This window comes from Variovorax sp. LjRoot175 (assembly GCF_964253805.1).
Classification (GTDB): domain Bacteria; phylum Pseudomonadota; class Gammaproteobacteria; order Burkholderiales; family Burkholderiaceae_C; genus Variovorax.
This window is the reverse complement of record NZ_CAXURY020000001.1, coordinates 1,360,001-1,414,185: the sequence shown is the minus strand read 5'-3', so window position 1 is coordinate 1,414,185 and position 54,185 is coordinate 1,360,001. Positions and strand designations below refer to the sequence as shown.

57 protein-coding genes and 2 rRNA genes (2 of these 59 running past the window's edge) are annotated in these 54,185 nt (G+C 66.6%); 41 read left to right on the top strand and 18 right to left on the bottom strand.

All coding sequences use genetic code 11. From position 1 onward, the window contains the following. From argH to ACSQ89_RS07110, 5 genes are all read left to right on the top strand, one after another. On the top strand, positions 1-1,100 hold the 3' portion of the coding sequence (gene argH / locus ACSQ89_RS07130; RefSeq protein ID WP_093106691.1) for an argininosuccinate lyase. It extends 298 nt beyond the left edge of the window; the window shows 1,100 of its 1,398 coding nt (coding positions 299-1,398); its start codon lies beyond the left edge, outside the window; the stop codon is at positions 1,098-1,100. A 146-nt stretch (positions 1,101-1,246) separates the two neighbouring features. After that, positions 1,247-2,098: a glycosyltransferase family 2 protein gene (locus ACSQ89_RS07125; protein ID WP_093106694.1), complete on the top strand. Its 852-nt coding sequence runs from the start codon at positions 1,247-1,249 to the stop codon at positions 2,096-2,098. A 26-nt stretch (positions 2,099-2,124) separates the two neighbouring features. Next, positions 2,125-3,096 carry a UDP-glucuronic acid decarboxylase family protein gene (locus ACSQ89_RS07120; protein ID WP_093106697.1) on the top strand — a complete coding sequence of 324 codons (972 nt, stop codon included), beginning with the start codon at positions 2,125-2,127 and terminating at the stop codon, positions 3,094-3,096. Between the two features lie 4 nt (positions 3,097-3,100). After that, on the top strand, positions 3,101-4,474 hold the full coding sequence (locus ACSQ89_RS07115) for a UDP-glucose dehydrogenase family protein (RefSeq protein ID WP_093106700.1): 1,374 nt from the start codon (positions 3,101-3,103) through the stop codon (positions 4,472-4,474). 4 nt (positions 4,475-4,478) lie between these two features. Further along, entirely contained in the window at positions 4,479-5,945 is a 1,467-nt protein-coding gene (locus tag ACSQ89_RS07110; RefSeq protein WP_436292577.1) for a rhomboid family intramembrane serine protease, read from the top strand. Between the two features lie 40 nt (positions 5,946-5,985). Here the strand turns inward: ACSQ89_RS07110 and ACSQ89_RS07105 are convergent, their stop codons facing one another. After that, on the bottom strand, positions 5,986-7,284 hold the full coding sequence (locus tag ACSQ89_RS07105; protein ID WP_093106706.1) for a DUF4013 domain-containing protein: 1,299 nt from the start codon (positions 7,282-7,284) through the stop codon (positions 5,986-5,988). Positions 7,285-7,337: 53 nt separating this feature from the next. Further along, complete coding sequence (locus tag ACSQ89_RS07100; protein WP_093106709.1) at positions 7,338-7,886, bottom strand: DUF3455 domain-containing protein; 549 nt, start codon at positions 7,884-7,886, stop codon at positions 7,338-7,340. Positions 7,887-8,036: 150 nt separating this feature from the next. Between ACSQ89_RS07100 and ACSQ89_RS07095 the strand changes: the two genes are divergently transcribed. From ACSQ89_RS07095 to ACSQ89_RS07085, 3 genes are read left to right on the top strand one after another with little or no spacing between them, the layout of a single operon-like run. Further along, on the top strand, positions 8,037-8,612 hold the full coding sequence (locus ACSQ89_RS07095) for an RNA polymerase sigma factor (protein ID WP_244503859.1): 576 nt from the start codon (positions 8,037-8,039) through the stop codon (positions 8,610-8,612). A gap of 19 nt (positions 8,613-8,631) precedes the next feature. Beyond that, positions 8,632-9,390 carry an anti-sigma factor gene (locus ACSQ89_RS07090; RefSeq protein ID WP_093106716.1) on the top strand — a complete coding sequence of 253 codons (759 nt, stop codon included), beginning with the start codon at positions 8,632-8,634 and terminating at the stop codon, positions 9,388-9,390. A gap of 2 nt (positions 9,391-9,392) precedes the next feature. Next, a complete protein-coding gene (locus ACSQ89_RS07085; RefSeq protein ID WP_093106720.1) occupies positions 9,393-10,145 on the top strand; it encodes an SGNH/GDSL hydrolase family protein in 753 nt (250 codons plus the stop codon). 28 nt (positions 10,146-10,173) lie between these two features. Here ACSQ89_RS07085 and ACSQ89_RS07080 read toward each other — a convergent pair whose 3' ends face one another. From ACSQ89_RS07080 to ACSQ89_RS07065, 4 genes are all read right to left on the bottom strand, one after another. Beyond that, entirely contained in the window at positions 10,174-10,845 is a 672-nt protein-coding gene (locus ACSQ89_RS07080; protein WP_436292576.1) for a two-partner secretion domain-containing protein, read from the bottom strand. Positions 10,846-10,973: 128 nt separating this feature from the next. Further along, positions 10,974-11,483: a nuclear transport factor 2 family protein gene (locus ACSQ89_RS07075; protein WP_093106725.1), complete on the bottom strand. Its 510-nt coding sequence runs from the start codon at positions 11,481-11,483 to the stop codon at positions 10,974-10,976. A gap of 95 nt (positions 11,484-11,578) precedes the next feature. Continuing rightward, a complete protein-coding gene (gene opgC / locus ACSQ89_RS07070; RefSeq protein WP_436292686.1) occupies positions 11,579-12,730 on the bottom strand; it encodes an OpgC domain-containing protein in 1,152 nt (383 codons plus the stop codon). 48 nt (positions 12,731-12,778) lie between these two features. Next, positions 12,779-14,023 carry a glycosyltransferase family 4 protein gene (locus ACSQ89_RS07065; RefSeq protein ID WP_093106728.1) on the bottom strand — a complete coding sequence of 415 codons (1,245 nt, stop codon included), beginning with the start codon at positions 14,021-14,023 and terminating at the stop codon, positions 12,779-12,781. Positions 14,024-14,106: 83 nt separating this feature from the next. Here ACSQ89_RS07065 and ACSQ89_RS07060 point away from each other — a divergent pair, with 83 nt between their 5' ends. The 24 genes from ACSQ89_RS07060 (at position 14,107) to ACSQ89_RS06945 (ending at position 30,738) form a co-directional block, all read left to right on the top strand. Further along, positions 14,107-20,076 (top strand): alpha-2-macroglobulin family protein, encoded by a 5,970-nt coding sequence (locus ACSQ89_RS07060; RefSeq protein ID WP_436296617.1) that lies wholly within the window; start codon positions 14,107-14,109, stop codon positions 20,074-20,076. A 229-nt stretch (positions 20,077-20,305) separates the two neighbouring features. After that, a complete protein-coding gene (locus ACSQ89_RS07055) occupies positions 20,306-20,698 on the top strand; it encodes a GNAT family N-acetyltransferase (protein ID WP_436292574.1) in 393 nt (130 codons plus the stop codon). 93 nt (positions 20,699-20,791) lie between these two features. After that, positions 20,792-21,097 carry a DUF1330 domain-containing protein gene (locus tag ACSQ89_RS07050; RefSeq protein ID WP_093106734.1) on the top strand — a complete coding sequence of 102 codons (306 nt, stop codon included), beginning with the start codon at positions 20,792-20,794 and terminating at the stop codon, positions 21,095-21,097. Continuing rightward, positions 21,097-21,837, top strand: a complete 741-nt coding sequence (locus ACSQ89_RS07045) for a phytanoyl-CoA dioxygenase family protein (RefSeq protein WP_436292685.1) — start codon at positions 21,097-21,099, stop codon at positions 21,835-21,837. The genes ACSQ89_RS07050 and ACSQ89_RS07045 overlap by 1 nt, the downstream gene beginning before the upstream one ends. A 72-nt stretch (positions 21,838-21,909) precedes the next feature. Then, entirely contained in the window at positions 21,910-22,302 is a 393-nt protein-coding gene (locus tag ACSQ89_RS07040) for a hypothetical protein (protein WP_436292573.1), read from the top strand. Between the two features lie 74 nt (positions 22,303-22,376). Beyond that, positions 22,377-22,811: a GFA family protein gene (locus tag ACSQ89_RS07035; RefSeq protein WP_436292572.1), complete on the top strand. Its 435-nt coding sequence runs from the start codon at positions 22,377-22,379 to the stop codon at positions 22,809-22,811. Positions 22,812-22,874: 63 nt separating this feature from the next. Continuing rightward, entirely contained in the window at positions 22,875-23,264 is a 390-nt protein-coding gene (locus ACSQ89_RS07030; protein WP_093106742.1) for a RidA family protein, read from the top strand. Positions 23,265-23,293: 29 nt separating this feature from the next. After that, complete coding sequence (locus tag ACSQ89_RS07025) at positions 23,294-23,797, top strand: DinB family protein (protein ID WP_093106744.1); 504 nt, start codon at positions 23,294-23,296, stop codon at positions 23,795-23,797. Between the two features lie 22 nt (positions 23,798-23,819). Further along, entirely contained in the window at positions 23,820-24,191 is a 372-nt protein-coding gene (locus tag ACSQ89_RS07020; RefSeq protein WP_093106747.1) for a cupin domain-containing protein, read from the top strand. 18 nt (positions 24,192-24,209) lie between these two features. Beyond that, the gene (locus ACSQ89_RS07015) at positions 24,210-24,764 is read left to right on the top strand and encodes a DUF2867 domain-containing protein (protein ID WP_436292571.1); all 555 of its coding nucleotides are present in this window, start codon (positions 24,210-24,212) and stop codon (positions 24,762-24,764) included. A gap of 14 nt (positions 24,765-24,778) precedes the next feature. Next, complete coding sequence (locus ACSQ89_RS07010; RefSeq protein WP_436292570.1) at positions 24,779-25,558, top strand: class I SAM-dependent methyltransferase; 780 nt, start codon at positions 24,779-24,781, stop codon at positions 25,556-25,558. Beyond that, positions 25,555-25,929, top strand: a complete 375-nt coding sequence (locus ACSQ89_RS07005) for a DUF4406 domain-containing protein (protein ID WP_212733658.1) — start codon at positions 25,555-25,557, stop codon at positions 25,927-25,929. Before ACSQ89_RS07010 ends, ACSQ89_RS07005 begins: the two co-directional genes overlap by 4 nt. Further along, complete coding sequence (locus ACSQ89_RS07000) at positions 25,910-26,395, top strand: DUF3592 domain-containing protein (RefSeq protein ID WP_170855589.1); 486 nt, start codon at positions 25,910-25,912, stop codon at positions 26,393-26,395. The genes ACSQ89_RS07005 and ACSQ89_RS07000 overlap by 20 nt, the downstream gene beginning before the upstream one ends. A gap of 13 nt (positions 26,396-26,408) precedes the next feature. After that, complete coding sequence (locus tag ACSQ89_RS06995; protein ID WP_093106760.1) at positions 26,409-26,822, top strand: DUF3574 domain-containing protein; 414 nt, start codon at positions 26,409-26,411, stop codon at positions 26,820-26,822. A gap of 28 nt (positions 26,823-26,850) precedes the next feature. Further along, positions 26,851-27,150, top strand: a complete 300-nt coding sequence (locus ACSQ89_RS06990; protein ID WP_093106762.1) for a DUF2277 domain-containing protein — start codon at positions 26,851-26,853, stop codon at positions 27,148-27,150. After that, complete coding sequence (locus ACSQ89_RS06985; RefSeq protein WP_436292569.1) at positions 27,147-27,785, top strand: DJ-1/PfpI family protein; 639 nt, start codon at positions 27,147-27,149, stop codon at positions 27,783-27,785. The genes ACSQ89_RS06990 and ACSQ89_RS06985 overlap by 4 nt, the downstream gene beginning before the upstream one ends. Then, positions 27,782-28,201: a PaaI family thioesterase gene (locus ACSQ89_RS06980; RefSeq protein ID WP_093106769.1), complete on the top strand. Its 420-nt coding sequence runs from the start codon at positions 27,782-27,784 to the stop codon at positions 28,199-28,201. The genes ACSQ89_RS06985 and ACSQ89_RS06980 overlap by 4 nt, the downstream gene beginning before the upstream one ends. 12 nt (positions 28,202-28,213) lie before the next feature. Continuing rightward, the gene (locus ACSQ89_RS06975) at positions 28,214-28,663 is read left to right on the top strand and encodes a GNAT family N-acetyltransferase (RefSeq protein WP_093106772.1); all 450 of its coding nucleotides are present in this window, start codon (positions 28,214-28,216) and stop codon (positions 28,661-28,663) included. After that, a complete protein-coding gene (locus ACSQ89_RS06970) occupies positions 28,663-28,929 on the top strand; it encodes a hypothetical protein (protein WP_093106775.1) in 267 nt (88 codons plus the stop codon). The genes ACSQ89_RS06975 and ACSQ89_RS06970 overlap by 1 nt, the downstream gene beginning before the upstream one ends. 7 nt (positions 28,930-28,936) lie before the next feature. Then, positions 28,937-29,395: a hypothetical protein gene (locus ACSQ89_RS06965; RefSeq protein WP_436292568.1), complete on the top strand. Its 459-nt coding sequence runs from the start codon at positions 28,937-28,939 to the stop codon at positions 29,393-29,395. A 24-nt stretch (positions 29,396-29,419) separates the two neighbouring features. Beyond that, on the top strand, positions 29,420-29,719 hold the full coding sequence (locus ACSQ89_RS06960) for an antibiotic biosynthesis monooxygenase family protein (RefSeq protein ID WP_093106780.1): 300 nt from the start codon (positions 29,420-29,422) through the stop codon (positions 29,717-29,719). Positions 29,720-29,729: 10 nt separating this feature from the next. Next, positions 29,730-29,999: a hypothetical protein gene (locus ACSQ89_RS06955; protein ID WP_093106783.1), complete on the top strand. Its 270-nt coding sequence runs from the start codon at positions 29,730-29,732 to the stop codon at positions 29,997-29,999. A 23-nt stretch (positions 30,000-30,022) separates the two neighbouring features. Continuing rightward, positions 30,023-30,436, top strand: coding sequence for a GFA family protein (locus ACSQ89_RS06950; RefSeq protein WP_436292567.1), 414 nt, complete (start codon positions 30,023-30,025; stop codon positions 30,434-30,436). A gap of 32 nt (positions 30,437-30,468) precedes the next feature. Then, complete coding sequence (locus tag ACSQ89_RS06945) at positions 30,469-30,738, top strand: hypothetical protein (RefSeq protein ID WP_093106785.1); 270 nt, start codon at positions 30,469-30,471, stop codon at positions 30,736-30,738. A gap of 11 nt (positions 30,739-30,749) precedes the next feature. Here ACSQ89_RS06945 and ACSQ89_RS06940 read toward each other — a convergent pair whose 3' ends face one another. Next, entirely contained in the window at positions 30,750-30,974 is a 225-nt protein-coding gene (locus tag ACSQ89_RS06940) for a hypothetical protein (protein WP_436292566.1), read from the bottom strand. Between the two features lie 245 nt (positions 30,975-31,219). Between ACSQ89_RS06940 and ACSQ89_RS06935 the strand changes: the two genes are divergently transcribed. From ACSQ89_RS06935 to ACSQ89_RS06925, 3 genes are all read left to right on the top strand, one after another. Continuing rightward, the gene (locus ACSQ89_RS06935) at positions 31,220-32,125 is read left to right on the top strand and encodes a polysaccharide deacetylase family protein (RefSeq protein ID WP_093106791.1); all 906 of its coding nucleotides are present in this window, start codon (positions 31,220-31,222) and stop codon (positions 32,123-32,125) included. Between the two features lie 35 nt (positions 32,126-32,160). Then, entirely contained in the window at positions 32,161-34,344 is a 2,184-nt protein-coding gene (gene pbpC / locus ACSQ89_RS06930; RefSeq protein ID WP_436292565.1) for a penicillin-binding protein 1C, read from the top strand. A 193-nt stretch (positions 34,345-34,537) separates the two neighbouring features. Next, positions 34,538-36,436: a hybrid sensor histidine kinase/response regulator gene (locus ACSQ89_RS06925; RefSeq protein ID WP_436292564.1), complete on the top strand. Its 1,899-nt coding sequence runs from the start codon at positions 34,538-34,540 to the stop codon at positions 36,434-36,436. A 24-nt stretch (positions 36,437-36,460) separates the two neighbouring features. Here the strand turns inward: ACSQ89_RS06925 and cynS are convergent, their stop codons facing one another. From cynS to ACSQ89_RS06895, 6 genes are all read right to left on the bottom strand, one after another. After that, entirely contained in the window at positions 36,461-36,904 is a 444-nt protein-coding gene (gene cynS / locus ACSQ89_RS06920) for a cyanase (RefSeq protein WP_093106799.1), read from the bottom strand. A 32-nt stretch (positions 36,905-36,936) separates the two neighbouring features. Next, a complete protein-coding gene (locus ACSQ89_RS06915; RefSeq protein ID WP_436292563.1) occupies positions 36,937-37,761 on the bottom strand; it encodes an ABC transporter ATP-binding protein in 825 nt (274 codons plus the stop codon). 22 nt (positions 37,762-37,783) lie between these two features. Next, the gene (ntrB, locus tag ACSQ89_RS06910) at positions 37,784-38,644 is read right to left on the bottom strand and encodes a nitrate ABC transporter permease (RefSeq protein WP_093106804.1); all 861 of its coding nucleotides are present in this window, start codon (positions 38,642-38,644) and stop codon (positions 37,784-37,786) included. A gap of 4 nt (positions 38,645-38,648) precedes the next feature. Then, positions 38,649-40,010 carry a CmpA/NrtA family ABC transporter substrate-binding protein gene (locus ACSQ89_RS06905; protein WP_436292562.1) on the bottom strand — a complete coding sequence of 454 codons (1,362 nt, stop codon included), beginning with the start codon at positions 40,008-40,010 and terminating at the stop codon, positions 38,649-38,651. A 125-nt stretch (positions 40,011-40,135) separates the two neighbouring features. Then, positions 40,136-40,810, bottom strand: a complete 675-nt coding sequence (locus ACSQ89_RS06900) for a response regulator (RefSeq protein WP_093106809.1) — start codon at positions 40,808-40,810, stop codon at positions 40,136-40,138. After that, positions 40,807-41,982 (bottom strand): PAS domain S-box protein, encoded by a 1,176-nt coding sequence (locus ACSQ89_RS06895; RefSeq protein ID WP_436292561.1) that lies wholly within the window; start codon positions 41,980-41,982, stop codon positions 40,807-40,809. Before ACSQ89_RS06895 ends, ACSQ89_RS06900 begins: the two co-directional genes overlap by 4 nt. An 85-nt stretch (positions 41,983-42,067) precedes the next feature. On the opposite strand from ACSQ89_RS06895, the gene ACSQ89_RS06890 reads away from it, so the two are divergent. After that, positions 42,068-43,225, top strand: coding sequence for an alpha-hydroxy acid oxidase (locus ACSQ89_RS06890; protein WP_093106814.1), 1,158 nt, complete (start codon positions 42,068-42,070; stop codon positions 43,223-43,225). 16 nt (positions 43,226-43,241) lie between these two features. Here the strand turns inward: ACSQ89_RS06890 and ACSQ89_RS06885 are convergent, their stop codons facing one another. Then, positions 43,242-44,570 carry a hypothetical protein gene (locus ACSQ89_RS06885; RefSeq protein WP_436292560.1) on the bottom strand — a complete coding sequence of 443 codons (1,329 nt, stop codon included), beginning with the start codon at positions 44,568-44,570 and terminating at the stop codon, positions 43,242-43,244. Next, the gene (locus ACSQ89_RS06880) at positions 44,570-47,278 is read right to left on the bottom strand and encodes a tannase/feruloyl esterase family alpha/beta hydrolase (RefSeq protein WP_436292559.1); all 2,709 of its coding nucleotides are present in this window, start codon (positions 47,276-47,278) and stop codon (positions 44,570-44,572) included. The genes ACSQ89_RS06885 and ACSQ89_RS06880 overlap by 1 nt, the downstream gene beginning before the upstream one ends. Positions 47,279-47,393: 115 nt before the next feature. Between ACSQ89_RS06880 and ACSQ89_RS06875 the strand changes: the two genes are divergently transcribed. Then, entirely contained in the window at positions 47,394-48,299 is a 906-nt protein-coding gene (locus ACSQ89_RS06875; protein WP_436292558.1) for a LysR family transcriptional regulator, read from the top strand. Further along, complete coding sequence (locus tag ACSQ89_RS06870) at positions 48,296-49,279, top strand: tripartite tricarboxylate transporter substrate binding protein (protein WP_436292557.1); 984 nt, start codon at positions 48,296-48,298, stop codon at positions 49,277-49,279. The genes ACSQ89_RS06875 and ACSQ89_RS06870 overlap by 4 nt, the downstream gene beginning before the upstream one ends. Positions 49,280-49,283: 4 nt before the next feature. On the opposite strand, the gene ACSQ89_RS06865 is transcribed toward ACSQ89_RS06870, so the two are convergent. Further along, on the bottom strand, positions 49,284-49,850 hold the full coding sequence (locus tag ACSQ89_RS06865) for a putative glycolipid-binding domain-containing protein (RefSeq protein WP_436292556.1): 567 nt from the start codon (positions 49,848-49,850) through the stop codon (positions 49,284-49,286). Between the two features lie 101 nt (positions 49,851-49,951). Here ACSQ89_RS06865 and ACSQ89_RS06860 point away from each other — a divergent pair, with 101 nt between their 5' ends. From ACSQ89_RS06860 to ACSQ89_RS06850, 3 genes are read left to right on the top strand one after another with little or no spacing between them, the layout of a single operon-like run. Next, on the top strand, positions 49,952-51,157 hold the full coding sequence (locus tag ACSQ89_RS06860; protein ID WP_093106828.1) for a Y-family DNA polymerase: 1,206 nt from the start codon (positions 49,952-49,954) through the stop codon (positions 51,155-51,157). A gap of 59 nt (positions 51,158-51,216) precedes the next feature. Continuing rightward, positions 51,217-51,555 (top strand): hypothetical protein, encoded by a 339-nt coding sequence (locus ACSQ89_RS06855; RefSeq protein WP_436292555.1) that lies wholly within the window; start codon positions 51,217-51,219, stop codon positions 51,553-51,555. After that, the gene (locus tag ACSQ89_RS06850) at positions 51,555-52,316 is read left to right on the top strand and encodes a hypothetical protein (RefSeq protein WP_436296150.1); all 762 of its coding nucleotides are present in this window, start codon (positions 51,555-51,557) and stop codon (positions 52,314-52,316) included. The genes ACSQ89_RS06855 and ACSQ89_RS06850 overlap by 1 nt, the downstream gene beginning before the upstream one ends. Here ACSQ89_RS06850 and rrf read toward each other — a convergent pair. Continuing rightward, positions 52,311-52,423: ribosomal RNA gene (gene rrf / locus ACSQ89_RS06845) — 5S ribosomal RNA — on the bottom strand. The two genes, ACSQ89_RS06850 and rrf, sit on opposite strands and share 6 nt — an antisense overlap. 118 nt (positions 52,424-52,541) lie before the next feature. Next, positions 52,542-54,185: ribosomal RNA gene (locus ACSQ89_RS06840) — 23S ribosomal RNA — on the bottom strand; it runs 1,229 nt beyond the window's last position.

Sequence of the window (54,185 nt, the reverse complement as noted above, 5' to 3'; positions counted from 1 at the left end):
TCACGCAGCTGGTGGGCGATGCCGGCAAGCGCCTGCACACTGGCCGCAGCCGCAACGACCAGGTCGCCACCGACGTGCGGCTCTGGCTGCGCGGCGAGATCGACCTGATTGCGGAGCTCTTGACCGCGTTGCAGAAATCGCTGGTCGCCATCGCGGAGAAAAATGCCGACGTGATCCTGCCCGGCTTCACCCACCTGCAGGTGGCGCAGCCGGTGAGCTTCGGCCACCACATGCTGGCCTATGTGGAAATGTTCGCGCGCGACGCCGAGCGCATGGCCGACGTGCGCCGCCGCGTCAACCGCCTGCCGCTGGGCGCCGCCGCGCTGGCCGGCACCAGCTACCCGCTCGACCGCGAGGCCGTGGCCCGCGCGCTCGGCATGGACGAGGTCTGCCAGAACAGCCTGGACGCAGTGAGCGACCGCGACTTCGCGATCGAATTCACCGCCGCCGCCTCGCTCGCGATGGTGCACATCAGCCGCCTGAGCGAAGAGCTGGTGCTCTGGATGAGCCAGGCCTTCGGCTTCATCGACATCGCCGACCGCTTCTGCACCGGCAGTTCGATCATGCCGCAGAAGAAGAATCCGGACGTGCCCGAGCTCGCGCGCGGCAAGACCGGCCGCGTGGTCGGCCACCTGATGGGGCTGATCACGCTCATGAAGGGCCAGCCCCTGGCCTACAACAAGGACAACCAGGAAGACAAGGAGCCGCTGTTCGACACCGTCGACACGCTCAAGGACACGCTGCGCATCTTCGCGGAGATGGTGGGCGGCATCACGGTGAAGCCCGAGACGATGGAGAACGCGGCCTTGCGCGGCTATGCGACCGCGACCGACCTGGCCGACTACCTGGTGAAGAAGGGCCTGCCCTTCCGCGACGCGCACGAAACCGTGGCCCATGCGGTCAAGGCGGCGATCTCGCACAAGGTCGACCTGTCGGAGCTGCCGCTGGCGGTGCTGCAGACCTTCAATCCGCAGATCGAGAAGGACGTCTACGATGTGCTGAGCCTGCGCGGTTCGCTGCATGCGCGCAACATCCTCGGCGGCACCGCACCCGCCCAGGTGCGCAAGCAGATCGCCCGGCATCGCGCCCGGCTCGGCTGAAGCCGTCCATGGGAAGCAGGCACGAATGCTGCAGTGCGGTATTTGTGCCCAGTTGTAAAAATGTAGTGCTAAAGTTGCATTGCATCCCGCCTGGGCCGCCTGCAATCTAGCGGGCCCCCGAATCGCACGAGAGCGTCTCCGAATCCATGGAAAAACCCAACTGCGTCGTCGTCATCCTGACTTTCAATTCCGCCTCGATCATTCGGGAGACCGTGTCGCAGGCGAAGAAGCTGAGCCCGCACGTCTACGTGGTCGATTCGCACTCGTCGGACAACACCGTCGCGATCCTCGAGGAGCTGGGCTGCACCGTGGTGCAGAGGCCTTTTTCCAACTACAGCGACCAGCGCAACTGGGCGATCTCGCAGGTCGAGGCCTCCTACGGCTGGCAACTGCACCTTGACGCCGACGAGGTGCTGGACGCGCAGGCGGTCGACGAGATCAAGGCCCTGCTCTCGGGCACTCCGCGCTTCGACGCCTACCTGCTGCGCCGGCGCGACTACTTCATGGGCAAGATGCTGCGCTTCTCGGGCGTCAATCCCTGGCACCTGCGGCTGTTCCGCTCGGGCACCGGGCGCTGCGAGTCGCGGCTCTACGACCAGCACTTCATCAGCTCGGCGACGCCCGGCCGCATCAGCGGCTTCATGCACGACAAGAATTCGGCCAGGCTCAGCGACTGGATCGCGAGCCACAACCGCTGGAGCGATGCCGAGGCCAAGGAAAAGCTCGGCCCCCGCTTGGGCGGCGACAACGTGCTGCAGCCGCGGCTCATGGGCGACGCCCGGGAACGCACGCGCTTCATCAAGGAGCTCTACTACAAGCTGCCGACCGGCCTGCGCTCGCTGAGCTATTTCGTCTACCGCTACATCTTCCGGCTTGGCTTTCTGGACGGCACCACGGGCTTCTATTTCGCTTTTTTTCAGGCATTGTGGTTCCGCATGCTGGTCGACGCAAAGATGTACGAGCAGCGCAGTACCCAGCTACCCCAGCGGCTCAACTGATTTTTCTTACGGAGTGATTTCGCAGCATGCGCCAATACAACGCTTCCAAGAAGATGCTCGTCACCGGCGGCGCCGGTTTCCTGGGCAGCCATTTGTGCGACCGGCTCATCGAGCAGGGTCACGACGTCCTGTGCGTCGACAACTTCTTCACCGGCACCAAGCGCAACATCGAGCATCTGCTCGACCATCCGCGCTTCGAGCTGATGCGGCATGACGTGACCTTTCCGCTCTACGTGGAAGTGGACGAGATCTTCAACCTCGCCTGCCCGGCCTCGCCGATCCACTACCAGCACGATCCGGTGCAGACCACCAAGACCAGCGTGCACGGCGCGATCAATATGCTGGGCCTGGCCAAGCGCGTGCGGGCCAAGATCCTGCAAGCCTCCACCAGCGAGGTCTACGGCGATCCCGAGATCCATCCGCAGGTCGAGGCCTACTGGGGCCGCGTGAACCCGATCGGCATCCGCAGCTGCTACGACGAAGGCAAGCGCTGCGCCGAAACCCTGTTCTTCGACTACCACCGCCAGCACAAGCTGCGCATCAAGGTCGTGCGCATCTTCAACACCTACGGCCCGCGCATGCACATGAACGATGGCCGCGTGGTGTCCAACTTCATCGTGCAGGCGTTGAAGGGCGAGGACATCACGATCTACGGCGACGGCCAGCAGACGCGCAGCTTCTGCTACGTCGACGACCTGGTCGAGGCGATGCTCAGGATGATGGTCACCGGCGACGAGGTGCCCGGCCCGATCAACATCGGCAACCCCGGCGAGTTCTCGATGCTGGAGCTGGCCAACAAGGTGATCGAGCTCACCGGCTCCAAGAGCAAGCTGGTGCGCATGCCGCTGCCGGCCGACGACCCGAAGCAGCGCCGCCCCGACATCTCGCTGGCGCAGAAGGAGCTCGGCGGCTGGGAGCCCAAGACCCAGCTCGAAGAGGGCTTGAAGAAGACCATCGCCTACTTCGACCAGATCCTCTCGGAATCCACAGCAGCTTGACCCCATGAACATCACCATCATCGGCACCGGCTACGTCGGTCTCGTCACCGGCGCCTGTTTGGCGGACATCGGCAACAACGTGTTCTGCCTCGACGTCGATCCGCGCAAGATCGCGACGCTCAACGAAGGCGGCATTCCGATCTACGAGCCGGGCCTCGGCGAGCTCGTCGAGTCGAACGTTGCGGCGAAGCGGCTCGCCTTCTCGACCGACATCGAGGCCTCGGTGGCGCATGGCGACATCCAGTTCATTGCCGTGGGCACGCCGCCCGACGAGGACGGCAGCGCCGACCTGCAGTACGTGCTGGCCGCGGCGCGCAACATCGGCAAGTACATGAACGGCTTCAAGGTCGTGGTCGACAAGTCGACGGTGCCGGTGGGCACGGCCGACAAGGTCACGGCCGTGATCCAGGAGGAGCTCGACAAGCGCGGCCGCTCCGACCTGCGCTTCTCGGTGGTGAGCAACCCCGAGTTCCTCAAGGAAGGCGCGGCGGTCGAGGACTTCATGCGGCCCGACCGCATCGTCATCGGCTACAGCGACGACGAGACCGGCCGCGAAGCGCTGGCCGAGATGCGCAAGCTCTACGCGCCCTTCAACCGCAACCACGAGCGCACGCGCGTGATGGACGTGAAGTCCGCCGAGTTCGCCAAGTACGCTGCCAACGCGATGCTCGCCACGCGCATCAGCTTCATGAACGAGCTGGCCAACCTGGCCGACCGCGTGGGCGCCGACATCGAGGCGGTGCGCCAGGGCATCGGCTCCGACCCACGCATCGGCTACAGCTTTCTGTACGCGGGCACGGGTTACGGCGGCAGCTGCTTCCCCAAGGACATCCAGGCGCTGACGCGCATCGCGCGCGATAACGGCCAGGCGCTGCGCGTGCTCGAGTCGGTCGAGGCCGTCAACGACGAGCAGAAGCGCGTGCTGACCCGCAAGGTCCTGGAGCGCTTCGGCCCCGACCTCAGCGACCGGACCTTTGCGCTGTGGGGCCTGGCCTTCAAGCCCAACACCGACGACATGCGCGAGGCGCCGAGCCGCGTGGTGATCGACGCGCTGCTGCGCGCCGGCGCGCGCGTGGTGGCGCACGACCCGATCGCGGTCGACGAGACGCGGCGCGTGCTGAAGCTCGACTTCGCCGACGCGCCGGCGCTGCTCGAACGCATCAGCTTCTCGTCGGCCAAGGATCCGATGGAGGCCCTGGCCGGCACGGATGCGCTGATCATCGTCACCGAGTGGAAGGCTTATCGCAGCCCGAATCTCGAGCGGCTCAAGGCGCTGATGAAGTCGCCGGTGATCTTCGACGGCCGCAATCTCTACGAGCCCGGCACGATGAAGGAAGCAGGCGTCGTCTACCAGGGCATCGGGCGCAACAGCCTCTAGCGCCTTGTTCTACGCCATCCCGCTCGAGAGCCGGCCGACCTGGCGCAACCCGCCATGGATGACCGTGCTGCTGATCCTCGTGAACATGCTGGTGTTCTGGGGACCGCAGCGCGCCGAAGACAAGGCGGAGCAACGCGCCGCGCAGTTCTACGTACAAAGCGTGCTGCCCAAGCTGGAGCTGCCGCCCTTCGTCGCCTGGCTGCAGGAAACCCGCTCGGCGAACGCGCCGGCGGCGCGGCGGCTGCTGGCCCGCGGCGAATTCGAGCCCCTGCTCGAAGGCCTGCAGCAGGAGAAAGTCTTCCTGAAGAAGCTGCACGGCGACGCGGTGATCACGCCCGCCCATCCACAGTACGCCCAGTGGAAGCGCGACCGGCAGCAGTACGAGGCCGAGCTGCCCGCTCCCTTCACCACGCGCTGGTCGCAGGACCACAACAAGGATGCCGCGTTCGAGCCCTGGACCTGGATCACCTCGGCCTTCCTGCACGGCAGCACCGGCCACCTGCTGGGCAACATGCTCTTCCTGTTCCTGTTCGGCTTTTCGGTCGAACTCGCGCTGGGCCGCGGCCTCTACCTGAGCTTCTATCTGCTCGGTGCGGTCGGCGCGTCGGCGCTGGCGGCCTGGGCCTATGCGGGCAAGGGCAGCTATGGCCTCGGCGCATCGGGCGCGGTGTCGGCGCTGATGGGCATGTACGCGGTGATGTACCGGCTGCGGCGCATCCGCTTCTTCTACCAGCTCTTCTTCTACTTCAACTACGTCACCGCGCCGGCGCTGATCCTGCTACCCGCATGGATCGCCAACGAGCTGCTGCAGCACTTCGTCGGCGGCCAGGGCATCGCCTACATGGCGCACCTGGGCGGTCTGCTGACGGGTGCCCTGCTGATGGCCGCGGCGATGCGCTGGCGCCGGCTTCAACTGCCCGAGGCGCCGGCTTCGAAAACACCGGACGCCTTTGCACAGCACGTCGCGTCGGCACGCCGTCTCGCAGGCGAGATGAAATTCGAAGCGGCCTGTGCCGAATGGCGCGCGGCCGCGCAACTCCAGCCCGACGACGCCGACACCCTGCGCGCCTGGTTCAACACCGCGAAGCTCTGGCCCGCCGGCGACGACTTCCATCGCGCGGCGCACCGCATCTTCCGGCTCAAGCCGCAGGACCCTGCCACGCTGGAACTGCAGCATGCGAGCTACAAGACCTACCTCGACCACGCCAAACCCGGCGCGCGCCTCAAGCCCGACGACATGGCGCGGCTCGCGCGGCGCTTCACGCGCGCTCAGCAGTTCACCGATGCCGAGCGGCTGTGCCAGGCGCTGCTGAAGACTGCGCCCGAGCATCCGGACCTGGCCGACACGCTTTCGCTCTGCGCCAACGGGCTGATGCAGGCCGGGCGGCGCGAGCAGGCGCTCGGCTGGCTGCCGCACCTGCTGCGGCTGGCGCCCGAGGACATGGTGACGCGGATGCTGCAGAAGGGCTGACTTTTTTCCCCTCTCCCTCTGGGAGAGGGAGCAAGACCTCTCAACCCTGCGGCACCTCCCGCAGCAGCCAGCGCACCTCCTGCGTCTGCTCGCTCTCGGGATAGCGCGCTTCCAGCGTCGTCAGGATCGGCTGCGCCATGTCGCGCCGGTTGAGCCCCTGCACCAGCACGCGCGCGGCCAGCTCGTAGGCCTGCGGAATCGCGGTATGCCCGCGAAAGCGCTTGTCGAAGCCGGACAGCAGCGCCAGCGATGCCTTCGCCTCGCCGTTGCGCCACTCGGCGCGCGCCAGCGCCATCGTGCCCAGCGGGTCCTCGAGCACGAAGCCAGGATCCTTCTGGCGGCAGGCCTTGTAGACCTTGAGCGCCTCCGAGGCGAGATCGCGCGCCAGCAGCATCGCGATCAGCCGCCGCCCATGGTCCAGCAGCGTCGCCGTCTTGTCCGGCGCCAGCAGCAGGATGCGGTGGTAGCGGCGCTGCGCGACCAGGTCCTCCGGCTGCGTGCGCTGCTCTTCGTAGGCCAGCGCCAGCGCCCCGGCAATGTCGCCGTCGGTCACCATCTGCGCCACCAGCGAGTCGGTGATCTGCTGGGCGACCTGCGCCGGCGTGCGGGTGTCGAGCGCGCGGTCGTCGGCGCCGGCACCGGGCAGCAGGTCGATGCCGAGCGCCGCATGGTTCTGGTACATCACGTAACCCAGCAGGCTGGCCATGACCCAGCTGAAATAGATCATCACGAAGTTGACGGCCGGCAGCGCGAACCAGCCGCTCATCACCGGCAGCAGCATGACGATCGCGATCTGCGCGCCGGAGTTCAGCAGGAACAGGAACACGCACAGCAGCGCGTAAGGCCAGCCGACCGCGCGCATCGTCTCCCACACATAACCCGGATTCAGCGCCTGCCAGAAGCTGCCCGACTGCACCAGCACCATCGTGGTCGCAGGCAGCGTGAACGAGAGCACGAACAGCGCGACGTAGCCCAGCACCTGGCTCCAGGCGCCGACGAAGCCGGCCACGACACCCTGCAGCACCAGCAGCGCGAACAGCTTCCAGGGCAGGTTCGTCCACTCGTCCTCGAGATTGCGCGGGAAATCGCTGGCGCGCACGATGCCGCGCGCGCCGAGCGCCATCACCTTGAAGCCGTAGCGGCTGGCCGCCAGCACGATGCCGAGCTCTACCAGCAGCAGGACCAGCGCCTGCGGCAGGAAGAACACCACGTGAAACAGCAGGCTGCTGAGCGCCAGCAGCGCCGCGTAGCCGAGTGGCTGGAGCTGGAAGGGAAAGGCGAAAAAAGTGTTCAGGCGGTGCCAGAACGGGCGAGGCGCAGGGCTTGTTTGCTCTTGCATGGGCGCTCCAACAAGGGAGCGCCCAGTATATGTTTCACGTTGTCGCGGCCGGCCTACATCGCGCGATAGAAGATGTAGTCGGCCTGGTACTTCACCACCTGCTTCTGGCCCAACGACGAAGCGCCGCAGGCCATGGCCGGCGCCACGCCGCCCTGCGTGGCGACACGTTGGATGTAGCTCACGCCCTGCATCGCGCCGCTGCCCATCGCCGGGTTGGCCTTCACGAGCTGGAAGGGGATGTTGCCGGTGCCGTTGGGCGCGACGGCGACTTGCGTGCCGGTGAGCTTGGAGCCGTCCATGCTCTCCCAGGTGGCGGGCGGGCCGTAGTACTTGCCGACCTGCTTGCCACCGCGATCCATCAGCTTGGCATCGGGGCCGACGAAGACCCATTCGTGCTGGCCGGGCGCGTTGGCCTTGACGCGGCATTCGTAGCTGATGTCGCCGGCGCCGACCGTTTCCATAGCGACCTTGTGCCCGGTCGGCACCTTGACGCTGTCGGGCAGGCTGGTTTGCGAATACATCATGGGCTTGTTCATGCCCATGCCGGAACAGGCGGCGAGGCTGGCGGCGGCCGCGAGGGCGCAGAGGCTGCGGATGGTCATGGTCGATTCCTTGGGTCTGAGGGTGATGAAGGAGGGGAAGCTCATTCGCTCATACGCGGCATCGGCGCTGCTGGATTCAGCCCGCACTGAATCCGTCGGGTTGCGCCCGCCGTATCGTCCCTATGAGAACCGATGCTCCACAATCCGCGCATGAGTGCACCCAGCCCCGACGCCGAACTGATGGCACTGATCGACCGCATCGGCCGGCGCGACGAAGCGGCGCTGCGCCTGCTCTACGACCGCACCGCGCCCAAGCTCTTCGGCCTGGCGATGCGCGTCGTGCGGCAGCGCGAGTGGGCCGAGGACGTGCTGCAGGAATCCTTCCTGACCATCTGGCGCGTGGCCGGCGACTACCGCGCCTCGCTGAGCCCGCCGCTGGCCTGGCTGGGCCTGATCGTGCGCAGCCGCTCGCTCGACCTGCTGCGCCGCCGCACCGCCGACCGTGCCCAGCTGACCCAGGAATTCGACGAGCTGATGGCCGACACCCTCGAGTCCGATGCGCCGAACCCGATGGACGCCGCGGACGCCAGCGAGCAGGCCTGGGCGCTGCACCAGTGCCTGAGCCAACTCGAAGGCCGGCAGCGCGAGGTGTTGAGCCTGGCCTATCTGCGCGACCTCAGCCACGGCGAACTGGCCGAGCAATTGAAGCTGCCGTTGGGCACCGTCAAGACCTGGATCCGGCGCGGCCTGGAGAAACTTCGCACCTGCATGCACCGGTTCGCATGAAGAAGACAGCCGCAGCACCATGAACCTGCCCGCCAACCCTCAACTGCTCGACCTGCTGGCCGCGAGCCATGCGCTCGGCACCCTGCGCGGCGGCGCCCGCCGGCGCTTCGAAGCCATCGCGCGCGAACAGGCGCCGGTGCGCGCCGCCGCGCTGGTCTGGCAAGGCCGGCTCGCCAGCATGGCCGAGCTGCAAAAGCCGGTGGTGCCCGATGCCGCCGTCTGGACCCGCATCCGCAACCTGATCGACGCCGAGCAAGAGCAGCAGGCCATCGCACGCCAGCGCGCCGTGCCGGCCACGCCCGAAGCGGCGCCGCCCAAGGCCGGCTGGCTGCGCAGCCTGGCGCTCTGGCGCGGCGCGGCGGCGGCCGGCGCACTCGCCACCGTGATGGCCGTCCTGGTCGGCGTGAACCTCAGCGAACAGCTGCGCAACGCGCCGGCCGTGCAGTACGTCGCAGTGCTGTCGGACGACCAGGCGGCGCCCTCCATGCTGGTGACCTTCGACCCCAAGAACCGCCAGCTGGTCTTGCAACGCGTCGGCGCTTATCGCGAAGGCGAGGACAAGTCGTTGCAACTGTGGGCCCTGCCCCCCGGCGGCGCGCCGCGCTCGCTCGGCGTGCTCGGCCGCGATGCGGCGCTCAAGCTGACGGCGCGGGAAGCCGACGTGCGCTCCGTGCCGGCGCTGGCCATCAGCCTCGAACCCAAGGGCGGCGTGCCCAGCGAGCGCGGGCCAACCGGACCTGTGCTGTTCAAGGGGCCGCTGATCGAGAAGACGCTTTGACGATGAACCTTGTTGTTGTTGCCGCCACCCGCCTCGCCCTCCTCCTTCCGCTTGCACTGCTGTTGCTGCTGACGGCGCTCCCATCGCAGGCGCAGCCCGCCGCCACGGATACGGCACCCTCGCCGGCCTACCTCGCCGCCCAAAGCCGCTGGCAGAGCGAGCTCGCCGCTTTCGCGCGTGCCGACAAGCAGAACCCGCCCGCCGAAGGCGGCGTGCTCTTCGTCGGCAGCTCCACCATCCGCTTCTGGACCCGGCTCGCGCAAGACTTCCCGCAACTACCGGTGGTCATCAACCGCGGCTTCGGCGGCTCGACCATGGCCGACTGCAGCTACTTCGCCCGCGAACTCGTGGTGCGCCACAAGCCCCGCCACGTGCTGGTCTACGCCGGCGACAACGACCTGGCCGAAGGCCACACGCCGCTGCAGGTGCTGGAGAGCTTTGCCCGCTTTGCCAACGCCGTGCGCGCCGAACTGCCGGACACGCGCATCAGCTACATCTCGATCAAGCCCAGCCCTTCGCGCGAGAAGCTGCTGCCGCAGATGCGCGAGACCAACGACATCATCGGGGCGTACCTGAATCGGCTGCCGAACAGCGAGTACATCGATATCTATACGCCGATGCTCGGTGCTGACGGAAGGCCGCGCGCGGAGTTGTTCCGCGGGGACATGCTGCATCTCAATGACGAGGGGTACAGGTTGTGGCGGTCGGTGATTGCGGGGCACCTGCCCGCGGCGGCCTCTGCTGTTGTGCCCTAGTCCGATTGCTCCAGCAGGAAAGTGGCGCTCACCCTGGTGCGAGACAGTCCTCGATCACTTCCGCAGGCAGCACAGGAACCGGCGCATCCGGCGCCGTGGCATCCGTCACGGCCAGACCGCATGCAGCATTGCCGCTCCAGATGAATTCCAGGGTGACGGTGTTGCCGGCAGCAATGGTGCCGCCGCTGGTGATGGTGGTGTTGACGTCGGCGCGGATGGCGCCCGAGGTGTTGGTCAGCGTGCCGGTGCTGATGGCGATGTTCTGGCCCTCGATGCCCTGCTCGGTGCCCTGCGTATTGCTGCCGCTGACGACTTCGTTGAGGATGATGTGCGCGGGCCCGGTCGCCAGGTAGGGATTCCCTTGGACGAAGCCGCCCAATTGCGTCTGCACATCGGTGCGGCTGTTGTTGAGGATCGCGCCGCCGCGCTGGACGTCGAACTGGTTGAAGAGATTGCGCGAGACGCCGGCCGCGCAGGGGGTCTGGATGTTAATCAGGGGTACGCCGTTGGGCGCGACCAGCACCGTGGGCCGCAGGTGGCCTGGTACGTTGGGTTCTCCAACGATCTGGGCCGATGAAGGCGCCGCCGCGAGCAGCGCCACCACGATCGGCGCCCCACCCGCCCTGCGTGCAGTCTCCTGCACGACCACCCTCAGCCCGCGCGCGGCATTGAAGACCACGCGATGGAATCGCTTGTTCATTGTTGTTCCGTCCCTGAAAGAGCGCAGCCGGAACAGGCGCGATTCTGGGTTGGGACTGCCCGAGGGAATCTGATCAATTGTCGCGGCGCCACCTTAGCGCCGAAGTGCCGAGCCGCGATGGCCTCAGCTCACTGCCCGCCTGTGATACGCGCACTCACCTCCGCGTACTTGGCCTGCCCCGCCACCAGCACCACGGTAGCGCTCTGCTGGCTGGTCATGCGCAGGCCGCGCCCGCCCAGGTTGATTTCTTCTATGACATCCGCCTCCAGGCTTGCGCTCTTGCCGTCGGCTGCGATGGCGATGGAGCGCAGGTTCACGCTGGTGCTCACCTCCACGTTGGCAGGCATGGCCGCGTAGCCTAGCTTCAGGTGCTCGCACCACTGCGGCTTATCGAAGCGCTTGATGTCCGAACCCGTGAAGCGCACCTCCACGAGGCGGATCTTTGCGTCGTCGGTGAGCTGGCTGCACAAGGCAGTGGCATCACGCTGCGCGGCCGCGCGTGCACCCGCACTGGTGAGGCTTTGGATCATGGGCTCGTCGAGCTTGCTGGGCACGCGCGGCGAACAGGCCACGAGCGCGAGCATGGCCAACAGGTAGCCGCCGGCCCGCAGCGGTCTTGCGTTCAGTTCGATGGTCATATTTCTCCTCCCCGCGATGTTGTCGCGAACCGGCGCACGGCTCGGCCCGTCCCACGCGCGTGCCGAAATTTCCATCGACTTGCGTGAACTAATGCTCAGTCCGGCCAGACGGTGGGAGCGTCGTCGTTCTTGTCCCGGGCCCGGGCCCGGCGCCCCAGCCAGAGCGCGGTGCGTCCAACTGCGTAGAGCCAGCCGAACACCGCCACCAGCAGCAGCACATCGCCCCACCAAGGCCGCGCCGTCTGACTGTCGCCATAGAAGGCCAGCACCAGCAGCACCGCCACCAGGTGCGCGCAGAACACCGGCAGCGATGCCGAGCCCATGGCTTCGAGCCGGCGCATTCGCGGGATGCGCCGCATGAAGGCCGGCCCGAAGCGCACTGCGAGGATGCCGAGCACCACGAGGTTGACGATGCGCAGCGGCCCGAGCTGCCACTTGTCGAACAGCAGGTTCATCTGCTCGTCGCCGCCGAAGGGCGCCTGGCCATTGATACCGTGGTGCCGCCACCAGAAGCCGTACAACGCTGCCGCCGCGGCCAGCGCCACCAGCCAATTCGGGAACCGGAACGGCTTCGCATCGGGCGCGTTGCGGCTCGCCCCCATCCACAGCCCCGCGAACCACAGGAACTGCCAGGCGAAGGCATTGAAGGCGCCCATCTCGTGGAAGGGCACGGGCAGGCCGAGATAGCGCACCGCCAGCTCATAGAGCCGCTCGCTCAGCCCGAACTGCGCCAGCGCCCACAGCGTCGCGCTGGCGACCACCACGCCGGTCCAGCCGTGGCGCAGCGCGAAGGCCAGCACCCACGGGCTCATCAGCATGAAGAAGATGTACATCGGCAGGATGTCGAGCAAGGCCGGCTCGTACACCAGCAGCAGCGAGAAGACGAAGGCTTCGGACGGATCCGCGAGGTAGTAGGAGAGCAGGTTCGTCACAGCCGGCTGGTCGATGCGCGTGCCGACCGTGCCGATGATGGTGAAGAGGAACAACAGCGTCGCCGCCTGCGCCATGTAGACCTTGAGCGCGCGCCGCCAGAAGGCGCGGCGCATCGAATCGACGCCCTGCCGCTGCCCGATGCGCGTGTAGACCAGCCCGGCGACGAAGGCCGACAGCAGGACGAAGCCCTCGGCCGCCGAGACGAAGCCGAAGGGCTGCCCCAGCGGATCGGTGAAGCGCGTCGGCAGGTGGGTGACCGTCATCAGCACGAGCATCAAGCCGCGCAGCGCATCGATTTCCCAGTAGCGATTCATCGGAGGGGTGCCGGGCGTCATTGCTCGGCGGTCAGGCAGGTGGATTCGCTACGGCGCCAGCTTGCGGATCGCGTCGATCACGACCTGGCTGTAGTTCTGCCAGGTGTAGCTGGCCGCATGCTGCATCGCCGCCTCTTTCATCGCGGGAAGCTCTTGCCGGTTCTGGTTGAACCAGGCGAGCTTCTCGGCGATCTTCTCGGGCGAGCGGATGGGCACCAGGAAGCCGGTCTTGCCCTCGATCACGAGATCCTCGCCGCCGGTGTTGGGCGTGATGACGACCGGCAGGCCCTGGCTCATCGCCTCCTGCATCACCAGCGCGCGCCCTTCGTAGAGCGAGGGCAGGCAGAAGACGTCGCAGCTGCGCATCAGCTTCAGCACCTCGGCATGCGGGCGGCCCTTCTCGTGCGTGAAGCCCGGGTACTGGCTGCGGTAGAAGGCCAGGTCGTTGAGCAGGGAGCCCATGACGACGAGCTCGATGTTCTCGCCCTTGAGCAGCTGCATGGCCTGGAACAGGTCGGCCAGGCCCTTGCGCTGGCCCATGGAGCCCACGAAGAGCACGCGCAGCGGCCGCGACGGATCGGGCGCCTCGCGCGAGGGCGTGCCGGTCGTTGCCGGCGAGCCGAAGGGCGACAGCACCTTGGCCTTCTGCGCGGCCCAGGAGGGCAGCGAGTCGGCCACGAAGCGGCTGGGCACCACCACCAGGTCGGCCAACGCCAGCTCCTGCGCCTTGCGCTCCAGCTTGGCCGGCGAGTCGGACATGCCGCCGCCCATGGCGCCGGCCCAGGCCGGCAGGCGCTGCAATTCATCCTCCATCAGCCGGCGACCTACTTCCCAGAAGGAAATGGGCAGGTCGTAGACGCATTTCAGGTCCAGCGCTTTCGCGGCCTTGAAAGTGTCGAGGGCGGAGTCCTCGTAGGTGTAGACGGCGCCCAGGCCGTACTGCCGGTGCACCCCCGGCAAGACCCCGGCGGTGAAGCGATCGAAATCCTGCAGCACGCCGTCGATCGAGGCAAAGCCATTTTCGTGGCGCAGCGGATAGCTCCAGCCGACCTTGTTGCACACGGCCCGCGCTACCTCGCGCCAGGGGTGCTGGAGGATTTTCTCGCGCGGCACCTTGAAGCGCCGCCGCAGCAGGTCGCGGCTCAGCCCCTCGGGCACCAGCTTCAGTGCAAAGCTGTCCGGCGATACGGCGAGCGTGGTCGAGAAGCGGGCCAGCATGCCGGCTGTTTCCAAGCCATCGAGCATTGCGCGCACATTCTGGTTGCCTGCAGGGTGGCTCAACAACAGTTTCATATCGATCGATCATAGTGGAGGCCTATGGCGTGCCAGGGGCGAACGCGCCGAGTTGCGCTACGCTCGCGCCCCGAAGGAGAAGTCTGTTGAAAACGAGAACGACAACGCGTGCCCTCGCGGCCGCCGCACTGGCCTTTATCTCTCTCGGCGCCCATGCGCTGCAGATCACCAGCCTCTCGCCGCAGGGCGAGGTGGCGCGCATCCGGCAGGTGGTGGCCAAGTTCGACCAGGCGGCCGTCAACTTCGGCGACCCCAAGGCACCCGCCCCGCTGGCCGTGAGCTGCACCGACGCGCAGGCGGCCAAGGGCACCGGTCGCTGGACCGGCGAGAAACAGTGGGTGTACGACTTCGAGAACGACCTGCCGCCCGGCGTGCGCTGCACGGTGACACGGGTGAGATCGTTCAAGTCGGCTTCCGGCGCCGACCTCACCGGCCCGGAGCGCTACCAGTTCAACAGCGGCGGTCCCTTCGTGCGCAACCACCAGCCGAGCTACGGCAAGATCGACGAAGAGCAGCAGTTCATGCTCGAACTCAACGGGCCGGCCACGCTCGAGAGCGTGCGCGAGAACGTCTGGTGCCAGGCCGACGGCGTCGGCGAGCGCATTCCGGTCAAGCTCGTCGAGGGCGAGCAGCGCACTGCCCTGCTCAAGGCCTTCAGCCGCGACAAGGAAGCCGAGAAGGCGCCGCTGCGCTTCGTCACGCTGCAGTGCAATCGCACGCTGACGCCGGGCGGCCGCGTGCAGCTGGTCTACGGCAAGGGCGTCGCCACGCCCTCGGGCGTGCTCAACAACATCGAGCGGCGGCTCAGCTTCCAGGTGCGCGAGCCCTTCGCCGTGTCCTTCAGCTGCGAGCGCGAGAGCGCGCAGTCGGCCTGCCTGCCGCTCAAGCCGATGGTGCTGCAGTTCAATGCGCCGGTGTCGCGCAAGCTGGCGGCGCAGATCACGCTCAAAGGCGGCGGCAAGACGATCAAGCCGAAGTTCGACGACGAGAACGCCGCCGAGGATGCGGTGGTCGACTCGGTGAGCTTCCCACCGCCTTTCGCCGAGCAGACGCCCTTCACGATCGAGCTGCCGGCGAAGTTCGTGGATGCCTCGGGCCGCGCGCTGGCCTCGCCCGACAGCTTTCCGCTCAAGGTCGCGACCGGCGCCATGCCGCCGCTGGCCAAGTTCGCCGCCTCGCCTTTCGGCGTGGTCGAGCGCCTGGCCGAGCCCGGCGGCGCGGCGCTGATGCCGGTGACGGTGCGGCGCGTCGAGCCCGCGCTGCAGGTGCAGGCGCTCACCCCGGGCAAGGTCAGCGACATGAACCCGAAGACCGACGCCGAGATCATCGCGTGGTTTCGCAAGGTCCGGCGCTATGACAGCAATTACACGATCGACCGCAAGGAGGCCGCGCGCGACGTGAAGGGTGCGTTGCCCAAGGTGATCGACAAGGACGAGCGCGAGCGCATCCAGACCCGCATGGTCTCGTTGCTCGGCGGCCAGGCCAACGTGAAGACGCTGGACATGCCCAAGGCCGAGGGCGGCGATCCGCGGCCCTTCGAGGTGATCGGCATCCCGCTCGCGCCCGGCTTCCACGTGCTCGAGATCGCATCGCAAAAACTCGGCGACGCGCTGCTCGACGAGCGCTACGGCACCGGCCGCACGATGTACGTGCGCACCACGGCGCTGGCCACCAACCTCGCGGTGCACTTCAAGCTGGGGCGCGAGAACGCGGTGGCCTGGGTCACGACGCTGGACAAGGGCAAGGTGGTGGCCAACGCCGCCGTGCGCGTCTCGGACTGCAACGGCCGCGAGGTGGCCGCGGGCAGCACCGATGCGCGCGGGCTGGTGCAGCTCGCCGGCATCGCGCCGAACGCGCCGAGCTGCTCCACCGAAGACGACTACAGCGGCGACGCTTACTTCGTGAGCGCCCGCGCCAAGGACGACAAGGGCGTGGAAGACCTCGCCTTCACCTGGAGCGACTGGCAGCGCGGCATCGAGCCCTGGCGTTTCAACGTGCCGACCAGCCTGGAGCCGCAGGCCGACCGCGTCGCCCACACGGTGTTCGACCGCACGCTGCTGCGCGCCGGCGAAACCGTGTCGATGAAGCACCTGATCCGCACCCAGACCAGCAAGGGCTTCGGGCTGCCGCAGACCCTGCCGGACACGCTGGTCGTGACGCATGTGGGCAGCGGCCAGCAGTACACCCAGCCGCTCAAGTGGCGCAAGACCGCGACCGGCGGGCAGAGCGGCGAGAATACTTTCGCGATTCCGTCCGCGGCCAAGCTCGGCGTCTACCAGGTCGAGCTCAAGAGCGGCAAGGAAGGCACGGACGGCGACCAAGGCGGCATGCGCAGCTCCAGCACCGGCCAGTTCCGCGTCGAGGAGTTCCGCCTGCCGGTGCTCGAAGGCCGCATCGCGCCCAGCGAGAAGAAACCGCTGGTGGCCGCGACTTCGCTGCCCACCGAGGTGCAGATCAACTACGTGGCCGGCGGCGCCGCGGCCAACCTGCCGGTGCGCGTGTCGGCGGCGGTGCGAGGCAAAAGCCTCTCGTTCGCCGACTTCGACGCCTTCAGCTTCTCGCCGCCGCGCAAGGATGGCCTCATCGCGGTCGACGCCGACGAATCCGATTCGGCCGCACAGGACCTGCGGGTGATCGCCGACAAGCTGCCGCTCACGCTCAGCAAGGACGGCGCCGGCAAGCTCACGATCGAGAAGATTCCCGTTGCCAAGGCCACGCCGCGCGAGCTGCTGCTCGAAGCCACCTACTCCGACCCCAACGGCGAGGTGCAGACCTTGCGCAGCGTGCAGACGCTGTGGCCCGCGGCCGTGATCGCCGGCATCAAGACCGAGGGCTGGGTCTCGACCAGCCAGAAGCTCAAGTTCCAGGCGCTGGCGCTTGGACTGAGCGGAAAGCCGCAGGAAGGCGTGACGCTCAATGTGCGTGCCATCGCGCGCATCACCACCACCAGCCGCAAGCGCATGGTGGGCGGCTTCTACACCTATGACAACAAGACCGAGGTCAAGGAGATCGGCACCGTGTGCAGCGGCAAGAGCGATGCGCGCGGCCTGCTGCTGTGCGAGGCCGAGCTCAAGGAAGCCGGCCAGGTCGAACTGATCGCCAGCGCCACCGACAAAGACGGCCGCGACAGCCGCGCCGCGAGCTCGGTCTACGTCACGAAGCAGGGCGAGCTCTGGTTCGGCGGCGAAGACCACGACCGCATCGACGTGCTGCCCGAGAAGAAGAGCTACCAGCCCGGCGAGACGGCCAAGTTCCAGGTGCGCAGCCCCTTCCGCTTTGCGACTGCGCTGGTGTCGGTGGAGCGCGAGGGCGTGATCGAGACGCAGGTGGTGCAGCTCAACGGCCAGGATCCGACGGTGAGCCTGCGGGTCAAGCCCGAGTGGGGGCCCAACGCCTACGTGAGCGTGCTCGCGCTGCGCGGCCGGCTGCGCGAAGTGCCGTGGTACAGCTTCTTCACCTGGGGCTTCAAGGCGCCGCGCGAATGGTGGACCGCCTTCTGGTACGAGGGCAAGGAGTACGTGGCGCCGACCGCGCTGGTCGACCTGAGCAAGCCGGCCTACCGGCTGGGCCTGGCCGAGATCCGCGTCGGCACGCAGGCGCATCAGATCGAGGTCAAGGTGTCGAGCGACAAGCCCAGCTATCCGGTGCGCGGCAAGGCGCTGGTCACCATCTCGGCCAAGCTGCCCGACGGCAAGCCAGCCGCCGGCGCCGAGGTGGCGCTGGCCGCGGTCGACCAGGCGCTGCTGGAACTGATGCCCAACGACAGCTGGAAGCTGCTCGAAGCCATGCTGCAGCGGCGCAGCTGGGGCGTGAGCACCTCGACGGCGCAGATGGAAATCGTCGGCCGTCGGCACTACGGCCGCAAAGCCGTGCCCGCGGGCGGCGGCGGCGGCAAGGGCCAGACGCGCGAGCTGCTCGACACCCTGCTCTTGTGGAACCCGGCGGTGGTGCTCGACGCCAACGGACAGGCCACGGTGACGGTGCCGCTCAACGACGCGCTGACCACCTTCAAGATCGTCGCGGTGGCCGACGCGGGCACCGGCCTGTTCGGCACCGGCCAGACCTCGATCCAGGCCACGCAGGACCTGCAGATCGTCAGCGGCCTGCCGCCGCTGGTGCGCGAGGACGACCAGTTCCGCGCCCAGATCACGCTGCGCAATACGACGCAGAAGGCGATGAAGGTCGAAGCCACGCCGCGTGCCACGCTCCTCAAGCTGGAGGCGCAGACGGTCGATATCCCGCCCGGCGAGGCGCGCGAGCTCGCATGGAGCGTGACCGCGCCCGCGCAGCTCGCGCAGACGCGCGCCGAGGCGCTGCTGTGGGAGATCGAGGCCAAGGACACGATCGGCGGCGCGCGCGATGCGCTCAAGCTGCGCCAGCGCATCGTGCCGGGCGTGCCGCTGACGGTGCAGCAGGCCACGCTGGTGCAGCTCGACGGGCCCTTCACGCTCGACGTGGCGCCGCCCGCCGACGCCCTGCCCGGCCGCGGCGGCTTGAAGCTTTCCCTGCAGCCCCGGCTGGCCGAAGGCCTGACGGGCGTGCGCGACTGGTTCGCCGCCTACCCCTATGCCTGCCTGGAGCAGAAGGCCAGCAAGTCCATCGGCCTGCGCGACGGCAAGGCCTGGCAGACGGTGGTGGCGCAGCTGCCGAGCTACCTCGACAGCGACGGCCTGGCCAACTACTTCCCGCCGCGCGACGGTGAAGCCAACCGCGGCAGCGACATCCTGACGGCCTACCTCCTCGCGGCCACGCACGAAGCGGCGGCGCTCGATCCGGCCTTCGCGCTGCCCGATGCGGCGCGCGCGCCCATGGAGCAGGGCCTGATCGCCTTCGTCGAAGGCAGGATCCAGCGCGAGTTCTGGAGCCCGCAGAAGGATCTCGACGTGCGCAAGCTCGCCGCACTGGAAGCGCTCTCGCGCTACGGCAAGGCGCAGGGCCGCATGGCCGGCAGCATCACCATCGCGCCCAACCAGTGGCCGACCAGCGCCGTCATCGACTGGCTCAACATCCTCAAGCGCGTGCAAGATGTGCCGCAGCGCCAGCAGCGCATGGCCGAGGCGGACAACATGCTCAAGGCGCGCCTGTCTTATCAAGGGACCAAGCTGGTCTTCAGCACCGAGCGCGAGGACTACTGGTGGTGGCTGATGACCAACGGCGACGTCAACACCGCACGCCTGCTGCTCACCGTGCTGGACGATCCGGCCTGGAAGGACGACATCGGCAAGCTGGCCACCGGCTTCATCGGCCGCCAGCAGAACGGCGCGTGGCACACCACCACCGCCAACCTGTGGGGCGGGCTGGCGCTGGAAAAATTCTCGAAGCAGTTCGAAAGCGTGCCGGTCGCGGGCATCACCGCGGCCAACCTCGGCGCCATCAAGGCCCAGGTGGACTGGCGCAAGGTCGAGCGCATCAAGACCAGCGACGCCGGCGGCGCGCCGAACCAGACCACGGCCTTCGGCGCCCCCGCCTCGCCGGGCAACCTGCGCAACAACGCCATGTTCCTGCCCTGGCCGGCATCGAACGCGGCGCGCGACACTTTGCTGGTCACGCAGTCCGGCAGCGGCAAGCCCTGGCTCACGCTGCAGTCCATCGCTGCCGTGCAGCTCAAGGCGCCTTTCGCGGCCGGCTATGCGATCAAGAAGACCATCACCCCGGTCGAGCAGGCCGTGCAGGGCATCTACACGCGCGGCGACGTGCTGCGCGTGAGCCTGGAAGTCAACGCCAGCGCCGACATGACCTGGGTCGCGATCACCGACCCGATCCCCGGCGGCGCCACCATCCTCGGCGGCGGCCTGGGCCGCGATTCGCAGATCGCGACGCAGGGCGAGAAGCGCTCCGGCGCCGGCTGGCCGGCTTTCGAGGAACGCAGCTTCGAGGCCTTCCGCAGCTACTACCAGCACCTGCCGAAGGGGGTGGTGAAGATGGAGTACACGGTTCGCCTGAACAACGTCGGGGACTTTGCGCTGCCGCCGAGCCGGGTCGAGGCCTTGTATGCGCCGGAGATGTTCGGGGAGGTGCCGAATGGGCGGGTGAAGGTGGAGGCGGCGAGGTGAAGAGTGGCCCGCGCATGCCGACATGGCGCCCTGAGCAAGCCCCATGAAGCTCACAGTCCTGCCCCTCACGCCCGAGCGCTGGCCTGACCTCGAAGCGCTGCTCAATGCCAAGGGGTGCTCGGTGGCTCGTGGGTGCTGGTGCATGCACTACCGCCGAAGCGGCGCTCAAGGAGCCTTGCCCTCAGGGACAACGCGTGCTCAGGCCGATCGCGCGGACCTGAGAGAACTCGTGGACGCCGGCACGCCACCAGGCCTCATCGGCTATCGCGGCAAAGTCCCGGTCGGCTGGGTATCGCTCGGTCCACGCGAGGAATATGCCAGGCTCAAGCGCTCACCCGTGATGAAGGCGGTCGACGACCGGCCCGTCTGGTCGATCATCTGTTTCGTTGTGCCATCCGAGCATCGCGGCCAGGGCGTGGCGCAGGCGCTCCTCGACGGAGCCATTGCCTACGCCAGGAAACAGGGCGCCAAGCTGCTCGAGGCCTACCCCGTGGACAAACCCGGCCGGGCCAATGACGATCAGATGTGGTTCGGTGCCAAGTCGATGTACGACCGCGTGGGCTTCAAGGAAGTTGCGCGTCGCAAGCCGCAGCGGCCCGTCGTGCGCCTCAAGCCCACTTGAGCCGTCAACGTCTCAGGTGCCTCAAGTTTCCGCGTTGAGTTGCCGGCCTCCCGGCAATTGAGCAAGAATTCCTGCGATCGAAGGAGAACGCAAATGCCAAAGGGATACTGGATCGCCCGGGTCGACGTCGCCGACACGGAGGCCTACAAGGCTTACGTCGAAGCCAATGCAAAGCCTTTCAAGATGTTCGGGGCGCACTTCCTCGTGCGCGCCGGCCGCTTCGAGAATCCCGAGGGCACCAGCCGCACGCGCAACGTCGTGATCGAGTTCCCGTCGTACCAGGCTGCCCTCGACTGCTGGAAGTCGGCCGAGTATCAGGAAGCGCTCAAGTTGCGTGTGCCTGTTTCCACCATCGACCTGGTCATCATCGAGGGCTACGACGGTCCGCAACCGTCTTGATGCCAGGGCCGCATGTGACCCGGCCAACCTGTCGTTTCAGCGAATCACCTCGTCCGATCGGTTTCCGTTCGCAGGCCGATTCGTTCGCGGCTGAAGGCTTCGCGCTCGTCCCGGACGTGCTACGGGCAGAAGAATGCGAATCCATCTCTGTCCACTTGCAACTCAGCACACCCTCAGGCGGCACGCGTTGCCTGCTGCCGCAATCGTGGTGCGCCTCGCTGGCGCGGCGCCTTCGCCAGCACATGGCCCCATCCTTGCTGGTTCCGACGGAGCATGTTGCCGTCCAATGCACGTACTTCGAGAAGTCCCTCGCACACAACTGGCTGGTGCCCATACACCAGGATCTCAGCATTCCCGTCGCTGATCGGGTCGACGAACCAAGCCTTCGCGGCTGGTCGGAAAAGGAGGGATCGCTCTTCGTTCAAGCGCCTGTCGACCTCCTGGAGCAATTGGTCGCCGTGCGCGTCCATCTTGACGCCTGTACAGCGGATGACGGCCCTCTTCGTGTTGTCCCTGGTTCGCATCTTCACGGCCGCATTGAGCCCAACGTTGCCGTTCTCACCCGCAACCCAGCCACAGAGATGAGGTGCCAAGCCGAGCAAGGAGCGGCCCTCGTCATGCGCCCCCTGCTGTTGCACGCGTCGTCCAAGGCCGCAGGCAAGAGCCGCCGTCGCGTCCTACACTTCGTCTTCGGCCCGCGTTCACTCCCGCATGGTCTGCGGTGGCAGTATGCGGTCTAACCCTTCCAACAGGCGGACCTGTCTCGGCGATCCGGGTCGGGCCGCTCTCCTCGATCGCTAGGTGCATCAATCGTGGCAACGCCTGAATCCATTCATCGTCTGTTGTCGGTGGCTGCCACCTTGCTCGATCATGCGGCGAGCGAGATTCGCGACGCAAAACTCGCACCGGTGCGAGAGAACATCGAACGGGTTGGCGAGGCCTTGGCGGAGATCAGCGAGCTACGACAACGGGTCTACGAAGTTGCGCCGGAGCTCATGCCGGAGTACCTCAAACAACCCAGCGAACACTCTGAGTCGAACCGCCTGCTGACGCGGTACATGTTCCAGGCATCGGAGTATGAGCTCGCCGGAGATCTCGAGAGCGCTGTCGAAACCTTCCAGGAGTACATCACCCTCGAGGAGTCAGCATTTCACCGAGACATCGCTGCGGGGGAAATCGAACGGCTGCGGAATGCAACAGGCTAACCCGTCCTATCAATCAAGCAAACGCCCAGCGGCGCCGCTTGCGTCAACCCTTAGGCGCTTTCTTCACACCCCTCATGAAGGCACCCGCACCCATCGTCGCAACCGGCGGCTGCTTCTGCGGAGCAGTCCGGTTCCGCTGTGGGGGCACACCACGAAGCGTCGTCCAATGCCATTGTGGGCAGTGCCGTCGTTTGAGCGGCGCCGCGTTCACCACCTGGGTGAGTTTCGCCAAGGAAGCACTCAGCCTCTCAGGGCAGGCTTCTCTTTCAGTCTTCCAGGCCACCGAGAATGTCACGCGCCACTTTTGCAAGGTCTGCGGCTCGCACGTCTACACCAGCGACGCTCGCTTCTCCAATGTAGTTGGCGTTCCCGCGGGCGCTATCGAGGGCGAGCTACCGGCCAAACCCTCCGCTCACTACTTCGTCAGCCACAAGGCAGCATGGCACACCATCAACGATGCCTTGCCTCAGTTCGGAGGAGAGTCAGGTTTCGAGCCACAAGATGCCTGAACTTCTTTCGATAAGAACGCCTGCCTTCGATCTTTTCCTCCACTTCACCTCGATGGATACCCCATGACCCGAAAACTCATCAGCTCCGGTTCCACCTTCGAAGAGCAGATCGGCTACTCGCGCGCCGTCGTCGATGGCGACTGGGTGTTTGTTTCAGGCACCACGGGCTTCGACTACGCAACGATGACCATCTCGGACAGCGTGGTCGAGCAGGCCGAGCAGTGCCTGAAGAACATCGAGTCCGCGCTGCAGCGGGCCGCTGCGAACATGAAGGACGTGGTGCGTGTCACCTACGTGCTGCCGAACGGCGCCGAGTTCGAATCATGCTGGCCGGTGCTGCGCAAGTACTTCGGCGAGGTGCGCCCGGCGGCGATGATGATCTCTGCCGGGCTGGCGGACCCGCGCATGAAGATCGAGATCGAAGTCACGGCCCGGAAGCGTTCACAAGCCTGAAGCCGGCAGTCGCAGCTCACGCAATTCTCATGAACCCCATCACGCTCCACGCACTCGAAAGCTTCCCACAACAACTGGAGGCGCACTACGCCGCCATTCCGGCGGCGTTCAAGCACTGGGCACCGCCGTCCTGGGATGGCGTGCCCAGCGAAGCATTTACCGCCATCGAGCAGGTCTGCCATGTGCGCGACATCGAGATCGAGGGCTATCACGTGCGCTTCCAGCGCACGCTGAATGAGTCCAACCCCTTGCTCGCATCCATCGAAAGCGAGGAGCTTGCCAAGTCGCGCTCCTACGCCACGGCCGATACGGCCGCCGTCTTCGCCTCTTTCAGGGAGGCACGCACGAAGACCCTCGCGCTCATCACCGGTCTGACCGACGAACAGTTCGATCGCACTGCAATGTTCGAAGGCTACGGCCCGCTGTCGCTGCGCAGCCTGGTGCACTATCTTTGCAGCCATGACCAGCAGCATCTGGCGGGCCTGCAATGGCTGCTTGGAAAGATCGAAGCCTCGCGTGTTCACGCCAGTTGACGCTCACCCACCGAAAGAATCCATGTCGAATATCGCCTCCCCCAAGCAAATCGCTGCTTCGCTCACCGAGTTCTGGTCGCCGCGCGTCGTCGCGGAGGTCGACGACGCCTACATCAAGGTCGCCAAGGTTCACGGCTCGCTGGCCTGGCACAGCCATGAGAACGAGGACGAGCTCTTCCTCGTGCTCAAGGGTCACTTGCGCATCGAAATGGAAAGCGGCCCGGTCGAGCTCGGCGAAGGCGAGATGTTCGTCGTTCCCAAGGGCGTACGCCACAACCCGGTGGCCGAAGAGGAATGCCATCTCATGCTGATCGAGCGCAAGTCGACGCTGCATACGGGCGATGTCGTGACCGAGAAGACCCGCTCGCTGAGCGAGCAGTTGCGTCCCGTGTGAGCAACCGAATCACTCCCCATGCATGACGAAGATTGGTCTGTAGCCTGCGTGGCGCTTCCCGGCGAATCACGCGTCGCTCGCGCGTACGCGACGACGGACCTGGCCGACGCCTACGCGGTCCGCCTGCCGAAGGATGCGATCACCGATCCCGAGCTGCTGGCGCGTTTTCTCTTCTCCCAGCAAGCGCCGTGGATCGCAGGTCTGATGCGAATCCGTGATGCGCTCGTTGCCGGCTTCGGCCTCAAGACATCAGGCCAGCTGAAAGGCCCTTCTGCCGGTTCGCGCAACGACAAGCGCATCTCGATCTTCAAGATCTATGAGAAGGGCACGCACGAAATCCTGCTGGGCGAAGACGACAAGCACCTGGACTTCCGGGTGTCGGTGTTGCACCAGACGCGGACCGTCGCCACGGAAAGCGCGCCCTACCTGGTCGTGTCCACCGTCGTGCATTGCCACAACCTCCTGGGGCGCACGTACATCCGGCTCATCGCACCCTTCCATCGATTGGTGGTTCAGTCCATCATGCGCAGAGCCGCTCGTGCCGGGTGGCCGGCTCTTTCGCGAACCGAGTGAGGGGTAGCCCGCACATGACGGACTTCTACGACGAACTCGCTCCCTTCTATCACCTGATCTACCAGGACTGGGATGCCAGCGTTCGCCGGCAAGGCGAGCAGCTCTCCAAGCTCATCGAGTCCGAATGGCCAGGCCACAGGAGCGTGCTGGACGTGTCCTGCGGAATCGGGACGCAAGCCATCGCGCTCGCAGAGCGTGGCTATTCGGTGACCGGCTCGGACCTGTCCGCCAAGGAGATCGAGCGAGCAGGACATGAAGCGCGCGCCAGGAAGATCGATATCGATTTCTCGGTGGGCGACATGCGCGAGGCGCACGCTCTTCACGGCTCGCGCTTCGACCTGGTCATCTCGTGCGACAACTCCGTGCCGCACCTGCTCACCGACGATGATCTTCTGCTTGCGTTCCGGCAGATGTTCGCTTGCCTGCGCACGGGTGGTGGATGCATCATTTCCGTCAGAGACTATGCGCTGGAAGCGCGAGGCAAGAATCTCGTCAAGCCCTGCGTTCGCACCGAGAACGGCAAGCGCTATCTGCTGTTCCAGGTCTGGGACTTCGTGGGCGAGCACTACGACCTGAGCTTCTTCTTCATCGAGGAAGATCTCTCCACTCTGGAAGTCGAGACACACGCCATGCGGTCGAAGTACTACGCCGTTTCCATCGACAAGCTCTGCGAGCTGATGCACAAAGCCGGCTTTCAGGACTTCAAGCGTGTCGATGGGGCTTTTTATCAGCCCCTCGTGATCGGAACCAAAGCCACCGAGCAGAACCGCCTGCCCAACAGGAGTGAAGAGTGAACCCCCAGATGATCCTGGTCGCCGGCCCCTACCGTTCCGGCACGAACGACGACCCTTTGCTCATCGCCCGGAACGTCGCGGCGATGACCGAAGCCTCGCTCCAGTTGTTCCGCGCCGGCCACCTGCCCGTCATGGGCGAGTGGTTCGCGCTTCCGCTCATCGAGCACGCGGGCTCCAAGCGCATTGGAGATGCCGTGTTCAACGAGATCTTCCACCCCATCTCGCGCAGGCTGGTCGCCCAGTGCGATGGCTGCCTGCGCATCGGCGGTGCGTCTGCGGGCGCCGACGAGATGGTGGCCCTCGCCAGGCAGCACGGAAAGGCCGTGTACTACGCGCTCGAGGAAATACCCGGTGCCGACACGCCGCTATGACATCGCCGTGGGTGGTCTCGTCATCCTGATCGCGGCCTTCTATTTCATCTACGCCGCGCTCGGTTCCTACGTGCGGCAGTCGCAAGCGCATTCCTCCTTCATCCCCGTCGGCGCAACGGTCGTCGAGGCCTCGGTTCGATCCAGCGGCAGCACGGCGGCCACGCATGGCGAATCCTTCTCGCCGCGCATCGTCTACCGCTACAACATGGGCGGTAAGGCGTACCAGAGCGATCGCTACTTCTTTGCCGGCGACGGATGGCGCGATGCCGCTTCGGTGGAGGCGGTCGTGGCGCGCTTCCCGGTGGGAAGCTCGGTGCATGTGTATGTGGACAAGGCCGATCCCACGCAGGCCGTGATCGACAGAAGCAAACCCCGGCTCGGCGTGCTGCTGTACCTGCTTCCCATCGCAGCTCTGGGGCTTGGCTTTTTGGCCTACGGCTTGCGCAAACGAAAAGAGACGCGCTAAAACGCGGGGCGTGATGTCCCTCGACCGCTTCGCGCTTATCACTGTACTGGCGGCCATGCTCACCGCATGTGCGCCGATGCACGGCACCGGCTGCGCAAGCGGAGAGCAGGCGCTCGTCCACGATTCGCTGTTCTTCGGTACCGGCAAACCCCGCGGCGGCGTGGTGACGCCCGCGGAATGGGCCGAGTTCCTGAAAGGCACCGTCACGCCGCGCTTTCCGCAGGGCCTGACCGTGTCGCCCGCGTCAGGGCAGTGGCGCGGCGCCGATGGCGCGATCGTTCAAGAGGCGTCGCAGGTGCTCCAGCTCATTCATCCCGACGACACGGCCAGCGAGAGCGCCGTGCAGGAACTCGTCGCGGCGTACAAGGCGCAGTTCCAGCAGGAGGCCGTGCTGCGCGTCAAAGCAATGGCCTGCGTATCCTTCTAGACTTGAAGACCGAACTCATGGAGCGACCATGTGCAGAAACATCAAGACGCTGTTCAACTTCGAACCTCCCGCGACGGAAGATGAAATACGGGCTGCGTCCCTGCAGTTCGTGCGCAAGCTCAGCGGCTTCAACAGCCCGTCCAGGCTCAATCAGGAGGCTTTCGACCGCGCGGTGGAAGACGTCGCGACCGCGGCCCGCGTCCTGATCGAGTCGCTGGTCACCACCGCCGATCCGCGCGACCGCGAGATCGAGGCCGAACGGGCGCGCGCCAGGTCGGCGAACCGATTCGGGGCGCAGCTATACCGGCCCTTGAAGGAAGCTTCATGAACTTCGGCATCCTGGTCTTCGAGCAAGTCGAGGAGCTCGACTTCGTGGGTCCGTGGGAAATGCTCACCATGTGGAGCCGGCACGCCGACGGCCCGCAGAACTGCCTCATCGTGAGCCAATCGCCCGGGCCCGTCACTTGCGCGAAGGGCTTGTCGATCACCCCGCATGTGTCCTTCACCGATTGCCCCGCGCTGGACTACCTGCTCGTTCCAGGGGGTCAAGGCACGCGCCGGGAAGTCAACAACCCCGTGTTCGTCGACTTCGTCGCCCACCAGGCAAAGAACTGCAGAGCGGTGATGTCGGTCTGCACCGGCGCCTTCGTGCTGCACGCGGCCGGCCTGCTCTCGGGCAGGAAGGCAACGACGCACTGGGGCTCGCTGGAGCGCCTGCGCGCGCTCGGCGACGTCGAGGTGCTTGAGCAGCGCTACGTGCAGGACGGCAAGGTCTGGACGTCGGCGGGCGTTTCCGCCGGTACCGATCTGATGCTCGCCTTCATTGCCAGCGAAGCCGGTGAAGAGGCTGCCGGCAAGGTGCAGTTCGGCGCGGAGTATTACCCCTCTTCCACCAGGTACGGCGGCTACGAGAATCATGCGCAGGCACCGGCCTACATCAAGAACACGAGAGCCGACCCATGACAGCCCAGCCGCTCCCCTCCGTCGAAGCCGTCCAGCATATCCTGAACCCGCTGTTCCCTGGCCTGATGGGCGTGCGCATCGTCGCGCTCGAAGCGGAGCGCGTGGTGGCCGAGCTCGCCGTGCGGCCCGATCTCTGCACCACCGGCGCCATCCTGCATGGCGGGGCCTACATGGCCTTCGCCGACACGCTCGGCGCGGTCGGTACCTTCATCAACATGCCGCAGGGCAAGCGAACGACGACCACGGACTCAAGCACCAAGTTCATCGGCGGCGCGCGCGCGAACACGACGATCACGGGCGAATGCCTCGCCCTGCACCGCGGGCGGACCACCATGGTGTGGCAGACGACGATCCGCTCCGCCGAAGGCAAGCTGTGCGCCGTCGTCACGCAGACGCAGCTGGTCATGGATGCCTAGCGGCAGAGCTTCATGAAAGGCGCATCCGTCGTCGTGAGATTGCTCGGTCCCGAAGAGGCCGAGGTGCTTGCGAACGTAGCGCCGGACGTGTTCGACTTCGATGTGCAGTCGAAGCTTGCCGAGGAGTTTCTGAACGATCCGCGGCACCATCTGGCGGTCGCGCTGGATGGCGAGCAGGTCGTGGGCATGGCTTCCGGCGTCCACTACATCCACCCCGACCAGCGTGCGCAGCTCTTCATCAACGAGGTCGGCGTCGCGCCCAGCCACCAGCGCCGGGGCATCGGCCGCCGGCTGGTCGCGGCATTGCTTTCGCGCGCCAGGGCGCTGGGCTGCACCGAAGCCTGGGTTGCCACGGAGCCGGATAACGAGGCGGCTCGCGGCCTGTACGCGGCGGCGGGCGCCATCGAAGATCCGGAGCCCTTCGTCCTCTACGCTTTTCCGTTGAACCAGAAAGGACCTTGATGCGCACGCTGATCTTCATCGTCGGAGGGTTCGTGCTTCTTGCGGCATGCCTGGGTGTGGCAAAGCTCCTGTCCAACGGCCTCGCGGATGCCATGCGCACGGCGACCATTGCCTTCGTGGCGCTCTGGTTCGTGATCGCCGCGGTCAACATGTGGATCGGGGTGGCGAAGGCCGGCTACTCGGTGGCCGAGGAGCTGCCGATCTTTCTGCTGATCTTCGCCCTGCCGGCGGTCGCCGCCGTGCTCCTCAAGTGGAAAGTCCTTTGAGACTGCCATGAACCAGGAACTCTCACGACTCGCGGCCGAACTCGGCATCGATGCGCAGCAGCACGAGCCGCTTCGCCTCGCCTTCGGTCTTGCCTGTGTTCGCCGCGTACAGACCCTGCTCGAAGACCCCAGAGCGATCGACGGCGTCTCGGCTCTGGCGGCCTTTGTCGAAGGCCGGTCGGATCGGGCCGCGCTGCTCCAGGCCGCGCAGGAGAGCGCGGCCGTGGCCAACAGCCATCGCGGCTCCAACTCGATCGACGGCTCGGCCCATGCGGCAGTCTCCGCGACCTACGCCGTGGCCAAGGCACTTGCCGGACAGGCTCTCGAAGCGGCGGGCTATGCTGCCTATGCCTCGGTCTATGCCTATGGCGGCTATGCGGTCAACGACCCGACGGCCTTCGAAGCCGAGCACACTTGGCAGGTTCAAACACTCAGGGAGCTGGCTCACTCGTGCACCTCAGGTTGAGGCGCGCACCATGGAGGTCCACTCATGATTTCGCGTCACTGGCGAGGCTTGGCGAAGCCGGCCCAGGCAGATGCCTATGTCGAGCATCTGCGCATCGAGACCTTTCCGGCGCTGAACACGATGCCCGGATTCATCAGCGCATCGATATTGCGTCGCTCCCAGGCGCTGGGTGTGGAGTTCCTGGTCGTCACCCAGTGGGCATCTCTCGAGGCGATCCACGGTTTCGCGGGCGAGGATGCGGAGACGGCTGTCGTTCCCCGGAAAGTACAGGACATGATGGTGGAGTACGACCGAAGCGCTCGCCACTACGAAGTGGTGTTGTGAAGGAGGCTGCATGGACACCGATCTGGACAACATGTCGCGCGACCAGCTGGTCGCCGAAGTGAAGAAGTTGCGCCATGGCATCCGCGAACATCGCGACAGCACGGGCCACGAGCTGTGCTGGCATCACCCGGCCTTGTGGGCGCTGCTGCCCGAGCGCTCGGATCCGGTCCCTGTCGTGCCCGACTGGCCACAGTTCCTCCGGGGCTGCCTGCGCTACCGCGAATCGCTGGACAAACAGCTTCCGCAAGCGCCCCGCAGCAGCGAACCCTACCGAGACTGACATCTGCAAGAAAAGGAGACTTCGTGCCAAACCCCTCTGTTCTCGAAGGCGGCTGCCAATGCGGCTCGGTTCGCTACCGCATCACGGGCGATCCGGTGATGGCGGCGCTGTGCCATTGCTCGATGTGCCGGCGCGCGAACGCGGCGCCGGCCGTGGCCTGGGCGATGTACCAGGAATCGCAGGTGGTTTTTCCCGACAACGGGCCGGCCCTCTACGAGTCGTCGCCGGGTGCGCGCCGCGGCTTCTGCGCGCGCTGCGGCACGCAGATCAGCTTCACCGCGGACTACATTCCGGGGCTCATCGACATCACGATCGGGAGCCTGGACGACCCCGGCCGGGTGCCGCCCACGCTCCACTACTGGGAGTCGAAGCGCCTGCCCTGGGTGCACTTCGCCGACCCCCTGCCTCGCTACCCGGAGTTTCCGCCCACGGAGTAGGCAGTATCCCTGCGTCAAGAAGGAGAGCAATCATGACAGTCCTGGTTACCGCAGAAGTCCAAGGCCAAACCCGGCAGGGTTACGAAGGCATGTTCAGCGCACTCTCCGACGGTCTCAAGCAGGCGCCGGGGTTCGTGCTTCACACCGCGCATCCCATCGAAGGGGGCTGGCGCATCATTGAAGTGTGGCAATCGAAAGCGGAGGCGGATCAGTTCTTCGCGAAGCAAGTCGCCCCTCACCTGCCGCCTGGAATTCACCCCAAGCGTTCAATCCAGGAGCTTCACAGCCTGCTGAGGTCTTGATCGACGATCGATCAATAGCGGTACGGATTCCCCGGCCGGCTGTCGTAGCGATTCGGCACACCGTCTCCATCGCGATCGCGGTCGTAGCGGTTGGGTATGCCGTCGCGGTCCCTGTCGCCATAGCCCTGTCCCGGCGCGCCGTGATAGCGCGGCGGCGGGCGGCCGCTGTCGTAGGGGACGGCCACGCAGCCGGCCAGGGTGGCGGATGCAACGAGCAGTGCGAGCAGTGTTTTCATCTGGTTCTCCTTGAGTTTCGGTCAATCGGGTAGCCCCGACGAAGCCATCATCGGCTGCGCCGGTGTCCGGCCGGTATCCGCCCTTCGCCTTTGCGTGAAGCTGGTTACCGGATGTGCCCATCCAAGATGCTCAGTACGCCGCGCTGCCGCAACCGGCGCGGGCACCTGTTCGCGAGTAGGCCCAGACCGCTTTCATGCATCGGCATGCAACTTGCGGCGCTTCGAAAAGCAACCCGGAGGCATCGATGAACACCCGCTACCCCGGCCCGCTGCCCGCGCACGGCCGCTTCGACTACCAGCCCATCACGCGCCGTGTCGATCATGCGTGGCCGAATGGCGCGCGGCTCGCGGTCTATATCGGCTTCAACCTCGAGCACTTCGCCTTCGGCGAAGGCATGGGGGCCTGCATCGGTCCTGCGGCGCCGCATCCCGACGTGCTCAACTACGCGTGGCGCGAATACGGCAACCGCGTGGGCGCGTGGCGCTGCCTCGAACTCTTCGACAGCCTGGGCCTCGCATCGAGCACGCTGCTGAACACCGCTCTCTATGACCACTGTCCCGAACTCGTGGCGGCCTCGGTCGCGCGCGGCGACGAGCTCATCGGCCACGGTCATACCAATTCCGAGCGCCAGGCTGACATGGATGAAAGCGCCGAAGCCGCCCTGCTCGCGCAGTGCCGCGCACGCATGCGCGAGGAAAGCGACCGGGCGCCGGTGGGCTGGCTTTCGCCGTGGATTTCGGAAAGCCGACTCACGCCCGACCTGCTCGCCGAGGCCGGCTACGGCTACACGCTCAACTGGTGCCACGACGACCAGCCGGTGCCCATGCGCACGCGCAGCGGCCGCACGCTGTGGTCGGTGCCCTACCCGCAGGAGCTCAACGACATCCCGATGATCGTCGCGCGCCAGATGGACGCCAAGGACTTCGCGCAGATGATCATCGACAACGCCGACGAGATGCTCGAACAGTCGCGCCGCCAGCCGCTGGTGATGGGCGTCGCGCTGCACCCCTACATCGTCGGGCAGCCCTACCGGCTGCGGCACCTGCGCCGCGCGCTGTCGCACCTGGCGCGCATGCGCGACCGGGGCGAGGTCTGGTTCACCACGCCAGGCGCAATCTGCACGCACGTGCAGCAGGTGGCCGCCGGCTAGGACGCGGTGGCTGGCTGTGGCAAGCTAGCGGCCCCATGCCACGCACCCGAGCCGCCCTGCTGGCGCTGACAACACTGCTTGCCGTCCTCGCCGGCGAGGCGCAGGCATTTGCCAGCTTCGACGAAGTGCGGCGCGAGTTCCGCCCCTCGGACACGCGGGTGCTCGACCGCAACGGCGAGCTGCTGCAGCGCGTGCGCACCGACCCGCAGGTGCGCCGCGGCCAGTGGATCGCGCTGGCCGAGGTGTCGCCGGCCCTGCGCACGGCCATGGTGCTGAGCGAGGACAAGCGCTTCTACGCGCACAGCGGCGTCGACTGGCGCGCGATCTCGGCCGCGGCCTGGGGCAATGCGTGGAACACGCGCACGCGTGGCGCATCGACCATCACGATGCAGCTCGCGGGCCTGCTCGACGACGATCTGCGGCGCGGCAGCGGCGGGCGCAATCTCACGCAGAAGCTCGGGCAGACCGTGGCGGCGCAGCAGCTGGAGCGCAACTGGCGCAAGGACCAGATCCTCGAGGCCTACCTCAACAGCGTGCCCTTCCGCGGCGAGATCGTCGGCATCGATGCCCTCTCGCGCACGCTGTTCGGCAAGGCGCCGCACGGGCTCGACGCGCGCGAGGCGGCGGTGGCGGCGGCGCTGGTGCGCGCACCCAATGCGAAGCCGGCGCTGGTGGCGCAGCGCGCCTGCGAGGTGTTGCGGGCGATGGAAGCGGGCACCAAGGTGGATTGCGAGGCGCTGGATATGTTTGCGAGTGCGGCTTTGCAGCGCAAGGCCTTCGAGGCGAGCGAAGGAATCGCACCGCATCTGGCGCGCCGCGCCCTCACCCCAACCCTCTCCCAGAGGGAGAGGGAGCAAGACGGGATCCGCACGACGCTGCGCGCGCCCTTGCAGCGCTTTGCACTTACCACGCTGCAACGCCACCTGCGCGAGCTGCGCGGCCGCAATGTCGAGGACGGCGCGCTGGTGGTGCTCGACAACGCGAGCGGCGAGGTGCTGGCCTGGGTCGGCTCCTCGGGCGAGCTGAGCCGCGCGGCCGAAGTCGACGGCGTGCTCGCGCAGCGCCAGCCGGGCTCCACGCTCAAGCCGCTGCTCTATGCGCAGGCCATTGCCGAACGGCGGCTCACGGCGGCCTCGCTGCTCGACGACTCCTCGGCGCAGATCAGCACCGCGAGCGGGCTGTATATCCCGCAGAACTACGACCGCCAGTTCAAGGGCCATGTGTCGGTGCGCACCGCGCTGGCGGCCTCGCTCAACGTGCCGGCCGTGCGCACGCTGGTGATGGTGTCGCCGGCCTCCTTTGCGCGCCAGCTGCGCGCGGTGGGCTTGCCGCTGGCGCAGAACGGGGACTACTACGGCTACAGCCTGGCGCTGGGGAGTGCGGAGGTGTCGCTGCTGGGGTTGACGAATGCGTATCGGACGCTGGCGAATGGGGGGAGGGTTGGGGAGACGCGGTTCTTGATGGCGCGCGTGCCCCCATCCCCGCCTTCCCCCAGAGGGGGAAGGAGCGACAGCCCTGCGATCGATCCGCGTGCTGCGTTCATCGTGGGCGACATCCTCAGCGACGCCAATGCGCGCGCCCGCACCTTCGGCCTCGACAGCGTGCTCGGCACGCGCTTCTGGAGCGCGGTGAAGACCGGCACCAGCAAGGACATGCGCGACAACTGGGCCATCGGCTGGTCCGAGCGCTACACGGTCGGCGTGTGGGTCGGCAATGCGAGCGGCGCGCCGATGTGGGATGTGAGCGGCACCAGCGGCGCGGCGCCCGTGTGGGCCGAGCTGATGGGCTTTCTGCATCGCAACGAAGCCAGCCGCACGCCCGCGCCGCCGCCCGGCCTGGTGCGCTCGCGCGTGCGCTTCGGCGACGAGCTCGAAGCGGCGCGCGACGAATGGTTCATTGCGGGCACCGAGCAGCCGCTGTTCGCCATCCCCGGCGCCGCGGCCGAGTCGGCGCCGCGCATCACCGCGCCTTCGGACGGCACCATCATCGCGCTCGACCCCGACATCCCGCCGCGTCACCAGCGCGTGCGCTTCGAAGCCGAAGGCCGTGGCCTGCAGTGGCGCATCGACGGCAAGCTCTTCGCGCGCGGCAGCAGCGCACAGTGGCTGCCCTGGCCGGGCCGGCACGTGGTGGAGCTTGTGGATGCGCGCGGCCAGGTGCTCGACCAGGTCAAGCTCGAGGTGCGCGGCGCCGGCGTCGTGGCCAACGCCAAGCGCTAGGGCGGCAAGCTGATCCTGAGGGCGCTCAGGACACCGGTGTGCGCCAAAACCCTGAACCGCGTGTCCTACGCCGGCTTGGGGCATTTGCGCACCCTCGCGTCGGACGATCCATACGAAAGTCGCGCCGACACGACTTTCTCCCGCCGAAAACGGCCATATGCCTGCCTTGTCGCCTTCAATCGAGACCAGAACAATGGCTGACGTCAGCAGACCCCTCGACCTGGGCGTCGTCACGGACGCTGACTACCGCCTCATGGTGGATACGATCGCGGACTACGCGATCTTCTTTCTCGACCCCGGCGGCATCGTTCTCAGCTGGAACACCGGGGCGAAACAGCTCAAGGGCTACCAGGCCGAAGAGGTGATCGGGCGCCATTTCTCGATGTTCTATCCCCCGGAGCTGCTGGAGAAGGAGTGGCCCCAGCACGAGCTCAAGGTCGCGGCCGAGGTGGGGACGTTCGAGGACGAGGGCTGGCGGCTGCGCAAGGACGGGACGCGCTTCTGGGCCAGCATCGTCATCACCCGGCTGACCGGACCGGACGGGTCGCTGCGCGGTTTTTCGAAGATCACCCGGGATCTGACAGAACGCCAAAGACAGCAAGACCTGCTTCGCACCAGCGAAGAGCGCTTCCGGCTGATGGTGGACGGCGTCAAGGACTACGCGATCTTCATGCTCGATCCCGGCGGCTACGTCGTCAGCTGGAACACCGGGGCGAAGGCCAACAAGGGATACGAAGCCGGGGAAATCATCGGCCGGCATTTCTCGGTCTTCTATCCGCCCGAGGTGGCCGCGACGGGCTTCCCCGACAAGGAGCTCGAAATAGCGCGCGAGGTCGGACGATACGAGGACGAAGGTTGGCGCGTGAGAAAGGACGGCAGCCGGTTCTGGGCCAGCGTCGTGATCACCGCGCTCTTCGACGCGACCGGTCGCCACCGGGGATTCGCCAAGGTCACGCGCGACTTGACCGAGCGCCGGCGTGCGTCCATTCTCGAGGACGAAGGACGGCGGATCACGACCTTCCTGGCGATGCTGGGGCATGAACTGCGCAACCCGCTCGCACCGATCGCCAACGCGCTGGCGATCGTCGAACATCCGAACGCGGAGGGCGGGACGCTGAAGAGAATGTCCGGCATCATCTCGCGTCAACTCAAGCAGATCACGCGGCTCGTCGACGACCTGCTCGATGTCGGCCGGATCACGAGCGGCAAGATTCACCTCGAAGCCAAGCCGGTGAAGCTCTCCGAGGTGATCGCGGAAGCCGTCGAGACCGTGAAGCCGATGGCCGACACCAAACGGCATACGCTTGCGCTCGACACGCCCGCCAAGGACCTATGGATCAGCGGCGACCGTGCCCGCATGATCCAGGTGGTCTGCAATCTGCTGAACAACGCCGTCAAGTTCACGCCGGGCGGCGGGCACATCAAGGTCCGCCTGCAAGCGGCGGGCAGCGATGCGGAGATCAGCGTGAGCGACGACGGGCCCGGCATTCCGCCCCAGCATCTGCCTCGAATCTTCATGATGTTCGCCCAGGGCGATCAGGACGTTTCCCGCTCGCAGGGAGGGCTGGGCCTGGGGCTCACGCTCGTGCAGCAGCTCGTGACGCTCCATGGCGGCGAGATCAGCGCTTTCAGCAAGGGCGTGCCGGGCCAGGGAAGCGAATTCGTCATCCATCTGCCGACCATCGCGGCGCCTCTGGAGATGCGCAGGGCCGATGGGCCGGAAGCCGGCAAGCGGGTTCTCATCGTCGACGACAACATGGATGCGGCGGAGACGATGTCCGTCCTGGTCGACAACCTGGGCTACGTCACCAGCACCGCCTTCGACGGGTATGCGGCGCTGGAGGCGATCAAGAACGAGCAACCCGACCTGGTGCTGATGGACATCGGCTTGCCGGGCCTCAGCGGCGTGGAGGTGGCCCAAAGGGTTCGCCGCGAGGTCGCCAATCCTCCGGCCTTGATCGCGGTCACCGGGTATGGACAAGCGTCGGACCGGGATACCAGTTTCGACGCCGGCTTCTATGCCCACCTCACCAAACCCATAGACGTTCGGCAACTGGAAAGTCTGCTCGGACGCCTGCTCGACAAGCCCTGACGCCTTGCGCCTCGACGCCGATCGTCAGTAGGTCTTGTACGGCAGGAACTTCCCCGACAACACCACATTCACCCGATCCCCCTTCGGATCGGCCTGGCGCTGGATGTCCATGCTGAAGTCGATCGCGCTCATGATGCCGTCGCCGAACTCTTCGTGGATCAGTTCCTTGATCGTGCTGCCGTACACGCTCACGACTTCGTACCAGCGGTAGATCAGCGGATCGGCGGGCACCGGCGTCGGCAGCGAGCCCTTGTAGGGCACGACCTGCAGCCACTTCTGCTCCTCGGGCGTGAGGCCGAAGATCTTGCCGACGATCTTGGCCTGCTTGTCGTCGAGCGTCATCTGGCCCAGGCAGGCGGCCGTCGTCCATTCCTTCGAGAGGCCGACCTTCTTGGCCACGTCGGCCCACTGGATGCCTTTGGCCACCTTGACGGTGATGATCTTTTCGGTGATGTCGTTGCGGTTCATGCGGATGCTCCTGATTGAAATGGGTAAAGGGCTCACGAGGCCTTGGCCCGCGTGACGAGAAAGTCGACGATGTGGTTGCGCAGCGCGTAGTAGCCGTCAAGGTGATGCAGCCCCGCGCGCGTGCGCCCGCGCGGCAGCGGGTTGACCACGGTCTCGGCGATGTTGCCGGGTCTATAGCCACCGGCCGTTTCCGTGCCGTTGCTCATCAGCAGGATGCGGTCGGCGAGAAGAATGGCCTCGTCGACGTCGTGCGTGATCATGAAGACGGTCTGCTGCGTCTGCCGCACGATGCTCATCAGCTCGTCCTGGATCGAGCCGCGCGTCAACGCGTCGAGCGCGCCGAAGGGTTCGTCGAGCAGCAGCATCTTGGGCTGGATCGAGAAGGCGCGTGCGATGCCCACGCGCTGCTTCATGCCGCCCGAGAGCTGCGAGGGTTTCTTGTCGATCGCGCCGTCGAGGCCGACCAGCGCGACGAACTTGCGCACCTGCTCGTCGACCTGCGCGGCCGACCAGTCGGGCCAGCGCGACTGCACTGCGAAGGCGATGTTCTTGCGCACCGTGAGCCAGGGCATCAGCGCATGGCTCTGGAACACCACGCCGCGCTCCAGGCTCGGCCCGGCCACCTCGCGGCCGTCCATGAACACGTGGCCGCCCGACGCAGTGTCGAGGCCCGCGAGCACGTTGAGGATGGTGGTCTTGCCGCAGCCCGAGTGGCCGATGATGCAGACGAACTCGCCGCGGTCGAGCGTGAAGGACACGTCGGCGAACACCGGCTTGCCGGGCACGAAGGACTTCGAAAGCGATTCGATGCGCAGAAAGCCGGCGCCGGGGCGAGCCGCAGCAGCGTTGGTTGTCATGGCGAGGGCCTGGAAAGAGCGATCACTCCACATAAGTGACTTTCTTCTGCAGGCCGGCGAACGCCAGGTCCAGCAGCATGCCGACGACACCGATCACCAGGATCGCGAAGATCACGTTGGTGAGCGAGAGGTTGTTCCACTCGTTCCACACGAAGTAGCCGATGCCGGTGCCGCCGACCAGCATCTCGGCCGCCACGATCACCAGCCAGGCGATGCCCATGCTGATGCGCATGCCGGTGAGGATGGTCGGCGCGGCCGCGGGCAGGATCACGCGGAAGGCGCGGCGCAGCGGCTTCACTTCCAGCGTGCTCGCGACGTTGAGCCACTCGCGCTTGACCGAGGCCACGCCGAAGGCGGTGTTGAGCAGCATCGGCCAGACCGAGCAGATGAAGATCACGAAGATGCCGCTCACCGACGAGTCCTTGATGGTGTAGAGCGCGAGCGGCATCCATGCGAGCGGCGAGATCGGCTTCAGCACCTGGATGAAGGGATCGAAGGCCTTCTGCAGCAAGGGCGACATGCCGATCACGAAGCCCAGCGGCACCGCGACCAGGCAAGCCAGCAGAAAGCCCAGCCCCACGCGGCCCAGCGACCAGGCGAGCTGGATCGCGATGCCCTTGTCGTTGGGGCCGTTGTCGTAGAAGGGATTCGACAGGTGCTTCCACGCGGTGGCACCCATCTCGCCCGGCGTCGGGAAGCCCGCCGACTTCACCTGGCCCGGATCCTTGCCGAGCATCTTCTGGTACTCGATCTGCTCGGCCGACATGCCGGCCTGCGAGGCAGCGCCGCCTGCGGACATCGTCGCCACCTGCCATACCGAGAGGAACGCGGCGAAGAGCAAGACCGAGAGCAGCGCCGCCTTGAGGTTCATGACCTTGTGCATGGCGTCAGGCCATCTTGCTGATCGCGAAGCTCTTGACGTAGTCCTTCGGCTTCGCGGGGTCGAACACCTTGCCCATGATCGTGAACTTGGGATAAGCGCCTTCGGGCGGCGTCTGGCCCAGTTCCTTCATGTGCTTCTTGGCATCCGTCAGCAGGAACACCTTCTCGGCGATCTGCCTGTAGTTGACCTCGCCCTTCACATAGCCCCAGCGCTTCATCTGCGTGAGCATCCACACCGCCATCGACTGCCACGGGATCGGATCGAAGTCAGCGCGATCGGGCACTGTCCTGATGTTGCCCAGGCCGTCGGCGAAGCGGCCGGTGAGCACCTGCGTGAGCACGGTCTCGGGCTGGTTGAGGTACTGCGCCGGCGCGATCACCTTGGCGATGAGTTCGCGGTTCTTCGGATCGCGCGCCATCGCCGAAGCCGTGAGCACCGAGCGGTAGAGCGCGGCGAAGGTGTTGGGGTTCTTCTGGATGAACTCGGTCGAGCTGCCGAAGGCGCAGCAAGGATGGCCGGCCCACAGGTCCTTGGTGAGGATGTGCAGGAAGCCGATTTCCTCGAACACGGCGCGCTGGTTGAAGGGGTCGGGGCCGAGATAGCCGTCGATGTTGCCGGCGCGCAGGTTGGCCACCATCTCGGGCGGCGGCACCACGCGGATCTGGATGTCGGTGTCGGGGTTGAGGCCCGCTTCCGCCACGTAGTAGCGCAGCAGGAAGTTGTGCATGCTGTACTCGAAGGGCACCGCGAACTTGAAGCCCTTCCACATCTTCGGGTCGCGCTTGTCCTTGTGCTTGTTGGCCAGCGTGATGGCTTGGCCGTTGGTGTTCTGGATCGTCGCCACGTTCATCGGCACCGCGTTGGAGCCGGCGCCCATCGAGATCGCGAGAGGCATCGGCGACAGGAAGTGCGTGGCGTCGTATTCCTTGTTGAGCATCTTGTCGCGGATCAGCGCCCAGCCCGCCGTCTTGACCACTTCGACGTTGAGTCCCTGCTTCTGATAGAAGCCCAGCGGGTGCGCCATGATCAGCGGCGTGGCACAGGTGATCGGGATGAAGCCGATCTTCAGATCCTTCTTCTCGAGCGGGCCTTTCTCCTGCGCCATGGCCTGCAGCGCGCCCAGCGGCAGCACCGACATGATCGCGGCGCGCGCGGTGCTGGCGCCCACCGCGCGCAGGAAGTTGCGGCGCACGCTGTCGACCGGGAACAACGCCTTCATGAGGCTGGCCTCGAGCTTGGCGTTCGAGTCTTCGATGGCGCCCACGTGCTCGCCGGGCGCATGGTCGCGCCCGCACGCGCAGCGCATCACCAAAGGCCGGTCGGCGTCGTAAGGGTCGCAGGCATTGGCGTCAGGCAGTAGGGACATGGTGCACCTCGTTGAAAAGATGCAGCAGCGATGCAAGGGCCGGGCCGGTTGCGCACCTGCGCGGCCTCTTCACGCCTCTTCACGCGAAATCGCGAGAGGCCGGTCGACGCCGTGTAGGGCCAGCACTACATGGATGTCGGCTTGGCGTGCCGTTCGGCATATAAGGCGAGCTCGACGTCGTTCTTGGTACCGGTCTTTTCGAGGATGCGCGCACGGTAGGTGCTGACCGTGTTGGGCGCCAGGCCGAGCTGCGCACCGATTTCGCTCACGGTCTGCCCGGCCGTGAGCAGGCGGAACACCTGGTGCTCGCGGTGCGAGAGCGCCTCGGCGCCCAGCGCCGATGCATTGCCGACGGCGGCCGCCAGCGCCTCGGCCGTGGCGGCCGACACATACCTGCCGCCGGCCGCCACCTTGCGCACCGCGCCGACCATGTCGTCCGGATCGGCGCTCTTGTTGAGGTAGCCGGCCGCGCCCAGCTTGATGCAGCGCACGGCGTACTGCTTCTCGGGGTAGGTGCTGAGCATCAGCACCGGCAGCGCGGGCCACTGTTTGCGCAGCGCCTGCAGCACGTCGAGGCCGTCGCGCGCCGGCAGCGCGATGTCGAGCAGCACCACGTCCAGGCCCTGCGTGCCGCCGAGCGCGGCCACGCTCTCCAGCACCTCGGGGCCGGTCTGCGCCTCGGCCACGACCAGCATCTCGGGCACGCCGTTCGACAGGTCGCCCAGCACCTGCTTCAGGCCTTCGCGCACGATGCGGTGGTCGTCGCCGATCAGCACGCGGATGTCTTTTGGCTTCGTCACAGCGGCATCTCCAGCTGGAACACGCTGCCGGCGCCGGGCTCGCTCTCGATCTCGATGCGCCCGCCGAAGTGGCGTGCGCGCTCGCGCATGCCGAGCACGCCGTAGGCGGTGGCAGCTTCGAAGACATGGGCCGGAGCGCCGATGCCGTTGTCGCGCACGGCGATGCGCAGCAACGACGCATCGGCCTCGATGCGGATGTCGAGCCGCGAGGCTTTCGCATGGCGGCCGACGTTGCTGAGCATCTCCTGGAAGATGCGGAACACCGCGATCGCCGCCGGTTCGGGCAGCTCGATGCCGGGCTGCACCTCCATGTGCCAGGCCAATTCGAGCTCGGCCGACTGCACGAACTCGTGCGCCTGCCATTCGAGCGCGGCCCACAGGCCTTGGTGATCGAGGATGCTGGGCCTCAAGTCGGTGATGATGCGGCCGACGTTGTCGACCGCGCGCTCGATCAGCCCGCTCATGTTCTGGCACTTGCCGCGCATGAGCGTGCGCATGTCTTCGGCGGCTGCCGGGCTGCGCTCCTGCTGTTCGCCGAGACGCTTGCCGATCCAGTTGACGTCCATCTTGAGCGCCACCAGCAGGCTGCCGAGTTCGTCGTGCACCTCGCGCGCGATGCGCGTGCGCTCGTCCTCGCGCACCTTGTCGAGCCAGGCCGAGAGCTCGCGCAGCTTGGCCAGCGCGTCGCTCAACTCGCGCGTGCGCTCGTCGACGCGCAGGCCCAGCTCGTCCTTGGCCTGCTGCAGCGCCTCGGCCGCGCGGCGGCGCTCGGTGATGTCAACGAAGGTGATGACGGCGCCGCGCACCTGGGCGCCGTCCACGATGGGGTGGCTCGAATACTCGACCGCGAAAGCGCTGCCGTCGGCGCGCCAGAACACCTCGGTGTCGATGCGGCAGGGCAGGCCGCGGCGGAAGGCGTTGAAGATCGGGCAGTCGGTGTCGGCGTAATGCGAGCCGTCCGGGTGCGAGTGGTGGGTGAGCTCGTGCATGTTGCGGCCCAGCACCTCGGCCTGCGCGTGACCGAGCATCTGCGCGCCGGCACGGTTGATGAACATGCAGTGGCCGTCGAGGTCGATGCCGAAGATGCCCTCGCCGGTGGACTCCAGCAGGAGCCCGAGCGGGTGCTGCCAGAGCGGGTGGCTGGCCGGTGTCGGCAGGACGGGTGTCTCCATGCACCAGATGCAAGCAACAGGCGTGCCGGGTTGGTGCACCCCGATAATCGACACCCAACGCCATTCACGACCAAGGAGACCTCGCGTGCCCGACCTTTCCCGGATCACCTGCATCGAAGACCTGCGAGTGATCGCCAAAGAGCGCGTGCCGCGCATGTTCTACGACTATGCCGACTCCGGCTCCTGGACCGAGGGCACCTACCGCGCGAACGAAAGCGACTTCCAGAAGATCAAGCTGCGCCAGCGCGTGGCCGTCAACATGGAAGGCCGCTCGACGACGAGCACCATGATCGGCCAGGAGGTCGCGATGCCGGTGGCCATCGCGCCCACGGGGCTGACCGGCATGCAGCACGCGGACGGCGAGATCCTCGGCGCGCGCGCGGCCAAGGCCTTCGGCATTCCGTTCACGCTCTCGACCATGAGCATCTGCTCGCTGGAAGACATCGCCGAGCACACCGACCGGCATCCCTTCTGGTTCCAGCTCTACGTGATGCGCGACCGCGACTTCATCGAGCGGCTGATCGAGCGCGCGCGCGCCGCCAACGTCTCGGCGCTGCAGCTCACGCTGGACCTGCAGATCCTCGGCCAGCGGCACAAGGACATCAAGAACGGCCTCACTGCGCCGCCCAAGCCCACGCTCGCCAACCTGATGGACCTGGCGACCAAGCCGCGCTGGTGCATGGGCATGCTGGGCACCAAGCGCCGCACCTTCGGCAACATCGCGGGCCATGCGAAGGGTGTGAAGGATCTGTCGTCGCTCTCGTCCTGGACGGCCGAGCAGTTCGACCCGACGCTGAGCTGGGCCGACGTCGAGTGGATCAAGAAGCTCTGGGGCGGCAAGCTGATCCTGAAGGGCGTCATGGATGTGGAAGATGCGCGCCTCGCGGCCTCCAGCGGCGCCGATGCGCTGATCGTCTCGAACCACGGCGGGCGCCAGCTCGACGGCGCGCCCTCCTCCATCGAGGCGCTGCCGGCGATCGCCGAGGCGGTGGGCACCGAGATCGAGGTCTGGATGGACGGCGGCATCCGCAGCGGCCAGGACGTGCTGAAGGCGCGCGCGCTGGGCGCCCGCGGCACGCTGATCGGGCGCAGCTTCCTCTACGGCCTGGGTGCCTTCGGCCAGCCCGGCGTGACGCGCGCGCTGCAAATCATCCAGCGCGAGCTCGATCTCACGATGGCGTTTTGCGGCCGCACGCAAATCGACGAGGTGGATTCGAGCATCCTGCTGCCGGGCACGTTCTAGGGCCTGTTAACAGGCCCTAGCGCACCGGCACGCGCGATTCGAGCGGCGGGCTGCGGTAATCGGGCTTGAAGCGGCAGCGGTCCTTGCCGCCGTCGTTGAAGGTGGGCTCGAAGGCGGCGCAACGCGTCGCCAGCGAAGCCGGCGTGGGCTTGTCGCCCTTGTCGATCCAGTCCACGAGCGCCGCGAACAGCGCAGGGTATTCGGGCTCGCTCAGATAGCTGTGCTCGGATTCATCGCTGAAGCTTTGAACCAGGCGGTCGTCGGTGCCGGCGCTTTCGCGGATCGCGCGGTAGGCACTCTCCAGTTCGACGAAAGCGGTCGGGTCGTGGATCGCGTGCAGCGTGAGCGTGGGGAGGGTGGTGCGGCCGGTGGGCCGGCTGTCGCTCGCGAGCGCGCCCTGCGCCTGCGGATCGGCCGCATAGCGCAGCACGCCGGCATTGAGCGCCGCATCGTCGACCGAGCCCTGGTAGACGACGCCGACATTGCCGAAGGGATTGCGGCCGCCCAGGCGATCTTGCGCCAGGTCCTGGAACAGCCAGGTCGCCCAGTTGAGATGGCCGACCAGCGTGCGCTCGGGAATCTTCACCACCGAGAGGATGGTCTTCAGCCGCGCCGCCTGCTCGGGCGAGCGCTGCGCGGCCGGCATGCCCACGCCGGTGCAGGCCTTCACGCGCTCCGCGAGTTCGGCGCGCGTGAGCTTCGAATCCTTCGGCAGGCCCATCCACAGCGGGTACTGCGGCTCCTCGGGTTTCGGATGGTTGCGGCAGACGTACTGGTAGACCACGCGCAGGTCGAGCCGGAACTCATAGGCGCTGTTGCCGCCGCCGAGCACGCCGTTGGTCAGCAGCACGCCGTCGTAGGGACCCGGCTTGCCGTCGACCTGCGCATAGAGCTCGGCCGCCTTCGAAACCACGGCGCCGCCGTAGCTCTGGCCGTGCAGCAGCGTGCGGCGCGGTGCGCCGAAGTGCGCAACGAAGAGCCCGCGCAGGCGCTCGGTGTCCTCGGCCGCCATCGTCACGCCGTAGCCGCCGCGCCGGTAGGTCGAGCCGGCCCAGGCATAGCCGGCATTCACCGTGACGGCCCAGCGCTCCAGGTCCTTCCGGCTGCGCTCGAGCGCCGGCGGGCCGGTCTCAGGGCCGCCGTGCGCATGCATGACCAGCACCTTGTTCCAGTCGCGCGGGATCGCGATCCAGTAGAAGGCGCCGGCGCCGTCCTGGCCGGTGTAGCAGCGCGCGGTGCTCGGCACCGGGGCCGGGCAGCTCGCCGGCGCCGGCGATGCCGCGTGGGTGGCCCATGCAGCCGCGAGGCCGACGAGCAGGACGAGGATCGCTTCCTTTTTCTTCATCAATGCCGCACTCCGAGTTCCAGCGCCGCGTTCGAACCCGAGGTGGACACGAAGCCGAGGACGCCCTGGTTGAAGATGAAATTGCCGGGGCGTCCGGCATCGGCCTGCACGACGCCGACCACGGGCGTGTCGTAGCCGAGCACGGCGGCCGCGCCGCCCAGGTTGAAGCTGCTGCCTGCGACGGTGGCCTCGCGGGTTTCGCCCTGCACGCTGGCAACGGCGTAGACGCCGTCGGCCGCACCGGGGGCCAGGCTCTGCTGGATCGCCAGCAGGCGCATGCCCTGGTTGGCCGTCGACTCGCGCACCAGGTGCAGCGGCACCGCAGCGCCGTTGACCAGGCCGATCACCATCGAGCCGCTGAGCGTGCCGCCGGTGGTGGTGGCGCCGCCGGTCGGCGAGGTGGTGTAGACGTCGAAGGCGCCGCGCGCGGCGGTCCAGCTGATGTAGCCCTTCTCGGTCTGGGTGCAGTTGGGGTCGTAGATCATGAAGCGGCCGGTCACCGGGTCGCGGCAGTACTGGAAGGTACCCGCATTGCGCAGCCGCACGGCCGCGGCATGGGCCGCGGTGCCGCCCGTGCCCTGCTGCACGCCGACCGCGTTGAAGATGTTCGCGACCGGGTTGAACACGGTCGGCGTGGCGGCGTTCTCGAAGCTGTTGCGGAAAGCGACGAGCGGCAGGAAGCTGCTGCCCGCGGGCGCCGCCACGCCCCCCTGCAGGACGCCGCCGGCGGCGAAGCTGAAGACCGCGCCGTTCTCGGTGCTGCCGTAGCTGCAGTTGCCCTGCGCGATCAGCGTGCCGCTGCGCTGCGTGCCGGCCGCGCGCTGCAGGCTGGCATCGATGGTGACCGTGTAGGCCATCATCGACGGATCGACGAGCACGTCGAGCTCCTCGCCCGAACTGTTGCCGCCCTTGTAGTGCGTGGCCGCGGCCGGCAGATTCGGACAGGCGAGCGGGTCGCCCGCTTCCTGCACGCAGCTGTAGTTAATCGCCGCATCGAGGCTGCCGCTGCCGCGGTACTTGGGCCAGGCCGGGAACTGGCACAGCGGCCGCGTGCGGCCGAAGCTGCCGGCCACGCTGTCCATCGCCACGCCGGTGGCCGGCGCCAGGCCGCCTTCGACCCAGCCTTCGAGCGCCGCGAGCGAGTCCCAGGCCGGGATGAAGACGCCGGTGCCGTGACCCATGCCGGGCACTGTGTAGAAGCGCACGCCGCGGTCCACCGCGTCCTGGCCGACGGTGGTGATCAGCTGCTGGTAGTAGTCGATGGTGGAATTGGGACTGATCACTTCGTCGGCCAGCCCGTGCAGCAGGATCAGCCGTCCGCCGCGCGAGAAGAAGGGTCCGAGCTGCGGGTTGGTGGCGTCGGTGATCGCCGACACCTCGGTCACGCGCGCCGCATAGGGGCCGGGGTCGAGCGGATCGAAGCCGAGCGAGTCGAAAGCCTCGATGCGCGTGACGAAGAACTTCACCCACTGGTCGCCGGTGACGTACATGTTGGCGTCGGCCGAGGTCGCGGGGTTGGCAGGCACGGGCCGCGATCCGAGGTCGCGCGTGGTGTAGGGCCCGGCCACGAGCGCGCCTTCGAGGATGTTGTAGCCGCCGGCGCGGCGCACGCCGTTGGCGAGCGCATAGCTGGTGAAGACCAGCGGCGACTCGATCGCGCGGATGCTCGCGAGCTGCGGGTCGGAGAGGCAGCCATCGCCGTTGTCGGTGCCGCCGCTGCAGCGCAGCGAGGCCAGGATCTGCGTGTTGAGCTGGCGGCAGCTCTCGACGTTGCTCACGATGCCGTCGCTCGCGCCGTCGAGCCGGTCGCAGGCCTGCAGCACGGTGCGCTGCACCAGCAGGGTCTTGGCGACGTTGACCCAGCCCGCGCCGCCATTGGCATAGAGCGCGCGGCCCACCGCCACGTTCGACAGGCGCGTGCCGCTGTAGTTGAGCGCCGGCTCGTTGGCGATCACACCGTCATAGTCGCCGGGCCAGCGCTGGATGTAAGCCAGCGCGTCGCGCCCGCCGGTGGAGGTGCCGAGGAAGTAGGCCTTCTTCGGCTCGCTGCCGTAGTGCGCGCGCGCCAGCAGCAGCGCGACGTCATGCGTCTTCTTGAGCGACTGGCCGCCGTAGTTGGCCAGCGCCTCATCGTTGGCGGCGAAGCGGCCGTCGGTGATGCTGCTGCTCTGGTGGCCGGAGTCGTCGCCGAAGGTCGCGTAACCGAGCGCCAGCGGCGCGGGCTTGCCCGGCGGGCCGAAGCGGATGGTTTCGGTGCCGTCGATCAGGCGGCCGTTGAAGCCGCCGCCGCCGAAGTGAATCACCTTCTGGTTCCACTGCTGCGGCAGGTTGACGGCGAAGTTGATCGCCGGCGCGTTCGGGTCGACCGGCTGGATGCTGCCGCGCACGCGGCAGTGCGCGCCGAGCACATTGCCGGGTTCGTTGGCCGCCACCTCGACGGCGGAATTCACGGTCGCACCGCCTGTCGCCAGGCCGATCTGCGCCGCGGCCAGGCTCATGCCGGCCAGCGAGGCGCAGGCCACGCGCGGCGTGATCGGGCCGGGCGGCGTGACGGGCGGATCGGTGTCGGCGTCCGAGCTGCCGGGCGAGCTGGCCGGCGGATTCGAGAAGCCGGCGAAACCGGCGTTGCCGCCGCCGCCTCCGCCGCAGGCGGAAAGAAGCAAGGCGAGGCCGAAAGCGATGAAGGTGCGAAAGCGCGAGAGGCGCATGGGTATGTCTCCGGAATGAGGCCTCATGGGGGCCTCTTGGCTGGGGCACCGAAGATGCGCGACGCCTGACCTAGCGTCAAATAAAATAACAAGCCTTGTTCAATACGAAAAAAATATGGAGATAAGAGCACTTCGCTACTTCGCGGCCGTGGCCGAGACCGGCCACATGACGCGCGCGGCCGAGCAGTTGGGCATCCAGCAGCCACCGCTCAGCCAGCAGATCAAAGGGCTCGAGCGCGAGCTCGGCGTGGCGCTGTTCCGGCGCCATCCGCGCGGCATGGCGCTGACCGATGCGGGCCGCCAGTTCCAGGCCGAAGCCCTGCGCATGCTGCAGGACATGGAGACGGTGAAGCAGCGCATGGCACGCGTCGCGAAGGGGCAGGAAGGCGTGCTCTCGTTCGGCTTCACCAGCTCGGCGGCGGCGCACCGCTTCATGCCCGATGCGCTGCGCGCCTTTCGCCGCAGCCACCCCGGCGTGGAGCTTCGGCTGCGCGAGAACAATGCCGCCGAACTGACCGAGGCGCTGGCCGCCGGCCGATTGCATTGCGCCCTGCTGCGCGTGCCGGTGGCGCGGCCCAAGGGGCTCCGGTTCGAGATGCTGCTGCGCGAGCCGGTGCTGGTGGCGATGCCGCGCGACCATCGCTTCGCCGGTGCCGGCGAGGCGGGCGCGCCCCTGTCGCTCGCGCAGCTGTGCGAGGAAGACATGATCCTCGTGCGGCGCCCCGGTGCGCCAGGGCTGTACGCGGACCTGCTGGCGCTTTGCAACGCGCAGGGTCTCAGCCCGCGCGTGGTGGCCGAGGTGGACCGCATGATGACCAACCTGAACCTGGTCGCCGCCGGGGTCGGGCTGTCGGTGGTGCCGGCGTCGATGGGCGGCGTGCATCCGCACGCGATCCGCTACGGCCCGCTGGCCGGCAGCGAGCGGCTCGATGCGCCGCTCACGCTGGTGTCGCGCGAGGACGAGGACAACCTGCCGGCCCTGCATTTCGCCGCGCTGCTGCGCGAGCTGGCCGCGGCATGACGCACCTGCAGCGCCGCACGCTGGGACGGTGGGGGCTCGCCACGCTGGCAGCGCCCTTCGCTGCACGGGCGGCAACCGCATCCTGGCCGGATCGGCCGGTTCGCCTGCTGGTCGTCTACCCGCCCGGCGGGGTCAGCGACAGCATGGCGCGCGCACTGGCCGAGCCGCTCGCGCAGTCGCTGGGCGTGCCGGTGCTGGTCGAGCATCGCGCGGGCGCGGGCGGCAGCGTCGGCATGGATGCATTGACGCGCGCGGCGCCGGACGGCCACACGCTCGCCTTCTCGGCCATCAGCCCGCTGACCCTGCAGCCGCTGCTCGCGCGCGTGCGCTACGACCCGCTGCGCGCGTTCACGCCGGTGGCCAGCGTGATGCGCACGCCGGTGCTGGTGGTGGGCACACCGGCCTTCGGCGGCCGCGACTTCGACGAGATGATCGCGCTCGCGCGAGCGCGGCCGGGTGCCGTGCGCTGGGCCAGCTCGGGCGTGGCGACCATCGGCCACATGGTGCTGGTGCAGGTGCGCATCAGGAGCGGCGCCACGATCACGCACATCCCCTACCAGGGCGGCGGGCCTCAGCTCAACGACGCGCTGAGCGGACAGTTCGAGGTGCTTTCGACCAACGTGGCCGCGCAGCAATTGCGGTACATCCAGGCCGGCCGCCTGCAGGCGCTGGCGGTGGGCGCGCCGGCGCGGCTCGATGCGCTGCCGCAGGTGCCGACGCTGGCGGAGCTCGGCTTCGCACAGGCCAACCTGGCGTCGCTGTTCGGCATCTTCGCGCCGGCACGCACGCCGGACGCGGTGGTGCGGCGGCTCAATGCCGAGATCAATCGTGCGCTGGAGGGCAGCGTGCTGCGCGAGCGGCTTCGAGAAGCGCACAACCTGCCGGCCATCGGCAGCGTCGACGCCTTCGCGCGCGAGATCGCGCTCGACCGGCAACGCAACCAGGCACTGGTGGCCGGCCACGCGGCCTTGTTCGAATAAGGCTTCAGTCCTCGGCGGCCCAGAGCGTCGGGTATTGCGAAACGAAGCCCTCCGGCGTGACCACCAGCATGCTCTCGTAGTCGAAGCGCGGCGCCTGGTACCAGTATTCGCTGTCTGCGCGCCGCTCGTAGGTCTGCATCAGCGGGCCGAGGCTGTCGTCATCGAGGTCGAGCCAGGCCGCCGGCGCCTGGGCGCTCTCGCCGAGCTTGAGGTTGAGGCGTCGCAACTGCACGAGGTTGGTGGCAGGCGTGAAGCCGAAATCCAGGTCCGTGCAATGGGCCAGACCAGGCACCACCTGGTCGTTGAAAGACCATTCGCCGTTGCTGCCACGCGCGATCGCGAAGTCGACGGCCGCAGAACCGATCCAGCCGCGCACGCGGCCCCATTGCGCATGCCACGCGTTGTCGCAATGCACGCGATAGTCCAGCCGCACGGGCCGGCCGTCCTCGTTGCGGAACACCGCGGCGCCGTCGAGCTGCCACCCGTTGCCGTGCTTTTCGAGACGGCAGGCGTCATGGCCGGGCAGGTCGAGCCGGCGCCAGAACATGGTGGCAACGATTTGCATGGCCATGATGATGTCATCGATGCCCCTCGCGCACCAGCACCCGCGCCGAAGCGTTCAAAATCGGTACCGTGACAGCCGCCCCGATCCGCCGCATTGCCCACCTCGACATGGATGCGTTCTACGCCTCGGTGGAATTGCTGCGCTATCCGCAACTCAAGGGATTGCCGGTGGTGATCGGCGGCGGGCGGCGCAAGGTCGACGAAGCGATCCGCAATCTGCCCGAGGGCGGCACGCTGGCCGACATTCCGGTCGAGGCCTTTCCGCTGCTCAAGGACTATGCCGGCCGCGGCGTGATCACGACCGCGACCTACCCGGCGCGCCAGTTCGGCGTCGGCTCGGCAATGGGACTCATGAAGGCGGCGAAACTGTGTCCGCAGGCACTGATCCTGCCGGTCGACTTCGACGAGTACCGCAAGTATTCGCGCAGGTTCAAGCAGGTGATCGCCGAGATCGCGCCGGTCATGGAGGACCGCGGCGTCGACGAGGTCTACATCGACTTCACGGAGGTGCCGGGCGGCCAGCGCGAGGGCGGCCGCGTGCTGGCGCGGCTGATCCAGCGCTCGATCTTCGATGCCACCGGCCTCACCTGCTCGATCGGCATCGCGCCCAACAAGCTCCTGGCCAAGATGGCGAGCGAATTCGACAAGCCCAACGGCATCTCCGTCGTGTTCGAGAGCGATCTGCAGACGCGCATCTGGCCGCTGCCTTGCCGCAAGGTCAACGGCATCGGGCCCAAGGCCGACGAGAAACTCCAGCGCTTCGGCATCCTTACCATCGGCGAACTCGCGGCTCGGGAGCGCGACTGGCTCGTCGAGAACTTCGGCAAGGCCACCGGCGCTTGGATGCACGAGGTGGCCTGGGGCCGCGACGAGCGGCCCGTGGTGACCGAGAGCGAGCCGGTGTCGATGAGCCGCGAGACCACCTTCGACCGCGACCTGCAGGCGGTGCGCGACCGCGCCGAACTGGGCGCGATCTTCACGCACCTGTGCGAGAAGGTCGCGGAGGACCTGCAGCGCAAGGGCTACGTCGGCAAGACCATCGGCATCAAGCTGCGCTACGACGACTTCAAGATCGCCACGCGCGACCAGACCATCGACCACTTCACCGCCGACGCGAAGACCATCCGGCGGACCGCCGGACTGTGCCTCAAGCGCGTGCCGCTCGATCGGCCGCTGCGGCTCCTGGGTGTGCGCGTGGGCGCGCTGGTGAAGGCGAACAGTCCCGAGGCTTCTGCGGCCGACGCGCTTCCAAGGGCGGCGAACCGGTCGCGCGGCCTGGCCGATGCGGCGGCGGCTACCGCCTCGCTGTTCTAGGCTTCTTCAACGCACTGGCACGCCGCCCTGCCACTGGAGGTCAGTTCGCGAGGCTGCGCTTGATCGCGAGCGTGATCGCGGTGGCGGGCGCGCATCGCACCCTCGGCACCTGCGGCATCCCACAGTCGCGCACGGCGCGCGCCAACGGTCTGGTCTACATCAACCCGGAGATGCTCGGTCTGAGCCGGGTGAAGCGCGGCAACAGCTTTCGCTACCGCAACGCCAAGGGCCAGTGGCTGCGCGACGTCGACGAGCTCTCGCGCATCCGGCAGCTGTCCATTCCGCCCGCATACACGGATGTCTGGATCTGCCCGCTGCCGAACGGGCACCAGCAAGCGCCCGCGTCGCGCGCGACCTGCAGCCAGGCAGCGAAAGGACGACGCTGGACCGCGAGCTGATGCTGGCCACGCTGGTGCGGCTGCTCGACACCACCTTCCTGCGCGTGGGCAACGAGGAATATGCGAGCAGCAACAGCTCCTATGGCCTCACCACCTTGCGCAACAAGCACGCCGAAATCCGCGGCGCCTCGCTCAAGCTGCGCTTCCGGGGAAAAAGCGGCGTGCTGCACGAGGCGAGGCTCGACGATCCGCGGGTGGCCCGGGTGGTCCGTCGCTGCCAGCAGCTGCCGGGGCAGGAGCTGTTCCAGTACCAGGACGAGGACGGCATGCCGCGCATCCTTTCGTCGACCGACGTCAACGACTACTTGCGCGAGGCCGCCGGCGACAATTTCACAGCGAAGGATTTCCGGACCTGGCACGGCACCGTGCAGGCGCTCGAACTGACACGGCTGGCTTGTTCAGACGTCGATCCGGCGGACGCGTCACCCGCCATGCGCTACAGCGCCAAGGAGATCCTGGGCGTCGTGGCCAAGCAGCTCGGCAATACGCCGGCAGTCTGCAAGAAAGCCTATGTGCATCCGGCCGTTCTGGCACTCGGCTCGAAACTGGCAGGCGATGCGGGCGCCATGAACGACATCTGGCAGGAGATCGCCGGCAGAACTAAAAGTGTGCGCCGGCTTCACTCCGCTGAGGCGCGGCTGCTGGCTTTCCTGCATCGGCACTGGTTGGAGTCCAGGCGCGAGCAGAAGGCCGTGCGAGGCGCCCCAAAGCAAAAAGCCCAACCATTTCTGGTTGGGCTTTTTGGGGCTGTAAGAGCCTGACGATGACCTACTTTCACACGGGAACCCGCACTATCATCGGCGCTGAGGCGTTTCACTGTCCTGTTCGGGATGGGAAGGAGTGGGACCACCTCGCTATGGTCATCAGGCATAAAGGGTTGCTGTATTGACTGGGTCAATACAACGAATTCATAGAGTTTGGAATCAGCTTTGAGTGTTTTGAATGCGTCAACTTGGCATAACACCTTGATCGTAGATCAAAGTTATAGGGTCAAGCCGCACGAGCAATTAGTATCGGTTAGCTTAACGCATTACTGCGCTTCCACACCCGACCTATCAACGTCCTGGTCTTGAACGACTCTTCAGGGGGCTCGAGGCCCCGGCAGATCTCATCTTGAAACGAGTTTCCCGCTTAGATGCTTTCAGCGGTTATCTCTTCCACACTTAGCTACTCGGCAATGCCACTGGCGTGACAACCGATACACCAGAGGTGTGTCCACTCCGGTCCTCTCGTACTAGGAGCAGGCTTCCTCAAATCTGCAGCGCCCACGGAAGATAGGGACCAAACTGTCTCACGACGTTTTAAACCCAGCTCACGTACCTCTTTAAATGGCGAACAGCCATACCCTTGGGACCGGCTACAGCCCCAGGATGAGATGAGCCGACATCGAGGTGCCAAACACCGCCGTCGATATGAACTCTTGGGCGGTATCAGCCTGTTATCCCCAGAGTACCTTTTATCCGTTGAGCGATGGCCCTTCCATACAGAACCACCGGATCACTATGTCCTGCTTTCGCATCTGCTCGACTTGTCAGTCTCGCAGTTAAGCACGCTTATGCCATTGCACTATCGTCACGATGTCCGACCGTAACTAGCGTACCTTCGAACTCCTCCGTTACGCTTTGGGAGGAGACCGCCCCAGTCAAACTGCCTACCATGCACTGTCCCCGATCCAGATAATGGACCTAGGTTAGAACCTCAAACACACCAGGGTGGTATTTCAACGTTGGCTCCACAAGATCTAGCGACCCTGCTTCAAAGCCTCCCACCTATCCTACACAGATCTGTTCAAAGTCCAATACAAAGCTACAGTAAAGGTTCATGGGGTCTTTCCGTCTTTCCGCGGGGAGATTGCATCATCACAAACATTTCAACTTCGCTGAGTCTCAGGAGGAGACAGTGTGGCCATCGTTACGCCATTCGTGCAGGTCGGAACTTACCCGACAAGGAATTTCGCTACCTTAGGACCGTTATAGTTACGGCCGCCGTTTACTGGGACTTCAATCAAGAGCTTGCACCCCATCATTTAATCTTCCAGCACCGGGCAGGCGTCACACCCTATACGTCCACTTTCGTGTTTGCAGAGTGCTGTGTTTTTAATAAACAGTCGCAGCCACCGATTTTTTGCAACCCATTCATGCTCCGTTGTTCACTTCACACTAATAGGGCACACCTTCTTCCGAAGTTACGGTGTCAATTTGCCGAGTTCCTTCTCCTGAGTTCTCTCAAGCGCCTTAGAATACTCATCTCGCGCACCAGTGTCGGTTTGCGGTACGGTCGTGTGTAGCTGAAGCTTAGTGGCTTTTCCTGGAACCTCGTTCAGTCACTTCACCAGCAAGCTGGCTCGATCGTTGGCCTCGGTATATGACGGGCGGATTTGCCTACCCATCGCCTACTTCCAACTAAACCGGGATATCCAACACCCGGATGACCTATTAAGATCCGTCCCCACATCGCACTACACATCGGTACAGGAATATTGACCTGTTTCCCATCAGCTACGCATCTCTGCCTCGCCTTAGGGGCCGACTCACTCTACGCCGATGAACGTTGCGTAGAAAACCTTGCGCTTACGGCGAGGGGGCTTTTCACCCCCTTTAACGCTACTCATGTCAGCATTCGCACTTCTG

Excerpts from the sequence above, each read along its gene's own strand:
- ACSQ89_RS06925 (WP_436292564.1), top strand. The coding sequence starts at position 34,538 with ATGGCTGACGTCAGCAGACCCCTCGACCTGGGCGTCGTCACGGACGCT.
- ACSQ89_RS06945 (WP_093106785.1), top strand. The coding sequence starts at position 30,469 with ATGACAGTCCTGGTTACCGCAGAAGTCCAAGGCCAAACCCGGCAGGGT.
- ACSQ89_RS06875 (WP_436292558.1), top strand. The coding sequence starts at position 47,394 with ATGGAGATAAGAGCACTTCGCTACTTCGCGGCCGTGGCCGAGACCGGC.
- ACSQ89_RS06955 (WP_093106783.1), top strand. The coding sequence starts at position 29,730 with ATGGACACCGATCTGGACAACATGTCGCGCGACCAGCTGGTCGCCGAA.
- ACSQ89_RS06965 (WP_436292568.1), top strand. The coding sequence starts at position 28,937 with ATGAACCAGGAACTCTCACGACTCGCGGCCGAACTCGGCATCGATGCG.
- ACSQ89_RS06870 (WP_436292557.1), top strand. The coding sequence starts at position 48,296 with ATGACGCACCTGCAGCGCCGCACGCTGGGACGGTGGGGGCTCGCCACG.
- ACSQ89_RS06915 (WP_436292563.1), bottom strand. The coding sequence starts at position 37,761 with ATGACAACCAACGCTGCTGCGGCTCGCCCCGGCGCCGGCTTTCTGCGC.
- ACSQ89_RS06980 (WP_093106769.1), top strand. The coding sequence starts at position 27,782 with ATGACAGCCCAGCCGCTCCCCTCCGTCGAAGCCGTCCAGCATATCCTG.
- ACSQ89_RS07125 (WP_093106694.1), top strand. The coding sequence starts at position 1,247 with ATGGAAAAACCCAACTGCGTCGTCGTCATCCTGACTTTCAATTCCGCC.
- ACSQ89_RS06940 (WP_436292566.1), bottom strand. The coding sequence starts at position 30,974 with ATGAAAACACTGCTCGCACTGCTCGTTGCATCCGCCACCCTGGCCGGC.
- ACSQ89_RS06975 (WP_093106772.1), top strand. The coding sequence starts at position 28,214 with ATGAAAGGCGCATCCGTCGTCGTGAGATTGCTCGGTCCCGAAGAGGCC.
- ACSQ89_RS07085 (WP_093106720.1), top strand. The coding sequence starts at position 9,393 with ATGAACCTTGTTGTTGTTGCCGCCACCCGCCTCGCCCTCCTCCTTCCG.
- ACSQ89_RS07030 (WP_093106742.1), top strand. The coding sequence starts at position 22,875 with ATGACCCGAAAACTCATCAGCTCCGGTTCCACCTTCGAAGAGCAGATC.
- opgC (WP_436292686.1), bottom strand. The coding sequence starts at position 12,730 with ATGAATCGCTACTGGGAAATCGATGCGCTGCGCGGCTTGATGCTCGTG.
- ACSQ89_RS06850 (WP_436296150.1), top strand. The coding sequence starts at position 51,555 with ATGCTGGCCACGCTGGTGCGGCTGCTCGACACCACCTTCCTGCGCGTG.
- cynS (WP_093106799.1), bottom strand. The coding sequence starts at position 36,904 with ATGAACCGCAACGACATCACCGAAAAGATCATCACCGTCAAGGTGGCC.
- ACSQ89_RS06960 (WP_093106780.1), top strand. The coding sequence starts at position 29,420 with ATGATTTCGCGTCACTGGCGAGGCTTGGCGAAGCCGGCCCAGGCAGAT.
- ACSQ89_RS07065 (WP_093106728.1), bottom strand. The coding sequence starts at position 14,023 with ATGAAACTGTTGTTGAGCCACCCTGCAGGCAACCAGAATGTGCGCGCA.
- ACSQ89_RS07050 (WP_093106734.1), top strand. The coding sequence starts at position 20,792 with ATGCCAAAGGGATACTGGATCGCCCGGGTCGACGTCGCCGACACGGAG.
- ACSQ89_RS07090 (WP_093106716.1), top strand. The coding sequence starts at position 8,632 with ATGAACCTGCCCGCCAACCCTCAACTGCTCGACCTGCTGGCCGCGAGC.
- ACSQ89_RS07025 (WP_093106744.1), top strand. The coding sequence starts at position 23,294 with ATGAACCCCATCACGCTCCACGCACTCGAAAGCTTCCCACAACAACTG.
- ACSQ89_RS07115 (WP_093106700.1), top strand. The coding sequence starts at position 3,101 with ATGAACATCACCATCATCGGCACCGGCTACGTCGGTCTCGTCACCGGC.
- ACSQ89_RS07020 (WP_093106747.1), top strand. The coding sequence starts at position 23,820 with ATGTCGAATATCGCCTCCCCCAAGCAAATCGCTGCTTCGCTCACCGAG.
- ACSQ89_RS06885 (WP_436292560.1), bottom strand. The coding sequence starts at position 44,570 with ATGAAGAAAAAGGAAGCGATCCTCGTCCTGCTCGTCGGCCTCGCGGCT.
- ACSQ89_RS07080 (WP_436292576.1), bottom strand. The coding sequence starts at position 10,845 with ATGAACAAGCGATTCCATCGCGTGGTCTTCAATGCCGCGCGCGGGCTG.
- ACSQ89_RS07095 (WP_244503859.1), top strand. The coding sequence starts at position 8,037 with ATGAGTGCACCCAGCCCCGACGCCGAACTGATGGCACTGATCGACCGC.
- ACSQ89_RS07075 (WP_093106725.1), bottom strand. The coding sequence starts at position 11,483 with ATGACCATCGAACTGAACGCAAGACCGCTGCGGGCCGGCGGCTACCTG.
- ACSQ89_RS06970 (WP_093106775.1), top strand. The coding sequence starts at position 28,663 with ATGCGCACGCTGATCTTCATCGTCGGAGGGTTCGTGCTTCTTGCGGCA.
- ACSQ89_RS07010 (WP_436292570.1), top strand. The coding sequence starts at position 24,779 with ATGACGGACTTCTACGACGAACTCGCTCCCTTCTATCACCTGATCTAC.
- ntrB (WP_093106804.1), bottom strand. The coding sequence starts at position 38,644 with ATGCACAAGGTCATGAACCTCAAGGCGGCGCTGCTCTCGGTCTTGCTC.
- ACSQ89_RS06985 (WP_436292569.1), top strand. The coding sequence starts at position 27,147 with ATGAACTTCGGCATCCTGGTCTTCGAGCAAGTCGAGGAGCTCGACTTC.
- ACSQ89_RS06990 (WP_093106762.1), top strand. The coding sequence starts at position 26,851 with ATGTGCAGAAACATCAAGACGCTGTTCAACTTCGAACCTCCCGCGACG.
- ACSQ89_RS06995 (WP_093106760.1), top strand. The coding sequence starts at position 26,409 with ATGTCCCTCGACCGCTTCGCGCTTATCACTGTACTGGCGGCCATGCTC.
- ACSQ89_RS07120 (WP_093106697.1), top strand. The coding sequence starts at position 2,125 with ATGCGCCAATACAACGCTTCCAAGAAGATGCTCGTCACCGGCGGCGCC.
- ACSQ89_RS06860 (WP_093106828.1), top strand. The coding sequence starts at position 49,952 with ATGGATGCGTTCTACGCCTCGGTGGAATTGCTGCGCTATCCGCAACTC.
- ACSQ89_RS06865 (WP_436292556.1), bottom strand. The coding sequence starts at position 49,850 with ATGGCCATGCAAATCGTTGCCACCATGTTCTGGCGCCGGCTCGACCTG.
- ACSQ89_RS07105 (WP_093106706.1), bottom strand. The coding sequence starts at position 7,284 with ATGCAAGAGCAAACAAGCCCTGCGCCTCGCCCGTTCTGGCACCGCCTG.
- ACSQ89_RS06905 (WP_436292562.1), bottom strand. The coding sequence starts at position 40,010 with ATGTCCCTACTGCCTGACGCCAATGCCTGCGACCCTTACGACGCCGAC.
- ACSQ89_RS07100 (WP_093106709.1), bottom strand. The coding sequence starts at position 7,886 with ATGACCATCCGCAGCCTCTGCGCCCTCGCGGCCGCCGCCAGCCTCGCC.
- pbpC (WP_436292565.1), top strand. The coding sequence starts at position 32,161 with ATGCCACGCACCCGAGCCGCCCTGCTGGCGCTGACAACACTGCTTGCC.
- ACSQ89_RS06880 (WP_436292559.1), bottom strand. The coding sequence starts at position 47,278 with ATGCGCCTCTCGCGCTTTCGCACCTTCATCGCTTTCGGCCTCGCCTTG.
- ACSQ89_RS07045 (WP_436292685.1), top strand. The coding sequence starts at position 21,097 with ATGCCAGGGCCGCATGTGACCCGGCCAACCTGTCGTTTCAGCGAATCA.
- ACSQ89_RS07015 (WP_436292571.1), top strand. The coding sequence starts at position 24,210 with ATGCATGACGAAGATTGGTCTGTAGCCTGCGTGGCGCTTCCCGGCGAA.
- ACSQ89_RS06935 (WP_093106791.1), top strand. The coding sequence starts at position 31,220 with ATGAACACCCGCTACCCCGGCCCGCTGCCCGCGCACGGCCGCTTCGAC.
- ACSQ89_RS06895 (WP_436292561.1), bottom strand. The coding sequence starts at position 41,982 with ATGGAGACACCCGTCCTGCCGACACCGGCCAGCCACCCGCTCTGGCAG.
- ACSQ89_RS07035 (WP_436292572.1), top strand. The coding sequence starts at position 22,377 with ATGAAGGCACCCGCACCCATCGTCGCAACCGGCGGCTGCTTCTGCGGA.